The organism is Cellvibrio japonicus Ueda107, assembly GCF_000019225.1.
Lineage (GTDB): Bacteria > Pseudomonadota > Gammaproteobacteria > Pseudomonadales > Cellvibrionaceae > Cellvibrio > Cellvibrio japonicus.
Map to the genome: position 1 here is coordinate 4,464,685 of NC_010995.1, position 57,671 is coordinate 4,522,355.

Consider the following 57,671-nt stretch of genomic DNA (forward strand, 5'->3'; position numbering starts at 1 on the left):
TTCGCAATATCCCCTCACAATTGTCTGCCGTGCTGGACGGTTCGGTAAAACGCTTTCAATTCAAAGGCGTTGCCGAGCGCAAATCGCGCTACGCCGAATTTGCCAGCCCCATTCACTGGCTACACCAATGCCGCCTGGCACTTCTTAATTACCCCGTCGAGGGCCAGGCCAAAGCGCCACTGGCGGCTTATCAAAAAGACAACCAAGTAAAATTATTTTTATTCGATGTAGGCCTGCTCAACCACATGCTCAACACCGGCTACCGGGAAATAAAACAGCAGGGCTACGCATACAAAGGCTACATTGCCGAAAATTTTGTGCAGCAGGAATTAGCTGTATTAGGTATAGAACCCAGCCACTCGTGGGCAGACGCTCGCGCAGAAATTGAATTTATTATCAGTAACGACCAAGGCCAAATTATCCCAATAGAAGTTAAAAGCGGAAAACGTACCCGCGCAAAATCCCTGCAATCCTATATCGAAAAATGTGCACCGCAAAAAACCATCAAACTCACCGCAACCCAAGGTTCCGGGCCGGATGAGCAAACCCATATCGTTATGCCGTTGTACTATGTGGAGTATGTAATGGGGCGGGTGAATTGAGAATTGCTGGACACTCAATTATTGGCTAACTGTTTCCAAGCATATACGCACGAAGTTGCCGCTCCTCTCGCAGGACGAAAAGGATGAAAATCCGTTGCTGATCCTCACGATAAAAAACCCGGCAAGGCGGAATCACCACTTCTCGATATATCGAATGAGGCAGCTCTGGGGGGAGTCGCCCAGAGTCAGGAAAACGCTCTAAACGCTCCATTTTTTCAAAAACGTCCTGTACCAAGCGACTTGCCGCAGCAGGATTATCCAAAGCGATGTACTCAGCGATGGCATCCAACTCCTGAAGAGCTGGCTCCGTCCAGATTACCTCAACCATTTACTCAGTCTCTCCCGAGCCTCGTTTAGGTTGTAGGTCCTTCCTTCAAGCACAGCACGCTCTCCTCTTGAAAGACCTTCAAGCAGCTCAAGCCTGCGTTGCATAAATTCATAATCCGCCACATCAACAAGGTATGCCGATGGCTGCCCATGCTCCGTAATCAGCACAGGCTCTTTCGATGTGTGCAGGTCCGCCAGAATTTTAGTGGCCTGGCGCTTAAGGTTTGTAACAAGCTCAACCTTCATAAAGAGCATCCTAAATAAGGCGAAAAGTGACACTATAGTATCACTTTTCACAGAGGTAATAATAGCGGAACCGAGGCTGCTCAACACCCTGCATCATTTCCCTATCCTCCCTACACGGAGATGACCCAACCCCCAATACAATTTACACGCCGCCATACACCGCCCTAAGGCCGAGCAACTGCGCCTCCAGCGCCTCGGCCCGCCGCTTCACCTGCCCCGCACACAGTTGCAACCCATTTACACTGCGCTTATCCACTAGCAACTCCGCCAGAGTAATCGCCACCATGGCATCACACAAAAACGCACACAGGCTTTGCAGTTCGACAAAATCGTCGTGGAATTGCAGTAATTGTTGGCTGGGGGTTGGTGTGGTCATAAGGGCTCCTTGGAGGCTGGTTACTATCCACTGTAGCGGCAAAGTGATCTTAAAAGTTCAACAAGCGAGCCATTATAGACAACTAAAAATTATGATCAAGCTATTTGGTTTATAAAGCTGGCTATTCCGTACTTCAAATTAGCCCAAAGGGGCAGAATCAGGAGTAGCCTAGCTTTGATAACCGCCGGTCAAATCCGCATGGCAAGAGCCTTCCTTCGCTGGTCTATTGAAGACTTGGCGAAGAAGTCTGGCGTTGGCGCATCAACGATCAAACGGATGGAAACCTTTGATGGTGTTCCAAGTGCTAGGGTGGAAAATCTTCAAGCGATCAGGGATACCTTTGTTGCTACTGGGAAGGTTAGGTTTGAGAGTGAGTCGGGGATTTTGGTTAAAGAATAGGTTACTAAAAGCTTAAATTTTTTAAGTTGCGTACTCGTAGTGCATGGATAGATACTTCTGACAACGGCCAGGAGTGGAAGTCGGCACTTTGCAGGTTGGTCATGACCGACCTACAGACGTTCCTGTCCAACATGCGGCTTAAACAACCTGAAGTGATTACAAGTTAATTTCTTATAAAGTTCCAAACTTTAAAGGTGCCATCATCTGACTTCGACAAAGTTACAATTTCTCCAGCATTTGGAATAAGTTCGTGCTGAGAGACAAAGTAGACTTGGTAGAACAACCTTTGCCCATCCGGTGTTCCTCCCATACCCTTAATGGCCACCATAAATTTTCTTCCTTTAAATAAGCCAAACTGCAAATCGTAGTTTTTTGCAGATCGTTCAAAGTCTGAAAATTGAAGTTGAGCTTTAAAGCATGAAGCGCAGTTCATACATCAAGCTTTAAGATAAAAATACTGAAGAAAAATAAACCTTTAATTGTATGATTTAAAGTATGTACTTCTCGAAACAGTAGAAGCATTTTTCGAACAAATTCCATGAAGTAAATTTCATGATATTTTGCCCTATGCATTCCTTCCTTTGATGGGTAATAAGTAATTAATTGTGTGGATTCCTTATATTCGTATTTATAATGTGCAATAGCATTTCTTAGTTTATTATCAATGGCGTTCATATCAATCATATAAAAGGGATCATCAATTACGTCAATTTTCCTTCCCAAATCCATATTCGCATAATTATTTAAAGTTGTGAGTTCTTTAATTATTTCTCCTTTTGCATTTACTCGTTTTGACGCCTCGAATAAATCAAAATCACCTCGCTTCATCAAGTTATTTATTCCGGCTATGAGGTTTAACTGTCTAGAAAAAATTTCCGATAAATCTTTATAGAAGTTACTACAACTATCAAAATCTGCGGTGGAGACTCTTGCGGGAATCCTATTTAACTCTTCGGGCGTGTAATAATCGTAATAAAGCGCTGGTCGAATCAAGAGATCAAACTCAACTATTTTAGGGTATACACTCAGGCAATCAAAGTGTAGGGTTTTAAGAAAATCGTTCGCTATTATACTTTTAAGTAGCTCAGTAGTTTTATTTGGATGTTGACCATAAATCATTTCAAGAAGAATGGGAAATTGCTTGCTAAGCTCTTCATTGTGTTCATGAATCGTGAATGGCGATGACATTATAGATGTTGCTGAGTAAACCGCAGCCAACACATCCTCTTTTGCATGCGATTTTAGTGATACGCCAGGGACATGTGCGCAAACCTTTTCAAATGTTTTTATATCTCCACGTTTAAATTGGGTGATTAAACTTTTTAATGACCCTTGCTTGGAATAAAGTATATTAATTAGATCGAGGCGATGATTGAGATGGTGATAAGCTTCGTGACCAAGCTGAGACACTGTTTTCATAAATGCAGTGTTACCCATTACATATCTTCCAAATTCAACTGGAAAGTCGAGGTGTAAATCTACAAACGGATTGGTTCCTTCAAACGGTGCCTTAAAATCAAGAATTTCAGATGCACCTGCAAGCTCACCGTCCGCAGTGCCAAAAGTGAAAGTTATTTTTTGCTCGCAAGAAGGGCATGCAAATTGAAATGGTTGAATATCTCGATTAGACATCCCTATTCGACAATCAATCAGAGTTTCGCAGGTATCACATTTGAAACATTTACACATGTTCATTAATATTCCCCATCAATCCGTTTACTTTTTACTATAATTTTAAAGTGTATTATTAATGGGTTAAAATCTGTTGACCCACTTTATATTTATATTATTTTTTGGTATGCCTCTTGGAGAAAATCTCTCTAGCCTCATACATCAAGGATGAGCGCATCAATACCAAAAGCTGCTTTAATGCCACCTTGAATTTCTTGTATGTCATCAATGTATAAAATTTTTAGATTTTTTATTGCTCTTGTGTACGCTACATAAATGAGGTTTTTTGTATTTTCAAATTCATCGTCAGTTTTCACTGCTTTCCCTTCGCTTTCCATTACCCTCTTAATTTCTTCTAATTTAAGAAAGTAATTTTTGAATTTGTCTCTTCCTTCATGGCCACCTCCAAAGCTGTGTTCCATTATAATTGCTACGTTTTCATACTCCTCTCCCTTGGTTCCGTGATAAGTATGGTAAATTATCTCTTTATCTTTTTCATTTCTATCAATAAAATTTACCCATCGATGCCATTGATCAAGTGTGATATTTAGAAGTGATTTTGTTTCTTCTGGATCGGCATCATCGAGGGACGTATTTTCAGATCCTAGCATTAGCACGGAAATTTCAGATTTTAAATACGAATAGAAATCCTGTTCCTCTTTAAAATCTTTAAGTTTTACGGAAAGGTTCTGAAGGATATTTTCCAATGCTGTGGCATCAAAAGTGGAATTGGTTAATATCTTTGAAAGTTCAAAAATAAAATCATTTAAAGTATTCGCTTTAATATTTTTCAAGGCTTCTGAAATTTGTAAAGCTCTTGAGAAGGATATACCTCCTTTTATTGTTCCAAAAATATCTTTATATGTTGAATTCTTTTCGGTTAGTGAAATTTGTAGCTTTATTACTTTGTAAAGTAGATGAATTGTAGGGTGGAGCTTTTCGAGATCATGAGAAAGTAACTTTGTGTTTATTTCATTCCAATAAATAGATTTTGCATTACTTACGTTACTCTGTATGTCACCAAATCCACTGAGTGTTGCCATTAACTTATTAGTAAGGACTAAACAATCGATTTGCTTCTTTAAGGTCTTTTCATCTGACAACAAATCAGACCTATACTTATTTAAAAAAGATAGAGCTATTTCTTCCTGATTTATGGATGTGGCACAATAATAGAATTCGACAGTTCCATCATTTCGTTCGTCAAATATTGGCTTTTGACGTATTTCATCGTTTCTTATCATGTTTGCGATATCAATTATTTTTTTATGCGACCGTCTATTGTAAATCTTATTGATTTCCAATACTTGTGAGTGCATTTTGGTTATTTTTCTACCTACACCATCATCATATATATTTTGTGCAGTATCTCCGAAATATCCTACAAGCCAGCTCTTCTTAATTTCCACAGAAGCAGTGAATAACTGCTTGATTATATTAATTACCTTTTCATTTGAATCTTGATATTCGTCAACAAAGAAGTAAGGATATTTATCAATTACCAAGCGGCATAGCATTGGGTATTTATCAAAAAGTGTTTGGCTATATTCCAATAGGGTGTCGTGGCTAAACTTCATGTACTCAAGTCGATCTGCGTTGAATGCACTATCGTAGTCAACTTTAGTTTTTTTGTTGTTTTCTATGTCTTGAATGCATTGATCATACCTGCTTTTCCTATATATGCGTTTCGCTACTTCTTTGAAATTTCCTGCACTTTTAATCAAATCATTGAAGCACATTGGCTTGTTCGGAATACTTTCATATGATTTTCTAAATTCAGCGGCGGATTTATCTCTATTAAGAAAATAGTTCTCTCGATGCTTAAATAGAAAACTGTGTAAATCGATCCTTTCTTGCTCAGAAAGGCTTGCATATTTTGCTAACTTTGGGTTGTCTTTATCTGATAACTCATTTGAAATAAGTTCAATTTCCTTTCTGAGCTTCTGATCATGGATTTCAATAAGTTCTTTTTGGTATGGCTTAATAATACTCCAGAGTCTGTCATGTATCGTTGATATCAAAACCACTTCGGAACTGCCTAAGCGTTCTTTAATTTCCCTAACTGCGACATTTGTATACGTAATGCAAATAACTTGCTGATTTTTTCTCCGAAGGTCTATCAGCTTATTTCTTAAAATGTACCTAATGGTTTGAATCAGAGCATAGGTTTTTCCTGCTCCAGCTCCCGCATTAAATCTAAAACTTTTAAATGAATCGATACATGAATTAATATTTTTTTGAACTTCCAGTTCATCTATTTCAGTTTGCAACATTATTATTTTCCTCCATTACATCCCCTCTAGGAGTAAGACGATTAGCTAACCAATCAATTCCATCTTGGATATAAGTGGGTAGTTTTGGTGAATTTTCTTCATCTATGATTATTTTGTATAGGAGATTATTGGCAAACTCACTCTTACTATTTTTAAGTTTTCTTTGAAACTCAAAAGATCTACTAATTAAATTTGAAGTGTTTTTATCTCCTTTTGGGGATACTATCGATTTATAAATAGCTGGTTTACAACTTTCTAAAACGCTGTTCAGAACGTCATTGTCAAAATTACTTAATATGAGTGCTTCTTCAAAGCTTGTAGCATATTGGCCTTGAATTGGGTCTTTTTGGAAAACCACATACAAGTTGTCAGAGGCGAAATAATTGATAGCGTCCAGTTTTGTATTATTTGTATCTTCATTTAGTGCCACTTTATTAAACTTGGCAATTGTACTATTCGTGGTAATGCGTTTCTGTAAAGACGTGATTTGTTTAAATTCTTTGTGATCATCAACGCCTGCCACCTTTCCACAGTAATTACACTCGGCCTCTTTTTTGTGGTCTGGATTAGTTTCATTTTTCTCACAAGCCTCTCGCTTAATATCCAAGTCAGTGACAACCAAACACGGTATCTGTAGCGCTTTTATTAGCGGGTAATATAGTTCACCATGCGCTCCGTTTATATTAAATATCGAAACATAATAATTTCTAAGAGTCTTATTTTTTTCTAGATAGAAATGCGATAGAGTTTCTTCTGTAACGCCTTCTACAAATATAATTGCATCTGCAAAGAATAATTCGGAAACTTTGTACTTTATATGCTTTTTAATAAACTTTAAGTCATCATCTATATCGGGATTTTGTTTGCCGCAGACGATTGCATCATCTAGCTTTATTACTTGAGAAAATTTATTTATCGATGTTAAATAATTTATGTTGTCAAAGGAGTTGCAGCTATGAATCTTGCTATTTACGATGTGTGAAGAATGGGTTGTTATTACAATTTGGCAATGGAGGGATTTTGAGTTTGTTTTTTTCTTCCCTGTGGCTAATTCCAATATTCTTTGTACTGCATTATCAATTCTAGTGATAAAAAATTCCTGCATTTGAGGGTGCATAAATGCTTCTGGTTCTTCAATAAATAGAAGGTTTACGCGATTTTGATGGCTGTTGTCTTCATATCCATCAATGTAATGAATTATCTCCCCTATGATATTGAGAAGGTTCACATACCCTAAGCCAAACTGATCTTCCGGAATGAAATCATCTCCGTCCCTGAAACTGTATTTTATGAGATTTTTTAAAATAGAGCTTTCGGAAACGTTTCCAGTCAACGATACACCAACGTGGTGTGAGTCTTCAATTTCTTTTAATATTTCGGATATGGAATCACTTTTTTCACCAACAGATCCATCAATCTCATCGTTTATATTTTTTATACTTTGGATTAAGCGGTTTTTGTCTTCTTCATTAGCCGCATATTGTGAAGAAATTATTTTTTGATATACGTCAGAAAGTACTTTTTCACTCAGATGCCGATTTGCTTTAATTTCCTTAACTTGGATAAGCTCGGATAACGCTGGATCGGCTACTTCAACTCCTGCAGATGTGAAGTATGAAGTTTTATATAGGTTCTGATCACTATTTAGAAATCTACATAAAAGTTCCATTTTTTTTATAGCAATCTTATTTTTATCAATCTTAGAATAATCTGCTCTTATAACGTCTGATACTTCGTTTCTAAAAGCCGAATCTTCTCTCATATGAGCTTTAACTATGATCTCAATCAGATCAGGTGTGCTGGAACTTATGGGAATGAATTGATAAAGATTGTTTACTATATCGCTATCGTCCTCATCTTTTGGATCGTCTGGCTTTGTCGTTTTTTTAATGTTTACTTTTATCTGTAGCTTGAATTCTATGGAAGGAGTTTCAAGCTCTTCAATACTTTCATTTTCTGCTAATGTTGTTTCGTATAGGGTAAGCAGCTCGCGTAGATAGTCTATGTTAAAATCATATGCTTTTGGCTTTAGCTTATTGATTATTAGATTTAGCGCTCTTGCAATTGTGGTTTTTCCTGTATTATTTTTACCAATTATTAGCGTGCTAGATGGGGCAACTAGAGATTGCTTTTCTTGATCTTTTTTTACTGCAATTTCCTTTGAGCCCACAAAATGGACGGCATTGTTTTTATCCTTGAATTTGCGAAAGTTTTTAATGGTCAGTGATTCTAGATACATTTCTGTTTCCTTGCATTGAGATGCCTTTGGTTATCGAGCTTTTTCTGTAAGGTGTTATTTACCTTATGTCCGCTTTGAGCACAAAGCATACATTACGCAACACATAGCACTTTTCCACGATGCCTATTTAACGCTCCCACATCCGGCAAAAACCTATACGGCATCTCCAAAACCTTCCCCTCAAATTTCAAAAAATATTCCTTAAACACTTCATTCTTCGCCTGTGCTTTAACCTTATTCGATATCACCAACCGAAAATCGTCATCAAACGAAATCAAATGCCGGTCAAAGGCTTTGTCGTAGAGTGCATTTAACGCGATGCCATTGGTGGGGTCGGCGCGGCGAGTTTCATCTTCGGCCCAAGGGATAATGTGGCTGGCGACTAATAGTTCCGGTATGGCAAGGCCGGAGATCGCGCAGCGGTGGTTGTAGCTTTCTAATACCGTGCGGCGAAAAAACTGTTGTACGCGGCGTGTTTTTGTTTCGCGTAGCGTTTCCGTTTCGCCATAGGGTATTTTAGGTTCGCTAACCTGGAGGGGATGTAGCGGCATTGCGATAACGCGAGTTTCGTAAAGTGCTTCGGCTTGCTCGGCAATATCGGTGGCATTTTCCAGAAAAGCATTCCATAAGGCACGATCTGTCTTACTGGTACTGGCTAAACCTTTTTGGTTGAGCGCGGGATCGAGGCTCGCGAAGTTACAGGCTTTCATCGCCACGGCCGATGGCGTGCGGCCAATGGCCGTGGCGAGTTGGATAATATCCGGGTTGTGCTGATGCAATTTGCCAAACGGCGTTCGGCAGTAGAGGTGGAGTGTTAGCAGCAGCTCGTCGGTTTGCCAGTGATTCGCCACCCTTGTTTACCCCCGGTGGCCCTGGCTATTTACGTTATTCTTCATGTTGCAATCCATCGATAGTTCCTAGACCTGATTCTGGCCTATAAATAGTCATTTGTGAAATACATCCCATTACGTGAGGGGCTAGAGGGGGCATTAAATTGATCATTATTTGATCAAAACATGACCTAATACTGCCCCTAAAGGCACCCACAAGTTATCCACAGGATTAACACAAGGTTGTGCGTTGACTCCGAGGCTTGAGGTTTTACACTCGTAGACCTTATGCCTTGGTGGTGTTTTGAAAGCAATGCCGGGAGCCCTATGTCGTTAAATAATCCCCGTATCGAGATAGCGACTGCGTATCCAAACCTTCAGGAAATATCCGTGGGTAAGGGTAAGGGCGTAACACTGTTTGGAGATATTCATACAGACCAGGGCGCAAAGCGGGCTTTTGTTAAGTTACTTAGCCTGGAAGGGATTGCCAGAGAAGCCATTTGTTCCGTTGTAGGAAGGATGTTGCACCTTCCCCTTCGCCAGGGGTATTACGTTAATGTGGCGAATACACAATTCCACCGCCAGGTAGGGAATCTGGAGCATTTGGCGTTTGGAACCCTGGACGATGCTACGCGGCTATTCCCGCTGAAAGAATTGTCCAGTGTTGAAACGGATTTGCTCAAATGGGACGATGTATTAAAAAGCGCTGTATTTGATGAATGGATTGCCAATGGGGATCGACTACCAAATAACATGGTCTTTGAACGAGGTGGTGTATTTTGGTTGTTTGACCATGATGAGGCTTTTCCCGGGCATGTGAGCGCTGCTACGCCGGTTAGCCCTCAGCTTTTGGCTTTATTGGCCAGAGGTAAATCGGAATTTGATCTGTATCGCATTCGTCAGCAAGCAGTAGACATTATTGAAGCCTACAAAAAAATTGATTGGCATGAAGTTTATGATGATGTCCGTATAAAAGAAGAAGGAAAGTGTATGAAGCCATATTTCGATAAACACATTCACTTTTTAAAAGCGCGTATTCCGGAAATGTGATCTTGCCCAGCAACCGTGGACACAGTTTCAAGCACTCATCCGGGCCTCGTAGGCTTGCGGGCTGATGTGCCCCAGCGTGCTATGTCGCCGCTGGCGGTTATAGTCGGTTTCGATGTATTCAAACACGGTTTCACGCATCTGGGCGCGGCTCATGAAGCGCTCGCCATGGATGCATTCGACCTTCAGGCTGTGGAAGAAGCTCTCTGCACACGCATTGTCGTAGCAGTTGCCTTTCGCGCTCATACTGCATCGCAGCTGATGAGCGCGGATTAGACCCTGATAAGCCGTTGAGCAGTACTGACTGCCGCGGTCGCTGTGTACGATCACTCCCTTTGGCTGCTTTCGCCGCCACAGCGCCATGTGCAGAGCATCGCAGGCCAGGTCAGCCGTCATGCGTTCGCTCATGGCCCAGCCGACCACCATGCGCGAGTACAGATCAATGATTACGGCGAGATACAGCCAGCCCTCGTCCGTGTGCAGGTAGGTGATGTCGCCCACCCATTTCTGATTGGGTGCTGATGCTGTGAAGTCTTGCTTGAGCAGGTTCTCTGCCACCGGGAGCGAGTGTCGGGAGTTAGTTGTGGCCTTGAACTTCTTGGCCGCCTTGGCGCGTAAGCCTTGTCGCTGCATCGAGGCTGCAACCGTCTTGCGATTACAGCGCAGCCCGGCTTCCCACAGGTCATGGCACAGCCGCGGGGCGCCACTGCGGCCCTTACGGGCGTTATACGCTTGCGCGACCCGCTGATCCAGCTCGGCCCGTTGCTGGTGGCGCGTGGATGGCTCGCGTGAGCACCAGGCGTAGAAACCACTGCGGGCGACACCCAGAACACGGCACATGGCTTTCACCGAAAACGCTGGGGCATGTGTCCTCATGAAGGCGTACTTCACTTGAGGCTCTTCGCAAAGTACGCCGCGGCCTTTTTTACGATGGCCAGTTCTTCGGCTTGCTCGGCCAGGAGCCGCTTGAGGCGGGCGTTTTCGTCGGCCAGTGACTGTTCGCGCTCACTGCTGCTCAGGGTCTGCTGCTGCTTACTGCGCCATCCATAGAGCTGAGACGCATGAAGACCAAGCTGTTCGGCCGCTTTACTAACGCCAATTCGCTCGGCCAGCGCTAACGCTTCATTCTTGAAGGCTTGGGAGTGACGGGTACGGTTCTGTTTCATCGGGGTAGCGGTTCTTGCCATGGTTCACCTCGTTGCAGTTTATCGCTTAACGGGGTGTCCACTCGTGCTGGGCAAGATCAATGTACAACATCCTGACACAGGACCTTGGGATAAAGCAGGCAGAATTGTTTGCTACTCCTCACATGCATGTAAAGAATCAAAACCATGAGCACTAATTTTCCGACATTACCAGAGTACGAATTCAGTTGGCGCAGCCTTCAGGTTGAGCCTATCCCATTGTCGGGTGAGCGCATTACCCTGGGTGCTGTTATTAAAGGCGGTGATCAGGCATTGATTGCTGCCAAGCTGATACAGGCAGAAAAATTAAAAAAAATGTATGGCGATCAATTGGGTGCGGGTATAGCCGATGCGTTAAATATCTGTATCAAGTCAGCAGAACTTTTTTACAGTAATAAGCCGCTGTCGATGGAATGGGAACCACCTTTGGAAGGTTTCTACTTAGGTAAGGTCAATTCATCATTAGCCGACAATATTGAGGAAGGCCTGCATAGAGCAGCCATGTATTGTTCATCCTTTAGTTTTTCGACAGAGGCTATAAAAACACCATCACCTAAAAAAACGGAGCTTTCCGCACCGGAGTCCTGGCGAAAAAATATCTATGAGGCTGTCGCCAGGCAGCGGGCCGATTTTGCCGGTTTTTTTGATCGCGCTATTGCGATCCGGGGTTCCGGAGTGCCGATTACTTTTGGTTTTTTATCGGATACCTATGCGGCGCAATTTGATGCAGTTCCCGATTCAAGCCGGATTCAACAAGCCTTGGTAAGAGCGCAAAGTAAATTGTGGCAATTGGACAGGCTGCGCGATGAAGCGACGTTATTTAAGCCCGAGCTATGCGAATTACTCATACAAATCCCATCACCCTCAATTAGCGATCCGGAAGGCAGTGCTTTTAAAGATTTTATTGAAGAGCTGCGCTATGAAGCATCAAGAAGAGCACTGGATGTTTACACTTCCGAGTCGCCTGTTGAAGCAGCACACCATGTAATTGCCAGAGTCGCCTAGCCTCATTTTCTAAGTAGTAAACGCCTATTGATTTCCGGGAGCTGTGCTTCGTCGTATACCATTTTAAAGCGTTACTGAATAACGTGAATTCTGTTCTACACCACCCCCTCAAAGATCAACGACTTGTGCACGGCAAAGCCTGCCAGGGCGCCATCCCCTATTGCAAAGGTCACACTGCCCGCTGGCCGGGCCAGGTCGCCGCAGGCGAATACGCCGGGCACGGTGGTTTGTTTGAATTCATCGGTTTTGACATAGAAGCCCATGGGGCTTTCGGCGAGTTCGCAGCCGAGTTCCTGGGCGATGGGGCTGGCGGGGGTGGTGAGCGGGGCGACGAACAGCCCGGCCAGTTTGATCAGCCTGCCGTTGACAAGTTTTACAACGGCGTTGTGTTCGCCGTCGATTTCACTGACCGCTTCGGTTTCTATGCGTACACCGCGGGCAGCGAGTTGTTTTTGCTGGGCGTCATCGGGCGTGAAGCAGTGGTTAGTGAACAGGGTGGTGGGGCCCCAGTCGGGGATGAGCAGTGCCTGGTGCAGGGAGACATCGCCCACAGCGAGCACACCGAGTTGGCCCTGGTTAAGTTCGTAGCCGTGGCAGTAGGGGCAGTGGAAAACGCTTTTGCCCCAGCGATCCTGCAGGCCGGGAATAGCGGGCAGTTGGTCGCGCACGCCGCTGGCGAGGACCAGGCGCTTGGCGCTGAAGGTTTGCTGGTCGGTTGTAGTCACGCTAAAGCCGCTGCCGGTTTTTCCCGCTGCTGTTTTCTCGACGGCCAGGGCCGCACTTTCGCGCCAGGTGACGTTGGGGTAGTTGAGCAGTTGGGCTTTGGCGTCGCTGGCGATGGCCTCGGGGGATTTGCCATCTTGCCCCAGTAACCCGTGGGAGTGGGTGGCAAAGCGGTTGCGGCGGATGCCGGTGTCGAGTACCAGTACCTGGCGGCGCCCACGCGCCAGTTGCAGGGCGGTGGCCATGCCGGCATAGCTGCCGCCGATAATAATCACATCGTAAGTCGCCATGGTATTTACCTCTTATCGCCTTTTTTGCAGGGGAAATCGTCTTCACCCAAAAAGCCCCGGGTGTGCTGGCCGGAAAAGCCGCTGGCCTGCAGGCGCTGGTGGAAATCGGCACTGAGCTGCGCCAGGCTGACTTGGCGAAAGCAGTTGAGTAGCAGGGCTTCGGCCTCGCCGAAGGTGTTGTTGAGCGCGCTGTTGACCGCCTGCTCTACCAGGCAGCCGGGCGACTCGGTGCGGTTGCCCATGGCGAGCAGGGTGGGCTCGTCCAGGGCGGAGTAGATGTCGTAGAGGCTGATGCTGGCCAGCTCGCGACCCAATGTCCAACCACCACCGTGGCCTTTTTCGGAACAGACCAGCCCCTGTTCGCGCAGGCCTGCCAGCATGCGACGGATCACCACCGGGTTGGTTTTCATCATTTTGGCCAGGGCGTCCGAGGTCATGGGCAGCTCGGCTTCGGCCATGTGCAGGAGGATGTGGAGTACACCGGAGAGTTTGGAATCGCGCTTCATAGCCTTTCACGTAATTTAATAAGTTACGTGAAAGGCTATGCCAGAATATTCGTTTATGCAACTTTATTAGTTACATGAAATAAAGCCAATTCCAAAATTAGATATATTGGTGTCCAAAATATCCTATATTGGCTCTATAATAGATAAAATATTATCCATTATTGAATTTATGGACTTACTTGCCCTTCATACACCGAGTGATGTGCAGTTAGCGCTGGCCGCGTTTGTCCGCGCCCGGCGCAAGGCACTGAAGTGGTCGCGCGATGAACTGGCCGCGCGCAGTACCGTACCCGCACCCACGATCAAGCGCTTTGAATTGACCGGCGAGATTTCGCTGCGACAACTCTTGCTGTTGTGGCAGTGCCTGGACGACCTGGGGCGTTTGGCAGCACTGTGCGAACGACCCAACGTGCCAGTACCGCGCACTATTGAAGAGGTATTACAGTCATGAAAGCCTATCAGCCGGTGCGCAAATTGGAGGTGCTACGCTGCCTGGGCGATGGTTCGCAGGTATTGGTGGGCACGTTGGCGCAGAATGCAACAGCCGTATTTTTCCAGTATCACCTGGATTACCTCGCACGCTTTGCGTCACTCTCGCCCTTCAAACTGCCCTTTAATGCCCAACTGCACCAGGCACCGCCGGAGCCCCATCAGAAGCTCCATGGTGTATTTGCCGATTCGCTGCCCGATGGTTGGGGTATGTTGCTGATGGATCGTGTGTTTCGCCAACAGGGCTTGCTGCCACAACAGGTCTCAGCCATGGACCGGTTGGCGTATATCGGTGATCGCGGTATGGGTGCCTTGCACTACCGGCCAGCGCTGGAGAGTGAAACAGCAACCACAGAGGGCTGGGTGACTGTCGATACCCTCGGCCGCGAGGCCCAGGCTCTTTATGAGGGCAATACCAATACCGTGCTGGCCGCACTGGCACAAGCCGGAGGTTCCGGCGGCGCGCGTCCCAAGGCACAAATTTATATTGATCCTGCCAAGCCGCAACTGGCGAGTACAAAAGCGCGCACAGGACTGCAACCCTGGCTGGTGAAATTCACCTCGCGCAACTTGCCGCTGGGACATGAGGAATCCCTGTGTGAAGCAGCCTATTTGCAGTTGGCGGCCAGGGCAGGTTTGCGCGTACCCGAGTGGCAGTTGCTTACGGCAGATTCCACATCTGGCGCCATTGCCTGGCTGGCACTGCGCCGCTTCGACTGTACGGATACAGGTCGCTACCATATGCACAGCCTGTGCGGCTTGGTCGATACCCCTTTTCGGGAGCCGTCCCTGGATTATGAAGACCTCATCAAAATCACCCAAACCCTGTGCAAAAGCGTGGCGGCAGGCCAAGAGTTATTTGCGCGGGCGCTATTTAACCTGGTGGGTTTAAACCAGGATGATCACACCAAAAACTGGGCATTTTTAATGGACGACAGCGGCAATTGGACGCTATCCCCCTGTTTTGATATGACCTTTAGCCCCAGCCCCACGGGCGAACACATGATGGCGTTTCAAGGCTATGGTAAAACGCCACCACTCACCGCTATCCAGCAATTGGCAAAAACCGCTGGCTTTTCCCAGTGGAGCGATGCAAAAACCCTCATCGAAAACACCGTGGCTGTATTTAGCGATTGGCCATCCATTGCCAGTGAGCTGGGTGTGAGCCGCCAAACCCGCACGCTCATCAGCCAGCAGCTTGTGGCCCAGCAGCAGCGCTTGAGCGCCCTTTATCACCTCTAGTTATCGTCTCTATTTAGCCGGCCAGACGCACCGCGTATTCCTGTTCCAATTGGGCATGGACCCGCCAGAATCCCTGGGGGGTTTTGCCTTCCAGGCGATCGCGCAGGATGTTGAGGTGGGTGTGCCAGCCACCGGCGACGCTGAGGCGTTCACCCGGGTTGGTGAGGCGGCGGTGGGTGACAGTGAGTTTGACCTGGCCCTGTTGCGGCGCCAGCTCGAAACTGACTTCGGATTCCTCCGCCGAGCCCTGGTTCCAGATGTAGCTGAGCCGGCGCAGCGGCTCCCAGGCGGTGACGGTGCCGCGCATGGACACATCGCCCGCGCAGTTGGCGTACTTGGGTGGGGGCAGGTCGTTTTCCGGGCTGAGCTGGGAATTGCGGAAGATGTGGTCCACCCGGCCACCGACCCGCGCTTCCACATCACCGGCGGCGAGCCAGGTGGCGCGCTTGTCGGATTCGGTGAGGTATTGCCAGACGCGCTCAATCGGGCCGGGCAGCAGGCGCTCGATGCGCAGGGTATCGGGAGCGGTAAGTACGCCATAGTCAGACATTGCAAACTCCTTTGGCCATATGGGCCAGTGGTGGTGATGGGCCTGACCTGACGCCGACCCGGTTAGTCGCTGCCGGCCTGGTCTTCCGCCAACAGCGCGGCAGCCAGGGCATCCAGCCGTTGATTCCAGAATTGTTCGTAGTGGCGCAGCCATTCAATGCCGCCGAGCATGGGGCGGGTATCCAGTTGGCAGGTGTGGTTGCGCCCCTGGACGCTGCGTACTACCAGCCCGGCCCCCTCCAACACCTTGATGTGTTTGGAGATAGCCGCGAGGGTCATGGCAAAGGGCGCCGCCAGCTCGGTAATCCCGCAGGGCGACTGCGCCAGCCGTGCAATCATCGCCCGCCGCGTGGGGTCGGCCAGGGCATGGAAAACGGCGTCCAGTTGTTCGTTCTGATTGTTTACCATATGGTTAAGTATTCTCCTGGAAGTCTCTATTGTCAACCATTTAGTTGAATATACTTGATTTGCCACTGGTGCGTCGATAGTCGGTTAATTCACCCCAGCAACACTTCTTAACCGCAAAAGCACACCGGGCTGGTAGCCTTTTGGCCGCAGGGTATCTAGTGTTATCCAGGTTTATCGATGGAGAATCTGCTTATGAATCGTTGTTTGCTGCTGTTTGTTGTCGGCCTGCTGGCCTGCGCGCCTGCGTTCGCTGCCGAGGTGAAAGTCCACAAGGCGATTCCCTTTGCCTCACCGGATAATTTCCCCCTGACCCTGGATATTTATGTGCCGCAAACGGATAAGGCCTCTTATCCGGTGGTAGTGATTTACCACGGTGGCGGCTGGCTGGTGAACAGCAATGCGATTATGGATGACATGGCCACCGCCCTGGCGCGCGATGGCGAATTTGTCGTCGCCAACATGAATTACCGCCTGTTGGGCGACCAAAACAACACTGTGACCATGAACCAGATTGTGGAGGATGTATTCGGCGGCCTGCTGTGGGTGAAAGACCATATTGCGCAATACCGGGGCGACCCCACACGCATAGCCATTACCGGTGACAGCGCCGGCGGCCACCTGACCGCCATGATCCTCACCCGCGGGCGCCACCTGGAAAGCGATGGTTTTGCCGGACCGAGCCTCGGCTTTAACCCGAGTTACCTGCCTGCCGGAAAAACCGCTGAGCAGGTCGCCCAGGCGGACGGGTTGAAGGTGCAGGCGGCGGTGGTGAGTTACGGTGCTTTTGATCTATACGCCGCGGCCAAAGGCGGTTTTGAGTCGCCCAGCAACACGTTCTGGAAATTTGCCAATGCCCAGGCGCGCGGCCTGTTTGGCGACAAGATCAACGTCAATGACAACGCGGATTATTACCGGGCGGTATCGCCCATTTACTTTGTGCCCAAGGCCAGCGAGTACCGGTTGCCGCCGCAATTCGTCCATGTCGGCAGTGCCGACAAGGTCACTCCACCGGAATCTGCCCAGCATTATGTGGATCTGTTAAAAGCCGGCGGCCAACCGGTGGAATACAAGGTTTACCCCGGTAAAAACCACGCCTACCTGGACAACGGTTGCAACTGGGCAGGCAGTTGTTTCGATAAAGATGCCCTCTGGCCCATGGAGGACATTATCCGTTTCCTGAACAAAATACTGAGACCCTGAATTAGCTGGATTGCGCGATTAGTGAGTATTCACTGATCCACATAATCGCGCAGTTGTTCACTCACCCAATCCATAAATCCCTGCACCCGGCGCGGTAGGTGGCGGCGGGCAGGGTAGATCAGCGAGACCGGCATGGCCTCGGCACAATAATCCGGCAGGATTTCCACCAGTCGCCCATCGGCCAGGTAGGGCTGAACACCGATGCGTGGAATCTGCGCAATACCGACACCGGCCAGGCAGGCGGCGCTGTAGGCATCGGAATTGTTCACGGTGATATTGCCGCCCATGGCAATACAGTGTGTTTCACCCTCCTGTACATATTCAAAACCCGCCGATCTGGCACCGAGGGTGGTGACATAGTGCACCAGCTGGTGCTGGGCTAAATCGGCCAGGGTGTGCGGCGAGCCATGACTGGCGAGATAGGCAGGACTGGCGCAGTTGAGCAGCTTTAATTTACCCAGTGGCCGTGCAATCAGCGACGAATCGCTCAATTTGCCCACCCGGATCACACAGTCAAAGCCCTCGCGGATCACATCCACACGCCGATCGGTACTGCTGATTTCCAATTGTAATTGCGGGTGCAGGGCCAAAAACGCCGGCAGCCGTGGCAGCACTATATTTTTGGCGAGGCCGTTGGGCATATCGACCCGCAAACGGCCGGACAGGTTGCTCGCGCCCTGCTGGAACAAGCCTTCCAAATCCTCCATATCGGCCAGCAGGTCCCTGGCGCGCTCGTAAAACACCCGCCCGTCCTGGGTGAGCTGGACACGGCGCGTGGTGCGCTGCAACAGGCGCGCCCCCAACAGGCTTTCCAATTGCTGCACACCGGTGGACACGCTGGCCTTGGGCAGGCCGAGACTGTCGGCCGCCTTGGTAAAACTGGCGAGTTCAGCCACCCGCACAAACATCAACATGGCATCCAATCGATTCATAAACCGACCTATTGTTCGTAATTTATGAACAGTCTAATCAAAAATGGGCGGTTTATCGCCCGGTTAACGGGCAATAGACTGGCCTCACAGATTTTCACCACCAACAGAGAGGTCATCATGAGCAAGATTGCATTGGTCACCGGCGGTAGCCGCGGATTGGGTAAAAACACTGTACTGGCCCTGGCGAAGCAGGGTGTGGATGTGGTGCTGACGTTTCATAGCAAGCAAGCGGAAGCCGAAGCAGTCGTCGCCGAGGTGCAGGCCCTGGGTGCCAGGGCAGCCGCGCTGCCGTTGGATGTGGGCAATAGCCGGGGCTTTGCCGATTTTGCCGCGCGCCTGCAAGCCCTGTTGAATACACACTGGCAGCGCCAGGATATTGATTTCCTGGTCAACAACGCCGGTATCGGTATCCACGCCAGCTTCGCCGACACCACCGAGGAACAATTTGACCAGTTGGTAAACGTACACCTCAAAGGCACCTTCTTTTTAACCCAACGTCTTTTGCCGTTGATAAAAGACGGTGGCCGCATTGTGAACTTATCCAGCGGTCTCGCACGCTTCAGTTTTCCCGGTTACGCGGCTTACGCCGCTATGAAAGGGGGCATTGAGGTATTGAGCCGTTACATGGCCAAAGAACTGGGCGCGCGCGGTATTGCGGTGAATGTCGTAGCACCCGGTGCCATTGAAACCGATTTTGGCGGCGGCGCCGTGCGCGACAATGCGCAGCTGAACCAGCAAATTGCGTCGGTTACCGCACTCGGACGCGTCGGCGTGCCGGATGATATTGGCCCGGCCATCGCGTCGCTGCTGTCCGAGGAGAATCGCTGGATCAATGGCCAGCGTATCGAGATTTCCGGCGGCATGATGCTGTAAACCCGGGACTCTCTACCAAACCCGGAACTACCCGCCGGGCATATTGATGCCGGCTTGCACGGTTAACAGCAGGCGTACCAATTCCGCCTGCCGGTGTGTGCCGGTTTTTTCAAAGACGCGCTGCAAATGGATGCGCGCGGTGGAGAGGGAAATCGCCAGCGCATCGGCTACCACTTGCAAGCGCTCACCCTGGGTGACACGGATGGCGACAGCGGCTTCGGCTTTGGTTAACCCGTACAGTGTCCTCAGCGTAGTGAGCTGGGGCCTGGGATCACCATCGGGATCGACAATCAACACCAACACCGGAAAACAGCGATCCGGCGCATCATCCCCCACCGGCAGCACATGCACTGCCAGTGCGCGTTGCCCCAATGGACGGCTGAGGGTCAGGCTCCCGCCCTGGCGGATACCGCGCGCATTTTTGTGCGCTGCTGCACCTATCAAATTATGCAGGGCTAATTGTTCACTGAGGTGTTTGCTATGCAATTCCCCAGCGCGAATAAAAACACTGTCTTTTTTATCCAGTAATTCCCTGGCCACGCTATTGGCAAATAATACCCGCGCATCCACTGTTGTCAGCAGGGCGCCATATTTGGCGTGATGCAACAACGCCATCAGGTCTTCACACTGGTCGCTCAGTGCCGCGAAGCGATAATGGATTTTCTGCGCCTGCTGCTGGTGGGACCTGAGCAATTGGGAGAGCTGTTGTCTATCGCTGTCCGGCAGGGTTTCTATCCAGGGGAAGCAGCCTCGCCGGAGATTGTCTTCAGCGCCAAAACCCGGCTCCAGCGCCGCACCATAGATATGTCCAACCCATGAAGAAAATTGTTCCAGGGTCACTGTTGTCATAAAAGCCCCCGTGTTTAGTCCGATAAAGGCATCAGGAGAAGTAGTGGGAGGGAAATGTCCTTTCGGCAGCGACTATATCACCCGGATAGTATGTTTATACGATGAATTTTTGGACTTATCGCTGTGAAATCTTCACATCGCCAGCACAGGTGTGTTGGTAAGGACAAGCCCCCCACCTTCCACACGAGACAATCACCATGCTAACTCCCACGCAAAAGAAAACCGCGGAAGCCATTGTCAATATTTTCGAAACCGGCTCAGTATTGGGTGACTACAGCAATGTCACCCTGATTACAGGCGACACCGGTCACCTCACCTTTGGCCGCTCCCAAACCACACTGGGGTCGGGGAACCTCGGTAAATTATTACAGCTGTATTGCGCTAATCCCGGCGCGCGTTTTCGCCAGCAACTGACACCCTTTTTAGCGCGCTTTGCAGCGCGCGATTTCAGCCTGGATCACGAAGAGCATCTCAAAAATATCCTGCGCGCCACCGCCGATGACCACATCATGCGCGAAACCCAGGATCTATTTTTCGACCAGGCCTACTGGCAACCGGCCGAGCGCGCGGCCACTCAATTAGGGATTAAAACGCCATTGGGTGTTGCGGTGGTTTACGACAGCACCGTCCACGGCTCGGCCAAACTAATTCGCGATAAAACCAACCAAAGCGCCGGCACGCTCGCCAGCCTGGGTGAACAAAAATGGATTGAAGCTTATGTCGCTACACGCCGCTACTGGTTGGCCAATCATCCACGCAAGGATTTGCGCCCCACGGTGTATCGCATGGATGCCTTCCAGCGATTAATTGATCTCAACCTCTGGGGCCTTGAATTGCCACTGGTGGTGCGCGGACTGGAAATTTCCAACACTACCCTGAATGCCACACCGGTAAACTGCTACGACGGCCCACAACCTGGTACGCGCACCCTGTCTGTACAAGCACCTTTATTACGCGGACTGGATATTCGCCTGGTTCAACTGGGTTTATCAAAGAGCGGCATCAACCTGCGTGCAGATGGCATTTTCGGCAATGGCTCCGTGAGTGCAGTGAAGACGTTTCAAACCAAACAGAATTTACCAGCCACTGGCATTGTCGATAATGCCTTGATTGCAAAACTGGTCAGTTAATTCCGTGTATAGCCATCTGGGTCAAAATATACCCGCCCAAAAAATTTGTAAAAAAATGTATCTGGATTCACTTAATGCAAGGATGCATGTTGTACATAAAAAACCTTACAAGAAACACGTCTTTATCCATACAAAAAACAAAACCTATTATTTTTTTGTGATCAAGTTGTCAAAAATAATTTAAGCGTCGCTAATTTAGCGTATTTAACCATTTCGTTTATTTAACGCGCCACAATGTGAAAAATTCACAGCATTCACACCAATATTGTCATGCACCAGTCATATCTCCCGTGCAATAATTTGCACACTCCCTGATTATTTCATGAGGGACGATTAAAGAATCGGTTGTCGATACATGCAGAAAATGAATTGTTGTTGCACAACCATTTGATAATCACCGCGCAGAAAATTTACACGACAGGATGTAATTTCTTACGTCTTTATTTAAAAAGTTCGTCAGATACCCGCTTTACATCCATACATTGTTTTTGTAGATTTCGCTCGCGTTAACGCGCAGCGCGTGATCGGCCTATCGGCACTTGTCAACTGGCGCAGTATTTTCTGCCTCCCATTTTCAAGCGCAGATAAATAACCATCCTGTCTTTTTATGGCGGGATATATTTGGCAGTAAGCAGGGAAGGTGAAGCAGGGTGATGCAAATCACTCTTTATCGTCGATTACTTCGCCCCCCTTTCTTTCGTGCCTAACAACTAATTGATGAAGTTTAGATAGTTACGGTATCGAATCCTCAGATTGATGCCCCCTGATTTTCTCTTTTTCACAAAAGGAAATTGATTATGTCGTGGAATTTATCAAGTCATTTTCATCAGCATCAATCTGTCCAGCGCCTGGATGAATTGATTGCCGGAAAATCCATTACAGACCTGGAAGCATTATCGCCCGGTGCGCTCAAAGAAATCATCAAGGTTGCCCAACTGGCCAACATCATTATTCCTGTCGAATATGGTGGCCAGGGTAAAAACCTGATTGAAGCCCTGGATATTTTGCAATACGTCGCCAAGCGTTCGCCGTCTTTAGGCATCATCTTGTGTATGCATTACCACGTGGTTGCCACGATTGTGGCTGTTCCACAGTATTTTGCCTTTAGCGATACCCTGCTGCGCGACGTTGCCACCCATAATAAATTGCTGGCCTCGGCATTCGCAGAGGGTACACCCAACCTGGATATTTTCACGTCCTCCGTCAAGGTAACCGCACTTGGTAATGGCAAGCTGAGTATCTCCGGCTTTAAAAAACCTTGCACCATGGCAGGCATCGCTGATTATTACGCTGTTTCAGTGGTGGGTGATGATGATTTGAAAGGTGTGGCAGTTATTGATGGCCGCCTGCCGGGCATTAGTCAAAAGCCCTTCTGGCCAAGTCCATTGCTTAAAGCCGCAGACAGTAACCAGGTGCTCTTTGATCGTGTTGAAATTCCCGAGACCTGGGCTCTGCTGGCCGATGAAGCCTCGATGACCGGTGTGCTGTCCATCGGCCTGGCGATGTTTAACCTGATGATCAATGTCGCCTATACCGGTGTCAGTGCAGCACTCACCGAAAAATTACCGGTCGAGATTGCCAGCCAGAAACACCTGTATATCGATATCTACGGCAAGCTGTTGCAATCCTACTATTCCGCTGTGGGTCTTGCACTGCGTCTCGATGACATTGAGCAACTGGAAAATACCCTCAACCAGATTCTGGTATTGCGTTATCAAAACCAGATGACATTGAAAAATCTGGTTGGGCTGATCAGTGAACACGTGGGCTCTTATGTTTATCTGTCTGATCCGGAATTTGCACTGCTCGCATCTATTAGCAACCTGATTAGCTTCCATCCGCTCAATAGAAAAACCTACGAAAACAGCTAAGGGGTTATCGCCACCTGACACCTATGGCCGATGACTCGGCCATAACCGACAGGTTTGCCCTGCCTTGTTTTGTTAGAAGGATACTTAGGAGATTTAAAATGCAACTGACCAACCTCTGCAATATCTATCGCAACCAGCTGCTCGATACGATCGGCATGCAACGGCAGATTGTGCGCGCACAGGGTGTGTTTTTGGAAGACTCTGCCGGCAATCAAATTGTGGATTGCCTGGCCCAGTACGGCGCCGTGCCTTTTGGCCATAATCCGGAGCCACTGACCAAGGCGGTAAAAGATTACTTCGAACAACAAGGACCCGGGTTTGTGCAGCCGTTCGTGGTTGAACCCACACAGCGCCTGTCACATCGACTCTGCCAACTTGCCGGTGACGCCTACAAGTTTGTGGTATTTACCTGTTCTGGTACGGAAACAGTTGAAGCCGCCATCAAACTGGCGCGCCTGAGCAGCGGTCGGGAAAAAGTTCTGTCCACCATTAATTCCTTCCACGGTAAAACCTATTCCTCACTCTCGGCCACCGGTAGTGAAAAGTATGCGCAGGACCTGATTGTCGATAAGCGCAATTACCACAAGGTGGTATTTAACGATATAGATGCCCTGGAAACGGCATTGGCCACGGGGGAATATGCTGCCTTTATCGTTGAACCCATCCAGGGTGAAGGCGGTATGATCGAAGCGACAGCGGAATATTTAAAAACAGCAGAAGCCCTGTGCAAACACCATGGCACCCTGTTCCTGCTGGATGAAATCCAAACCGGTATCGGACGTACCGGTTATTTTCTGGCAGCACACAAGTACGATGTCAAACCCGACATGGTGCTGTTATCCAAGGCACTGGGCGGTGGAATTTATCCCATAGGGGCAGTCATTGTTAAAAAAGGTGCCTACAACAAGGATTTCGATAAAAAACACAGTTCCACATTTGCCAATGGTGGCCTGGGTGCCCAGGTTGCCAACGCTGTGCTTGACCAGTTTGAGCAGCAGCAGGATCTGCTGGAAGCCATCCGCAACAAGGAAACCTATATCCGCGCGCGCTTGGGCCATCTGGAAAAAACCTTTCCCGATGTGTTTTCCTTCACCGGTGCAGGTTTAATGTATGCGCTGCGCTTCAAGGATGATCACAGTTTCAATAATTACATCATCAGCTTTTGCCAAAACCGCGATGTACTTTCCTACATTATTACCGGCTATTTGCTGAACGAGAAAAAATTCCTGTGCATGCCCTTTTTGGGTGATGCCTATGGTGCAATCCGTTTTGAACCCAGCCTGACCGTATCCCAGGACATTATTGTCAATTACATCAACGCGATTGAAGAAATCTGCCTGATTATTAAAAACCGTCGCTACGATGTACTGATGGGTTATCTGATCGGTCGCACGCTGGAAACCGCAGACCTCGCCAGCCTTATCCAGCATCCCGTCGATAAGGACGAAGTACTGGGCGACTTTGCCTACAGCGAGGAAAAAACGGCTCCGCGCTTTGCCTTTTTAATGCACGCCACCAGCAGTGTGGATGTTGCACGCGGCCTGCCGCTGGCGATTCGCCAAAAATTCAACCGCCAGGAACAGCATGCCCTGGCCGATTGGGTTATGCGTTTTGGTGCCATTGACCCAACACCTGAACGCACCGTACAAGTCACCATGCGCAGTAAAACCGGCAAGCTGGTTGAAGGCCTGCTGATTTTCAGCCCCATGCGTCCGGAAGAAATGATGAAGTTGACTGCCGATGAGAAAAAACAACTCATTAATGACTACCTGGATGTTGCCGAACGCGAACAGGTGGATGTGGTTGGCCTGGGAGCCTTTACCTCCGTTATTTCGCGCGCAGGTGCCGATATCAGCCCGCGCAACTTCCATTTGACGACCGGTAACAGTTTTACCGCCCTGTCTACTGCGGAGGCGGTTAAGCAAGCCATGGGGCCGGAGATCAGCCACAAAAACCTGATGGTGATTGGTGCGCGCGGCTCGGTAGGACGCCTGGCGTTTATGGAGCTTTGCCGCTACTTCAAAAATGTGTATTTGATCGGCAGTGGCCGCTCCGGCACCAGGCCACTCTTTGACACCATCGCCGCTGCGCTGGTGGAATTAATTGACGCCGGTGTAGAGGCAAAACCCGATTCGGCCCTGGCCAGGGCTATTGCCATGCTTCACCTGATGGATATGGATTACGCGCGGGTGATTGCCGAACTGCGCACACGCGGCGCCGGTTTCTTACAGGAAGTGATTAACAATGGCCTGTTGCAGGGTGTCAGTTTCCCTTTTGATGTCTCCTGTGAAATCAGTGATTTTGTGGATTACACCGATTGCGTTGTCACCGTGACCAGTGAAGGCAAACCCTTTATCAAAGCCAATATTTTCAAACGCGGTACCAAGGTGTTCGATACAGCGCGCCCCTTTGATGTGATTGATGATGAAACCGAAAGCGCCACCGGTGTCACTGTGTACGAAGGTGGCCTGGTCGACCAGCCGCAGGAAACGGCATTCGGCGATTGCAATATGATCGGTTCACGCCCCGGTATTAACCTGGCCTGTTTATCCGAAACCATTGCCCTGGCGATGGAAGGTGTCAACCACAACTACAGCGTAGGGCCCAATATTCCCTTCCTGGAAGCCAAAGCAGTATTCAACTTTTCCACCAAACATGGTTTTACCCATTACCTGGGAACTGCCGAGCAGAGCCTGCTGGACGATGTGGTGCTGGTGAACTACCAGTAACGGCCTTTCAATCAAGCCACCCCGGCCCGGCGATTTTCCGGGGCAGGGTGGTGAACCTAACCTTGACTGAAAATAGGGTAACTATCATGGATGCCGTCAACCGTTTTGAAACGCGATCGACCTTTTTACTGTGGCGCCTGGAATATTCAATGTTGTTGCTGATCAGTTTGGCAGCCTTGTTTTACCATTGGGATGAGATTCGCTGGATACCTTTCCTGATTTTATTCTGGTACATAGACCTGATCGGCTATGTACCCGGCGCTATTGTGTACCGCCTGAACAATGGCAAGGTACCGCCTTTTTTCTATTATCTTTATAACTTCACCCACAATTATGTCACCGCCGGTGCTGTTGCGCTTTTGTGGGCCGTATTTGTAGGCATCGAATGGGCACTGCTGGCCATTCCCATTCATTTATTTGGCGACAGGGCGATTTTTGGCAACAGTTTTAAATCCATCAAGATCAATTACGAGGGTAAACCCGACCAGGAATTTACCGAATTTGTACGCTTGTTCGAGCAGAAAAAACCCCACTACGTCGCCACAGGCGATAAGCCTGATAGTCCGGCCACACGGGTAACCAGCGCAGCGCAGCCTGCGGTAAACCCATTGCCCCTGGATCAAGTGGTTGCCTACCTGAACCGCTATGCCAACCACCCGTCATCGTTCCTGGCAACCAACCAGGCAACCTCGCATTTTAGCCTGCCGGGTATCGAGGGTTTTATTCCCTATCGCGATGACCAGAAATGTATTTTCCAGATTTGCGGGGTTATTGCAGCCGAACAGGATCGCGCAACCCTATTGCAGGCCTTTATCGAAAAAACAACCCGCGAAAAAAAAGCGCTCTGCTGTGTACAGATTCGCGCTGACCAGATCGCACTTTACGAAAAATACGGATTCTCCATTAATCAAATGGGGCTGTCCTACACCCTGGATTTGCATCGCTTTACCACAGCGGGTACACCTTTTGTCAGTATGCGCAACAAAATCAAACGCGCACAAAAGGCTGGCGTTAAGGTGCATGAGTTGGGCAAGGATATTCCCTGGACCGACAAGCTGCGCGGCGAACTGGATGCGATTACCCAATCCTGGCTGGCCACCAAAGGCAATAAACCCCTGCTGGAATTTATGGTGGGCGAAATGGCCCCGGAGACGGAACACTACCGCCGCCTTTTCGGTGCGTTTCTTGACGACCAGTTAATTGGCTTTGTCAGCTATGTACCCTCACACGGCGACCTGGGGGGTTGGATGCACGACCTGAGTCGTCGCCAAAAAGAAGTGCCGCCAGGGGTGATGGAGTTAATCAATATCACCGCTATCGACAGATTTAAAACCGAGCAGGTGAATTATTTGAATTTTGGTTTGACCCCTTTCTGCGGAATCAAACCGGAGCTGGATAAGTATGCCTCCAGAAGCCGGTTTTTATCGCGCCTGCTGAATTTCCTGGAGAAGTATGGCCAGGCGGTATACCCGGCCATCAATCAGGTCGCCTATAAGAAGAAATGGCAACCCTTGGCAGAAACAGCGGAATACGTGGGTTTTTATGGCGGTTTTAAACTGGGCCATTTGTACCGGCTGATGAAAATCACCCGCTCCATTTAATACACGTCCTCCATGGGATAGCGGAAGAAGGAAACCTTATGTGTGAACAATCACCCTGGCAGACAGGGCCAGCCAGCGACACCATCACTGCCTTAAATAGGGATCAGGTGTTTGATGTGGTGGTGGTGGGCGGTGGCTTTACCGGATTATCCATTGCCTATCACCTTGCCAAACTCAAAGGTGCAGAAGGTATTGCACTGGTAGAGGCGGCAGAAATAGGGTCGGGCGCCAGCGGGCGCAATTCCGGCATGATCGGCCCCGGTATTTGGGGCACCTATGATCGCATGGAAAAGAAATTCGGCCCCGACATGGCACAGGCGATGTTTGCCCACACCGAATCGGCCGTGCGCATTGCCATCGATTGGATTCAGGCAGAACCCTTACCCTGTGATTTGGTGGTCGGCAAGCAGATCAAAGTCGCCATCACAGAAGCTCACCAGGAAAAACTGGCGCGCGAAGTGAGCGCCCTGCAACGTGCAGGCTTTGCAATCCGCGGATTGGAAAAGCGCGAATTGCAACACCATATTCGCACAGATCGCTATCGCTATGGCTTGGAATATGCACAATCGGCCACGGTTAATCCCCTGGCACTGGCCCAGGCCTTAAAACACCAATTAATTGCCATGGGTGTCCAGGTATTCGAACACACGCCGGTTACCCATATCCAGAGCCACACCCAGCAGTTGATGATAAAAACCCCTAAGGCATCGCTCTGTGCTAAAAACCTGTTTATTGCCGCCAATGGCTTTATGCCCGCCATGGGTATTTTAAAAAACCGGGTGTTTCCCATCTCCACCCATTTACTGCGCACCCAGCCGCTAACCAATACCGAGCTGGCCAGCCTGGGCATTAACAGCCACTGTGCCTTTATCGATACGCGCCGGATTTTTAATTTTTTCCGTTTAACACCGGATAACCGCCTTGTGTTTGGTGGCGGTAAACCGGTGCTCAATCCTGCTAACAGTAACGGACGCTTTGAGCATCACACCGATAAGTGCGCCGGCCAGGTATTACACCGTGAATTGCTTGATGTATTTCCCACACTGGCAGACGTGCCCATTGAAACCCTGTGGCGCGGCACCATGGGTTTTACCATTGATAATTTACCCATCCTCGGCGCTACCGCTGATCCGCGCATTTTTCTTGCCGGTGCCTGGTGCGGCCATGGCCTGGCCCTATCGCTGGCCAATGGCAAACACATTGCACAGGCCTGGATAAACAACGAGCCCATGACCTCTATGCCCTGGCACCGCGCCAGTGCACCGCTCATGCCGCCCGGAGCGCTGTTGGCACCATCGCTGGCAGCTTATATATCAACCCTGTCGCTGGCAGACCGCTGGGACCTGTTCAAAGGTGGCAGCGCTGGTGGCGCGCCGCATCAGACACAGGTTGTGGGCAAATGATGCATTACCGGATTAAGCGCACGCGCCAGCGCTGCAACACCCATTTACTGTTTCAATAATCAGGAGGTTATATGAAAGGCAACTCTGTGCAATCGTCGGAATCGCTAGGTGCCAGGCTACTGGATCGCTACGTCAGCTTTTCCGTCAACAAACCCTGGATACTCTTGTTATTCACGCTCTTAACCACGGCTTTTTTCGGTTTCAAACTGTCCGAATTAAAAGTGGACTCCACGCCGTATTTTATGGATGGCGATCATCCGGAAAGGCGCGAGGAGGCGGTAGTACGCAGCCTGTTCACCAGCACCAAAGAACAGGCCTTTGTGCTGGTGGTGGCGCAGGGCCAGGATATTTATAACCTGAATACGCTGACCACCATCGATAAACTCAGCCATGCCTTTGAAAACCTGTCCCTGCTGCAGGACGATGATGCAGCCCACCTGGAGTCGGTTGCGACAACAGAGGCACAACAAAAACAGGTGGCGCGCATTCTGGAAAACGGCATCCAGGTATCCGACCTGGTCAGCCTGCAGCAATTGCTTGATTCCGGCCTATCCGAAAAATCCCATAAGCTGGTTGAAGACCTGATCATTCGCGTCAAGCCCGTGCATAAAGTCAGAAGCCTGACCCAAATTGAAAACCTGCAGGGCGATGCGGGCTCGCTCGACGTCGGCCCCCTGGTCGATGACATTGCCAATAACGCGGAATTTTTCCAGGGCCTTAAACGCAAGGTGGCAGAGAATACCCTGTATCACCATATCCTGGTGTCCGACGATCACAGGGCGGCCAATATCCAGATCGAATTTAATGTTCCCGATTACGATTCGCCCAACCTGGTTAAAGCACACCAGGCGGTTCTGGATATTATCGATGCACAAGATACCCGCGATGCGATTCACTTCGGTGGAACGCCGGTCGTTAACGCTGAGATAGTTCACGTGCTGGAGCGCGATAACGGTATCTTTTTCCCGCTGGTCATCCTGATTATTGCATTCATCCTCTACATCAGCTTCCGTCGCTTCCAGGGTATCTGGATTCCACTGCTGATTGCCATACTGAGTGTTGTGTGGGCGATGGGTTTTATGTCCATGCTCGGCATCAAACAAAATGTGGTCACCACCGCGCTGCCGGTTTTCCTGATCTCCATTGCGGTGTGCGACTCTATCCACTACCTGAGTATGTATTACCAGAAATTAAAGCAACACGATAAACAAAGCGCGATCCAGGAGAGCCTGAAGAAATTATTTTCCGCCCTGTTCCTCACATCACTGACAACCATGATCGGTTTTTACTCCCTGACCATTACCGAACTGGTGCTGGTTAAAGAGTTCGGCATAGTGATGATTGCCGGTGTGTTTTTTGCGTTTGTCCTGACCATCGTACTCCTGCCCGCCTTATTGCAGCTGACCGAAAAGTCACAGCAGGGCAATAACCACAATACCGCTAAATCCAGTCTCATTGCTGATGCGATTACTGCACTGATCCAGCGTATCAACCATTTTTCACAACAAAAACACAGCCTGCTGCTGGTGTGTGTGTTGGTGTTTTCGGCGCTGGTGGGTTATTTGAGCTCGCAGATTCGCTTCGACCAGCACAACACCTCGTCCTTTGATAAGGACACCCGCCTGAGAATTGACGATGCCGTTTTGAACCAGCACCTCGGCGGCACCAGCCCGTTGAACATTTCATTCCATGCCAGCACCCAGGGGGCTTTTACCCAGGTTGATGTCATCCGCGCACTCGACAAGATTGAACAGCACTTACTGGAGCAATACCCAACCCTGGGCTATGCAAGCTCACCGGTGGATTACCTGAAGCGAATCCACCAGGTACTGACAGAAGCACCCGAATATGCACTGCCCAGGAACCTGAGTTCGGATCAAATTGCCCAATACTATCTGCTCTATGAAACCAGCAACGGACAGGAAATCCGCAATGTGCTGGACGATACCTACAGCCACGCACGCATTGCATTGTTGGGGCATACCGACCAGGCAAGTGAATGGAAAAAAATCATCCGCGAGAGCGATGCCTACATCAAATCGGTATTACCTGCCGGTATCAGCTACCACTTCAGCGGTGTAGGCAATATCCAAAAAGCCAACCTGGATGAAGTAATCAGCAGCCAGATGAACAGCCTGGTGGTGGGTGTGATATTTATCTTTGCCGCCATGGTTCTTGCCACCCGTTCGCTGTTGCTGGGCTTTATCGGGGTGATCCCATTGGCCTTGACGCTGGTCTCACTGTTTGCCTTTATGGCGGTGATGGATATCCACCTGGATATAGGCACGGGCTTAATCGCCGCCCTGGTTTTTGGTATCGGTGTCGATTACTCGATCCACTTTTTCACCCAGTTTAAAAACCATTACCACACCCAGGGCAAGGATCTGGAAACCGCTATCAGCGATGCGCTGACTGATATGGGCGCACCGGTGGTCATCAATTCGCTGTCACTGGCTGCCGGCTTCCTGGTGCTGTCCCTGTCCAGTTACTCACCCCTGGCCTACCTGGGCATGTTTGTGGCCGGCGCTATGGTGCTCTGTGCTGTCTGGGTACTGTTCCTGGTGCCTATGCTGCTGCGCACCTTCTGGACCAGCAAGCTTGAAATCCCCAGCGCACAGGCAGCTGTCGCCGACGTAAAGGACTAGATCATGATGACACTCAAGGAGGATATCAGCCCGACGCCCGCGCAGATGCGCGGGCCCATTCCCTCGCTGGATAATACCTTTCGCTCGCTGCTGGCTGATCTGCTGCCTTATCGCACCCGCTGGCAGGCATGGCGCTCACGCCTGGCCCTGGGGTTGTTAAAACTGGCCAATGTGCCGGTACAGAAAAAACTGCTTCGCTTGCAGGCAGAGGGCCCTTGCGATTGGTTTGCCGAAAGTATCCAGCGCACCTATCTCGAATGTCGGGAAAGCCTGGCCTTTTTCAATGCCTATCAGGTGCACCTGTACACCGATGAGCAAAAAACCCTGTTTGAGCGGGCCGCACAGGTATTGGCCAGTGTGCAAAAAATGGTGATTACCGATGACACCTTTGCGCGCTCTTGTCGCACCTACCGTGTGGCTGAACCCGAGTGTGACAACCTGGTGGAACCGCCAGCTGCAGGCTACGGCGTGCTGTTGGTCAATGGCCAGATGCTGGTATTACCCCATACCTTGCCTGCCTCGGCAGACAAGCTCCAGCAGTGGTCGCTGATATCAAAACAGCGGGCGACTTACGACACCGCCACCCTGAGCCTGGGTGAAGCCAGTGCCCTCGCGCGGCAGGATTGGTATGAACTGTTGCACGCCGCGCGCGCGTGTCACGAATTTAGCGAAGCGCTCAATGTGCTGCGCTCTGCCGATTTCATTCTCTGTCTGGATATGGACCAGGCGCTGTCACTGTCCAACCGCTTTTTTGATAAGGCGATCCAGATTGTTGTTGATCCGGTCTCAACCTATTTGATTTTCGAACATGCGGCGGTCGATGGACAGCATGCAATTTCCATGGGCGAAGCCCTTGCCGCCAATTGCGATCAGGCGCCCCACACCTGGATAGAATTTTTATCGCCCACCGATAATAGCAATATGCACCTGTGGACCACCCGCGTCGTGCATCCCTCTGCGGCGCAACTTGACAAGGCACATCAATACCTCGAACAGGTCTCCAGCGAATTTGTGCGCAAGCGCCACTGGTTTCCCGAGCTGGATGCACAATTTTTTGCGTCGATTACCCAACAGGTGAATGGCGCAGTTTCTGTCGATAACATCATTCAATTGGCCATGGCACTGGCTTTTTTCCGCACCAATGGACGCGTGCCTAGCGTCTATGAACCTGTGAGCCTGGCGCACTTGCCGCCCCGGCGCCTGGATTTTATATCGCCCCTGTCGACAGCGGCGGTCGATGTTATCCAGTCCCTCGATAAGGGCGACCCGGTGCAGGTACGCGAACAACTGCTGGCCGCCATCGCCAGCCATCGCGCCAGGATTCGCCAGTCAAAAAAAGGCGAGGGCGCGCTCGCACATTTACTGGCATTGGCCAGTGCGGAATTTCCCGACAATAAACAGCGCTGTGTACGCATCCAACGCAGGCGTCGCCGCTTGATGTCACGCTTGAGCCACAGCATCGGTTTTTTGGCGCACCGCGACATGATGGTATCCAATGGCGGCACCAGTCCCTACCTGGAAAGTTTCAGCACTATCGTGCACCAGCCCGATATGCTGGGTGTGGGTTATCTGATAGGCGCGCGCGGTTTAGCGCTGGACCTGCAACTGCACGGCGCCTGCAAGGAGGCAATCGAGCCGGGCCTGTTCATCCACCACTTCACCCAATCGCTCCAGGACCTGGTGCAGGTACTGCTCCCCGGCGTCAACCAGGGTACAGCAGCTTATCAACCCGCCGCCGCAACACACACCGCCAGCGCTGTTCACCATCCCTTACTGACCAAGGGCGGTGCAACAGCGCATGCCAGGATGCCCCTCGCCCAACAGGAAACTTCTTTATGACTTCCCCGGTTTCACGCCAACTGTGCCTGCACGATGCACTGGAATTACCCTGTGGCCAGGTACTGCCCAACCGCATCGCCAAGGCCGCCATGACCGAAGGCCTGGCCGATGCCAGTAATCGCGCTACCCCTGCCCACGCTCGCCTGTACCGCCAATGGGCAGCGGCGGGTATGGGCTTGAGCCTCACCGGCAATGTGATGATTGATCGCCAGCATTTGGAGCGCCCCGGTAATGTCGCTATTGTGAATCGCGATCTCTATCCCGAGCTCAGTGCCTGGGCCCGCGCTGCGAAACCGGCTGCCGGGCACTGCTGGATGCAGATCGGCCACGCCGGTCGCCAGACCCCCAGGTACGTCAATCCCACGCCCAAGGGCCCATCGCGTTCGCACCTGCAATTGCTCGGGCAATTCGGTGAAACCCGGGCCTATAGCCACCGTGAAATCCTGGCGCTGGTGGAGCGTTTTGCCGATGCCGCCTGGGTGGCAAAAGCCAGTGGTTTTACCGGGGTCCAAATCCACGCGGCCCACGGTTTTTTGCTCAGTCAATTCCTCTCGCCGCTCATCAACCAGCGCACCGATCAATGGGGCGGCAACCTGGCCAATCGCGCCCGCCTGCTGCTGACCAGCATCGAAGCGGTACGGGCACAGGTCGGCCCCCATTTCCCGATTTCGGTGAAATTAAATTCCGCCGACTTCCAGGCCGGCGGCTTCTCACTGGAAGAATGTATCCAGGTGGTTAAGTGGCTCAATGGATTAGGTGTGGATTTGCTCGAAGTGACGGGCGGCTCCTATGAAAAACCGCAGATGATCGGTTACGAAAAAGTGACCGCGGATAATCGTTATTCCGCCGAGCGCAACACCCCGGTTGCCAAAACCCTGAAACGCGAAGCCTACTTCCTCGAATACGCCAAAGTCATTCGCCAATACGCGCGTATGCCGCTGATGGTGACCGGCGGTTTCCGCACGCGCGCCGCCATGGAGGATGCCCTGAATTCCGGTGCAGTCGATATGATTGGCCTGGCGCGCCCGTTTGTGGTCGATCCACAGATCGCCAGGCCGCTCTTAAACGGCGACCTGCAGACCTTGCCCAACATGGAAGCGCAACTCGCGCGCAAACCCTATTGGATAGGCCCGAGAAGCCCGCTGTTTTTATGCCGCCTGATCAATATCCAGGGCCAGCAGGGTTGGTTTTACCACCAATTGCGGCGCCTGGGCAAAGGCAAGGCACCGGATTTATCCATGGGGGTACTGGGCGGCTTGATCAGTTATGTGTTCAACGAGCGCAGGGCGGCGCAGCGCCTGGAAAAATCCCGACAGTCATTATTGGTTCGCGGAGAATAGATGATGGAAACACAACTCACGACAGGTTTTGATGCACAGGTTGATGTGCTGGTCATAGGCTCCGGCCCCGCCGGCTGCACCACCGCCCTGCGCTATGCCCAGGAGGGATTGCGGGTGGCGCTGGTTGAGCGCAAGCGCGCCATGGATTCCTTCAAGCCGGTCTGCACGCACTTTATCCAGGGCTGTGCAACGCCGGTACTGCAAAAGATGGGTGTGCTCGACACCCTGAAAGCGGCGGGTGCGGTGCGCAACGATATTCACATTTGGACGCGCTACGGCTGGATCAAACCGGAAGTGGATGCCGATGCACAGCACCACGGTTATGTTATCCGCCGCTCCACCCTCGACCCTATCCTGCGCGATGCCGCACAGAACCATCCCAATATCGAACTCTATATGGGATGGCGCCTGGTAAAATTAATCGAGAATGAACAGCAGGACATTATCGGCGCCGAGATTGACAGTGCCGAACAAAAACGCACCCTGCGCCTTGCTGCACAGCTCACCGTGGGCGCCGATGGCCGCAATTCCGCCGTCGCCGAGGGTTTGCCGATCCGCATACACAGCACCGAAAACAAACGCACGTTTTTTGTCAGCTATTACGAAAATTTGCAACTCACGTCCGGCGCGATTTCCCAGCTCTGGTTTTGGAAAAAAGACATCGCCTACTGCTTCCCGTCCGATGGCGGTGTCACGCTGATGTGCCTGGGTATCCACGAAGACAACATGGCGCAATTCAAGGACAACCCGGAGCAGGCATTTCACGATTATTTCAAACAATTAACCGATGGCCCGGCCATGGACATGGCCCAGCGGGTCGCGCCGGTAACCAAGGGAAAGCACATGCACACCCAGCGCCGCTACCATGATCGCTCCGGTGTTGCCCTGGTGGGCGATGCATTGCTGGGCATTGATCCCTTTGCCGGAACCGGCATCGGTTGGGCAATACAGGGCGGCGATTGGCTGGTTGAAGAAACCCTGCCCGCACTCAAGGCACAATCACCGACACACTTGCGTCAGGCCTTGGCGCGTTACACCCAGCTTCATGAAACCCGCCTGCGCGGTCATACCTGGATGATTTCCAATTATTCCTCGGGGCGCGATTTCAATTATGTGTTTCCACCCGAGCGTTTGCTGTTTGCAGCGGCCGTGGACTCACCGGAAATCGCCAGGGTACTGGACCTGTTTTTAAATCGGGTGATCAGCCTGCGCCAATTAATCACACCCAAATTCCTGCTGCATGTGCTGTGGGTCAGGCTGAGGCTGTTATTACTGGGTCGCCAGCCCTGGCTGAACACGTCAGCAGAGAGAGGTTAAGCCATGTCATCTTCTGTGGTGATGCCCATTGCTGTCATTACCGGGGGTTCTGCCGGAATCGGTTTTGAACTGGCCTGCAGGGCGTGTGAAAACGGTTATCGCCCCTTATTGATTGCACGCCATCCGGATGCACTGTCGGCCGCAGCCGATCAGTTGCGCACTCGTTATCGCATTGATCCGCTCCTCTGGAGCGCCGATCTGGCCGATGCACAGGAGCGCCAGCAATTAATTGAGCGATTGCAAACCATTGCAACCGACATCGAAATGGCGGTGTTGTGTGCGGGTATCGGTTTTGGTGGCGCCCTGCACGAAAATACCTGGGAGGCAGAACACCAGGTGTTGCAGGTCAATCTGGTAGGCTTGGTACAATTGTCGCAAATTTTTTGCCAATGGTTTGCCCAGGCACAACGCGGCACCTTATTGAATGTCGCCTCGCTTGCCGGTTTCCAGCCCGGCCCCTATTTCGCCAACTATTACGCCAGCAAAGCCTATGTGCTGCATTTTACCGAAGCGCTGGCGCTGGAGATGCGTCCCTATGGTGTACAGGTATCTGTCCTTTGTCCGGGCACCACAGGCACAGGCTTCCATCAAAAAGCCGGCATTGATAAAACCGAATTGGCACGCGGGCTGTTTGGCATTGTGATGACCCCCGAAGCCGTCAGCCGCATTGCCTTGCGTGAACTGTCGCGCAAGCGGGTGGTAATAGTGCCGGGTTTATTAAATCAACTGGCGGCCTGGAGTGTTCGCTGGGTGCCGCGTTCCTGGGTGCGCGCCATTACCGGATGGATGAATGCACAACCTGCGCTGGCCGCTGTTAAAAATGGATAAGGAGATTTGCATGACCTTTACCAAACGTCCCTTCATTCGCTGCGGGCTGTTAGCGTCCGGCGCACTGTCGCTGCTGATGGCATCACTGGTGCAGGCGGATGAGTGGCAGATAAGCCTGGGGACAGAAGTGCGTTATTTTCCCGGGGATGGCCTCTATGAAAATGCGGGTGATCGCTGGGCCTTTAACCTAGAAGTTGAAAACCACTGGTCTGTCCTCAACGATAGTGACTATCCCCTCTATATCAATTTGCATGGCCAATTTCGCCAGGCTGCCGCCACTGCCGATGATGATCGCAATCGGGTGGATTTTCCCGCGTTAAACCTCGCGCAATTTCGCGATGGCTGGGAATGGACCTTGGGCATGGACAAACTATTCTGGGGCGTTGCCGAATCGCAGAACCTGGTCAATATCGTTAACCAAACCGATTTGCAAGCATCGCCGGATGGCAAAGACCGATTGGGCCAATGGATGGCGCGCACCAGCTGGCACCATGACACTTTCGGCTCCTGGGATTTTTTACTGCTTCCGCACTTCAGGGCGCGCGATTTCAGTAATAGCCGCAGCCGCCTGGCACTGCCACTACCGGTTCTGGGGCGCGATGCCTACGAATCCGGTGACGGTGATAATCACCTGGATTTCGCCAGCCGCTGGAGCCACCAATGGGGCGATTTGACAACCGGGCTTTCCTATTTCAACGGCACCAGCCGCGCACCGGATTTACAACTGGTCATCGATAACACCCACCCATCACAACCCCTGGTACTGCAACCCTTCTATGCCCAAATTGAACACACAGGTTTTGATGCACAATGGATTCTGGGTGAATGGCTGTTAAAAGCCGAAGCGATTTACCAGACCAGCCATAGCGGTCATTACTGGGCATCCATTTCCGGTGTTGAATATACCTTTGGGCAGATCATGGATACCAGCTATGACCTGAGCTGGTACCTGGAATACCTTTACGATGATCGCCAGGCGCAAGCCCCCGCCGGTGTGTTGGAAAACGATTGGATGCTGGCAGCGCGCCTGTCATTTAATGACGAAGCCTCTTCATCGCTGTTGGTTGCTGTCTTTCGCGATGCGGAAGCCGATGAAACCATTGTGAAATGTGAAGGCAGTTACCGCCTGAGCGATCATCTATCGCTCGGCCTGGAATTGTGGACATTTGCCACCGGGCCATCCTATTCGCGTGACCCGGTCACCAGAATTCCCGCCCAGATTGTGGATACTGCCACCTATGGCAAACAGGCGCTCCTGAACGATGAAGATTTTCTCCAACTTTCTGTTACCTATTATTTCTAGGGAAAAGAGGATTTATTAGTTTATGTCTCGTTTAACCAACAACCGTCAAAACCCGCTTCACACATTCCTGAACCGCAGTGCAGCCATGCTCGGCATCCTGCTACTCTGCTGTGGTACAGCGATTACGGCAAACGCCGACACGGATAAAGGCCTGGCCATTTCGCAGGAGGCAGATAAGCGCAACAGCGGCTTTGTGGATTTCCGTGCAGAACTCACCATGCGCATTGTGAACACCCAAGGCGGTGAGAGTTTGCGCAAACTGGATATCAAAACCCTTGAAGGGGTTGAGGAGGGCGATAAAACCATCACGATTTTTACCTTTCCCAAAGATATTCGCGGCTCCGGCTTTTTAACCCACACCAAAAAAACAACCAACGACGATCAATGGCTGTATTTGCCGTCTATCAAGCGCGTTAAGAAAATATCGAGCAAAAATAAACGCAGCCCATTTTTTGGCAGCGAATTTGCATTCGAGGATTTATCCTCACAGGAAGTCGAAAAATACACTTATCATTATTTGAACGACGAGGTGGTGGATGGACTGGATAGCTATGTTATCCAGCGCACGCCCAATGACCCCGAATCGGCGTACAGCAAATTGATTGTGTGGATGGATAAAGAGCACCTGCAAATTCGCAAGATCGATTATTACGATCGCAAAGAGGCTTTGCTTAAAACCCTGACTGCAAGCGATTACACGCTCTATGAAGACAAATTCTGGCGCGCCAGCAACCTGCACATGGTTAACCACCAAAATAAAAAGCAGACCTTCCTGGTGTGGGAAAACTATCGTTTCAATACCGGCTTGAAAGACAGCGACCTGGAACAGCCCGCGTTAATGCGTCCGCTGACCGGTGGTTAACCACCGGTCAGTCGGCAGTGCCCGGCGCCACAAATCCCGCCGGGCAATCGATATGAAACTCCTCCTGCAAGAGAGTGACTATCTCATCGGATGGAACCTGGGTAATTTCCACTTGGCCGTGCCTGTAGCGCTTTAACTGGTTATCGACCAGGATGGATCTGCCCTGTGCAGAAAAGCGAATCGCCAGTGTTTTCTGCACAAAGATAGTATCGGGATGGGTGGAGTTGAAATAATTCGGCAGGCCCATGTCGATCCATGCCATGGGGTAGAGATCAAAGGCAAACTGGCGCTTCCACGCCTGCTCTACCCGCGCTTCGAGCAGGTAGGTATTTTCATCCAGCAGGGACAGGCGGAATTGATCATCATCCTGTTGCAGGATGCCATCCAACTGGCTCAGGGCAATAGGCGCACGAATCCCGAAACTGCCGAACCCCAGGTCACACAGGTAACGCTCGCTGCCTATCTCGACAATAATCACCACATGGGTTTTGGGGCGCAGGCTGGGATAAAACATCGGCCTTGCGCCGCAAATCCGGTAGTCGAATCCAATTGCATCCAGGGCCATGGCAAATACGCCATTCACCTCGTAGCAATAACCGCCGCGGTTTTTATAAATCAGTTTGTTAACCAGATCTTCCGGCACCAGGGACACAGCCTGGTGTGTCCTAACATCAATATTTTCAAAGGGAATGGAAAATAATTGGCAGCGCATAAGTTGCGCCAGGCACTCAGGATTTACCGAGGGAATGCCGGTAAATCCTATGCGGGCAAGATAGTCATCCAGTACAAAGTTGGTTGCAAGCATCAAAAAAATCCTTGAAGTCAGTTCCGGCGCTGACCATAAAGGATTGATGCCGATAAGGCAATCCGTTGCGCGACTTTACATAATCGGCGGCAGCTCAGCCGCAATATCCGCCTGGGTAATCCGGGTACGCGCCCGGTCACTGAGGTTTTGCAGGGTATTAATCACATCATTCGCCAGCCAACTGACGGACGCATCCGGATGGTTGACCAGGCTTTCAACAAAACCTATGTGTGTCTGGTTACCGGTGGAGCGCAGTGCAAGCAAGGCATCCAGTTTTACACCAATGTCTTCATCCTGTAACAGTGGCACAACTGCATTGGCAGCACTGACGTAACGGGTTTTGGCCAATTCCACCAGGACTTTTTGGCGATCCGCCGGATTTTCACTGCGCAGTCCTGCCTGCATGTCGGTGATTTGTTTTTCCAGCAGGCGGTTATCGCCGCGCATGGATAATACCTGGGCAGTGACGCGCTTGAGGTCTGTATTGGTCTGCTGGTGATAGAGGGTATCCAGGGCGTAGTCGGGCAGGTTATCGCGATTTTCTGCCAAATCGTAAACGCCCTTGCTGGCAATAGCGATATTCTCCCTACCGGGATTTTGCGCCAGGAACTCCTGGACTTTTTCAACAAATGAGCGGGGGTCACCATACGCCAGGGTTAACAGGTCTTTTAATATTTGCTCATGGTTGACTGCGGCTGAATCAGCTTCACCCTCTGTCGATGCAGTAGGCGACAGATCGTTTTTACCCGCGGCACCCATCGCCGAATTGGTTGAGCTTGCGAGCGACTGTCCTACCAGGTTCCCTGTCAACACGCGTTTGCTATGCAGTGTCGGCGCCTGTTGCGCTAACAAGGCTTCCAGTTCGGCAACCTTGTGTTCCAGGGACAGGATTTTTTGCTGGTGCGCGGAGTCACCCACCATCACACCGAATAGGCCGTAACTAATGCCTGCACCCAGAAGGGCGGCTAATAGCAGGGATATTTTGGAATTGCCAAGGATATTCATCGTTTACCTCTCGTCTTCCATTGGTTTCTCATTATTTTTATTGTTTGATCGTGAAATCTTGCAGGTAGCGATAAAAAAGGGGCAGATGATCCGCCCCTTTTTTGTTACAGCGTCCAACCGATATGTTGGCTGACACCCATTAGATGTCGCCGTAACCAATCGCGCCGTTGCAATGCAGCCATTCACTTCTGCCGTTACCGCCACCACAGGAGCCGTTTTGGTAAACGCCGGTGTTGTAGGTTTGGTCTTCCGATTGGCGAATGCTGCCATTGACACTGATGTAATCCACTTGTACATCGCGATTACCGGAGTCGTTGGTGTACTGCACCAAAGAGCCACCGGAGGCACTGGTCGTTGCGGTGTAGTTGGTCATGGTTGTGGTCAGGGTCCAGGTTGCCACATTGGTGTTACCCACACGCAGGGTAATGCTTTCACCACCCGCGGTACCGCGCGCACGGACAACAATGATTTTGCTACCGCCACCGGAGGCACTGGAGCTGGAACTGCTGTTGCCACCGCCACTGCTGCCGCCCTGGCTTACCGTAATGTCGGAACTGCCACGGCTTTGATAACCCTCGGTCGCCAGTACCTGATAATTGTGGTTACCCAAATTCAAGCCTTTGCTGGCCCAAAAGTTAGCGTGGTTGGCAAAGGTGATGGTGCCGGAGATATTACCGAACCCTTTTTTCGGATTCCTGACACTGAAGTATTGGTAAAAGGTTTGGTTACCATCAATCGACGGCTGGTTAACGCGCTGGCAGCGACGCACGTTGTAGGTGGCACCATCACTCTGGAAGCTGCCGTAGTCAGTGCCGCCGGAACAGCTGGCCGGGTTGTAGGAACCGTAGCTTTCGATCACGTAGTATTCGATCAGCGGACTCCGGGTCCAGCCATAGAGTGCCAGGTAGGAATTTTGGCTGCTATCAACACCGTAGTAACCGGAATAGCTGATAACGCGAGAACTGCTACCGGGATTCCAGCCTTTACCGCCCACCCAGTTATTGGTTGAGCTATTCCAGGATGATTGGTAACGACCGCCAGACAATAACGTCATGGACGCATCACCGGAATCTTTCCAGAAAGTGTAGTAAAAACCGTTGTTGGTGCCGGTTGAGTTACTGGTTAGGGTTTGTGCGCTCACTGCCGATGTACACAAGGCCGCTGCCCATGCGATTGAAACAATCACATTTTTTGTGTTTTGAAATATTTTCATTATTAAAATCTCCGGGATTTCGCCTCTCAACCAATACAGCCAATAGAGGAAGAGGGCTGTTGGAAGGCTGATTCCTGCTTGTTGCAAACAGGCGTTTATCGAGCGCCATACAGCTTTGCTGTTATTGTTAAAAAACGGCGTGGTCTTCTCGATGGATACTTGTATACCGCCAAATTTTAATATTGTCAATTTAACTTTAAGCTTATTGTCATAAAAACTATATAACGGGAATTTTATAAATAAGCTGATTAAATAACATCAGGATTTGAACGGCTTTTCATGGGAAAAAACGACGGTTATTTCCAGGTTCACGGCCATCCATAAGGGGCAAGTACATGCCCCTTATGGATAACGGATCAATTACAAACGACACCGCCGCCGCCAGTCCCCTGGCTGTTACAGGTACTGGTACTGATACAGCTGCGCGAATTTTCCCAGCCCCAACCACTGGTCTGGGTTTGGCAAAGCGGATAGAAAGTCCCCCACCAATTGCATTGGCAATTGCCGCCGGTATTACCGCCCGCACTGCTACTGCTACGACTGCTGCTACTGAGCGCGACACTGCTGCTGCCACCGGAGCTTGAAGGTGCAACAGCACGACCGGTGTTTGGATCAATCCTGCCCGGGCACAGGCCTTTGGCGCGCAAGTTAGTCGCTATTTGTGCAATCGCACTGTTGGTATTGGTGTAGCTGCCATCGTGCATCAGGATGACCTGGCCGTTTTGCAATTGGTTGGCCGCATTGGCAATCGCCGCTGCACTGGCCCCGTTCCAATCCTGTGAGTCCACATCCCAGGTCACCACACGCAAACCCAGCGCCTGGGCTGCCTGTTGGATCGTGGAATTGAGTTCGCCATAGGGTGGACGGAACAGCGTCGGCTTGGGCGCACCGGCATTCTGGATCGCCTGGTTGGTGCGGTTCAATTCATCGTAAACCTGCTGGTAGGTCCAGCTGGTCATGTGCGGATGGGTGTAACTGTGGTTGTGCACCTCTCCCACACTCAGCTGTTGCGACATCAGGTGCGCATTGCTGGCAACGTTATTGCCCTGGTTAAACCAGGTTACCGGTGTCAGGTTATTTTGCCGCAGCAGGTTTACCAGGGTGGCGGTGTTGGAATTAGGGCCATCATCAAAGGTGATGCCGACATAACCGCTACAGTTGCTACCTCCACCACCGGTATTGCCGCTGCTGCTATTACCGGCACTGCTGTTACTGCCACCATTACCACCGCTGCAATTGCCACTGAAGCAATCGTAGGTGTAACCAAAACCTATCTCACCGTTACAGTGCATATTTTCCGAATAGGAGCCACCACCGCAACGGCCATTGGCATAAACCGCGCTGTTGTGTTCCATGTCTTCCGCCTGGCGGGTTTCACCATTCACGATAATGTAATCCACGACTACGTCGCGGCCACTGGCATCGTTATCGAACTGTACCTGGATATCACCCGACGCATTACCGCTGTATAGGTAATTCTGGAAGCTGGTCCCCAAAGTCCAGTTGGCAACCACCGCACCACCTACGCGGAGGTTAATGTGCTCGCTGCCGTTTGCACCGCGAGCGCGAACGGTAATACCGCCGCTGCTGCCACCGCCCGTACTTGAATTCACACTGGAACTGGCGCCACCGACACTGCTGGTACCACCACCACTGGTACCTTCGCTAACGGTAATGTCGGAACTGCCACGGCTTTGGTAACCCTCGGTCGCCAGTACCTGATAATTGTGGTTACCCAAATTCAAACCCTTGCTCGCCCAGAAATTAACGTGGTTGGCAAAGGTAATGGTACCGGAGATGTTGCCGAACCCTTTTTTCGGATTCCTGACACTGAAGTATTGGTAGAAGGTTTGGGTACCATCAATCGAGGGTTGGTTAACGCGCTGGCAGCGACGCACGTTATAGGTGGCACCATCACTCTGGAAGCTGCCGTAGTCAGTGCCGCCGGAGCAGCTGGCCGGGTTGTAGGAACCGTAACTTTCAATCACGTAGTATTCGATCAGCGGACTCCGGGTCCAGCCATAGAGCGCCAGGTAGGAATTTTGGCTGCTATCAACACCGTAAGAACCGGAATAGCTGATAACCCGCGAATTATTACCAGGATTCCAGCCTTTACCACCCACCCAGTTATTGGTGGAGTTGCCCCAGGATGATTGGTAACGACCGCCAGACAATAACGTCATGGACGCATCACCGGAATCTTTCCAGAAGGTGTAGTAAAAACCGTTATTGGTACCCGTTGAATTTGAACTCAGGGTTTGGGCATTGACCGATATTGCGCCCAGTGCCACGGCACCCATGAGTGTCCTGACAACACATTTGCCGAGTGTGGGAAGTTTCATTATTCATCTCCGCTGTTGAAACGCCAATCCTGTCAATTGCAGACAGGGGTTAATCGAGTGCCTGGCGGTTTCACTGTTATTGTTAAAAACAGCCTGACAACATCGAGGCGGTTTATTTATAGCGGCAATAACATATTGTCAATTGAACTATAATTATATTTTTATTAGCACTAGCATCACGCAATTGATATAGCGATATGTTGCTTGAAAGCAGGATTTTTTAATGGTTTTTTTACGGAAAAACGTTTATTGGCCTGTGCATTACTGGCCTATTTTTTTAAATTTTCTATCGCTATATCAGCGCCAAAAAATCACCTGCTAAAATATTTTTATTTGTAAATATATTGTGGGTTTTTAAATACGGAAAGAAAAAATTTAACGCGACATTGCTAAAGTAAAAATCCAAAAAAGTAATAATTATGAGAATTTTTTTGACTTATTTCATCGTTGAAACGAATGTTCATTTATTAAATATCATTATTTTTTGCGTTATGGATATTAATCGCGCCGGATTTCTGCGGCAGGCGCGTCACCAGGTAAATACCGCCACACACCAGCAGCAATGCCATCAGGTACTTCCACTCCATCATGGTTTCCCCCAGGAATACGGCTGACAATAAGACACCGAATACGGGAACCAGAAAATTAAAAATAGTGACCATGCCGACCGGGTTGTATTTTAACAAGGTCCCCCACAGGGCAAAGGCGGCCGACGACAGCAGGGCGAGGTAAATCAACAAGAGTGTCGACTGCCAATCAAAATGCCCCAAGTGACCACCGGTGCCCCACCCCAATAACATCAATGCCACCCCACCAATAGCCAATTGCCAGGCTGTCATCAACAGCACATCCATCTGCTGGGAAATATGCTTTCCATAAATAGACGCTGCCGCCAGGATAAACGCGGCAATCACAATAAAACCTTCACCGTACAGTGAAACCTCAACATCCAACAGGCTGTTATTAAAATTAACTGCCAATACGCCGGCAAAGCCAAAGATACAGCCCAGGGCTTTACGGTGGTTGAGGCGGTCGTTGTGATAAATAACGTGTGCAAGCAACACACTGAAGAAAGTGCCCGTGGCATTGAGGATAGAGGCTTTGACCCCGGTGGCATGGGCCAGGCCAATATAGAAGAAAATATATTGGAGCATGGTTTGTGTTAGCCCCAGGATACTGGTCTGGCGCAACTGTGCCATGCTGGAAAAACCCAGGGATTTTCCCGTTAATTTGGCGAGCAACAGCAACAATAATCCCGCCAGCAAAAAGCGGTAACCGGCAAACAACATTTGCGCGGGGATATCATCGCGCGCGATGCCCAACAGGGTATAACCACTTTTAATGGCGGGATAGGCGCTGCCCCATAAGAGCGTGCACAGGATGGCGCACAGGAAAAGTACATAGCGGCGGGTAAAGACAGAGTCTTCCGGGTTACTCATGGCAAAAAAACTCTCTGGAAAATAGACACTGCATCAAGCTGGACGCCATTATTTTTCGCGCGCTGTTTGCAAGTATTCACACATCAGGCGCGCACCGTCCAAAATACGCAAGGTGTGGCGCTGGATAATATCCGGCGGGATAAAAAATAAATTCTGTTGCTGCACCGCTGTTAATTTGGGGTATTGCTTCCAGGTATCCAGCCACTCGGGGCGCTCTTCACCCATGCCACTGGCAATAATCGCATCCGGGTTGCGACTGATAACGGATTCCTCATTAATTTTAGGTGCGATGGAAAGCGCATCGGCAAAAATATTTTCACCGCCACAGAGTTTCATCACATCGCTCACCAGGTGTTGGCCATTGAGTGTTTGCAGAGGACTGTTCCACACCTGGTAAAACACACTGACGGTTTTAGCGTTGCTGTATCGCTCACGCAGCTGGTTAAGTTGTTGTTGCCATTGGTGCGCGCGCTGGTTGGCAATCGCCTCGGTGCCGGCAAGTTTGCCGATGGTCATCACTTCGTCGGCAATATCATCCAGGGTGCGCAGCTCATCGACATAAACCGTCATCCCCAGGCGCTCCAATTGTGCGGCGACCTGCGGGCCATTGCCCGATATCCAGCCGAGCACCAGGTCCGGTTTGCGCGCTAATACTTCCTCGTAATTAATCGCGTTATATCCGCCGACTTGCGGCAGCTTGAGTGCAGCCGCGGGATAGTTGCTGTAATTCACGGCGGCGATCAGCTTATCGCCCGCACCGGCGCTGTAGACGTTTTCGACAATGTGCGGCGCCAGGGCGATGATCGTTTGCGCCGGTTTTGACAGGCGGATGACTTTACCGCGCGCATCCGTGACCACAATATCCTGACTGACTTCGGGTTGCCGATCCGCAATCGGCGCTGCGTAGCCAGCCGTACTGAAAGCCAGACTCAACAGGCACAGCATATTAAGCGGACGGATAAAGGACATTGGCGTTGTTCTCACGGGGGAATTCCTCGGCAATCGATGATGCAGGTTATTTTTGCGCCGCGACCAGTTTCACCAGCGCCTGCCCTAAACGCTCGCCATTATCAGGCGGCAGGCCGATACGCAACCAGGCGGGCACGGTTTCAGCGGCGGCATTCACCGGCTCACCTGTCAGCTCCTCATCACCGGTTTCATAACACCAGCGGGTGAACAGACCCTGCCTGGCCAGGTAGCAATACAACTGGTACAGGGGTTTGCGCGCACCGGTCAGGGTGGTAAATAAACCGGCACTGCACACCTCAAATCCCTTACCCAATACCTGGTTCAACTGCTGTTCCAGTTGTTGTGCATGGGCAGTGATACGCGCCCGCTGAGCAGTGTGCCAACAGCAATCTTTTAGGGCGCGGGTACCAATCCAGAGGGCTGGATGATTGATCACCCAATCATCCAGCTTATCTTCCAGGGCTTGGCGCGGACTGCCCGTACCCAACAAAAACCCCAGGCGCAAACCGGCCAAGCCGAAGAATTTACCCAGGGAGCGCAGGATAAACAGGCGCGGGCAGTATTTCAGTAAATGGGTAGCGCTGAGCGAGCGGCGGTAATCGACAAAGGCCTCATCTATCAGCAAATAACCACTTAGCTGGTCATGCAAACCGGCTAACTGATTCGGGTCTATCGCTTCAGTCGTCGGGTTATTGGGGTTGATCACCACCGCATGGTCTACCACCCCCGTGCTGACCAGGGCCTGTAACTGCACCAGGGTTTGATATTCATAACACTGGTGGCCCACCGCTCGCCAAGCCTGGTCATGCGCACGATAGCCGGGGTTAGGAATAGCGACCCGGCCCGGCGGCAAACCCTGTGCAAAGCGTCGGATAGCATACTGGCTGCCAGGCAATGCCAGTAACTTGTCGGCGGCGACACCATAGTAATTGGCGGCCGCATTGAGCAGCGGCGCCAGGTCGCCGGGCAGGCGCTGCCACACCTCGGCGGGTACTTCCGGCACCGGGTAGGACCAGGGGCTGATGCCGGTGGACAAGTCCTGCCAGCGCAGGAGCGGCGTGCCAAAGCGCGCCTGGGCGTACCCCAGGTTGCCGCCATGGCGCGGCGCCTGGCAGGCCTGCAAGTCCAGGGTCATAAGGAAACTCCATTCAACAGGGTATCTGCCAGGGCAAAGATGCCTGAAACAACAATGAAGGACACCAATAGCAGCAACACCGCGCGCCTGACCAGGGCCAGGGCCCGACCTATATCGGCGCGGGTCGCAGGCCTGCCGCAGGTCGCGGGCTTGGTTTCCCACTGGCCCTGGTAACAGGCCCCACCGCCCAAGCTGATATTGAGTGCACCGCTGCCGGCGCAAATAACCGGCCCGGCATTGGGGCTGGCCCAGTGACGGGCAAAGCGACGCCAACTGCCCAGGGCACTCGCAGTATCACCCACCAAGGCAAAGGCCAGGGCGGTAAGGCGCGCAGGAACCAGGTTGAGCAGGTCATCCCAGCGGGCGGCAGCGCGGCCAAAATAATTGAAGCGCGCCGAGCGATAGCCCCACATGGCATCCAGGGTATTGCTCAGGCGATACACCAGTGCCCCTGCCGGGCCCAGCAGGGTAAACCAAAAGAGCGGGCCGACAATCGCGTCCGAGGTGTTTTCCAGCAGAGTTTCCAGGCTGGCGCGCACCACCTGGGACTCATCCATCGCCGCGCAGTCGCGACTGACAATGTGCTGCACCGCAGCGCGCCCGGCGGGCAGGCTTTGGGCCAGGGCGCTGTCCACGTCGCGCACATGCTCCTCCAGGCTGCGCCAACCCAGGCTGGCGTAAAGCACCACCGCGCCAAAGGCCAGGGCAAGCAGCGGCACTTGCGCCACCAGCCACCACCACAGCAGTGCACTGGCAAGCCCCAGGGGCACTACCAGTAACACCAGGGCAACAGCACCTTTTAGCAGGGCCAAGCCTCTCTGGCCCGGGTGAGTATTCAAACGTGCCTCCAGGGCGGAGGCCAGGTTGCCGAACCCCACCAGGGGATGGAAACGCCTGGGTTCACCCAGGAGGCGATCTGCCAATACGCCTGCCAACAGCGCCGCGGCAATTAACACGGGTACTTACTCATGGCTGCTTTTCAAACTCAGCGGCAAACCGGCGACCACCAGGCTGACCTGTGCACAGCGCTGGGCCAGGGCCTGGTGCAACCAGCCGCTGGCATCCACAAATTCCCGACTGAGCCGGCCCAGGGGAATCACCCCTGAACCCACTTCGTTACTGACAAATAACCAGCGCGGCGGGCGCCCGGCGGCCAACTGGCGATCGATTTGCGCCAGCAGGTGCGCGCGCTCCTGCGGCCAGCAACCGGCGTGCAGGCAATTGCTGATCCACAGGGTCAGGCAATCGACCAGCACTATGTCGGTGTCCCGGCTACGGGACAGTGCTTCGGCCAGGTACAGGGGCTCTTCCAGGGTGCACCATTGGCCCTGGCGGTCAGCCTGGTGCCGGGCAATACGCGCCTGCATTTCGGCATCACCGGCCGTGGCGGTGGCCAGGTACACCAATTGTCCACCCCCCTGCGCTTGCCAGTGTTCGGCGCGCGTTTGCGCCAGCCGGCTTTTGCCGCTGCGGGCACCGCCCAATATCAATTCCATAGCATCGTTTCCGGGCGTTGAATAGGTGAGGGATTATTCATTGATCACCACCGGTTTGCCCGTTACCGGGTGCGACACCACACAGACGCGGGTGGCGAACAGGGGGTTGATTACCGCGGCGGTGAGCACCTGTTCGGGCGTGCCCTGGGCGCAGCAGCGGCCGCCGCTCAAGGCGATCAACCGGTCGCTGAAGGCACCCGCCAGGGTCATATCGTGCAAAGTCATCAAGACAGCCACTCCGGTACCGGCCAGGTCGCGCACCGCCTGCATGCACTGCCACTGGTGGCCTATATCCAGGCTGGTGACCGGCTCATCCAATAACAGCAGGCGCTGGCCGGCGTCTTCGGCGCGCCAGATTTGCGCCAGCACCCGCGCCAGGTGGATGCGCTGCTGCTCACCGCCGGATAGCAGGGGGTAGAGCCGCCCGGCCAGGTGGCCCACATCCAGCGCGGCCATGGCCGCGTGGCAAATCTCCTCATCCAGGTGCGCACCCGTGGCATGGGGGGTGCGGCTCATGGCCACCACCTCCAGGCCGGTAAAGGCAAACTCCAGGTGATTGCGCTGGGCCAGTATCGCCATCTGGCGCGCCCGCGCCAGGGGTGCCAGGGCGCCGATTGGCTGGCCGCAGAGCTGTACCTGACCCCGGCTAATGGGCAGGTCGCCGCCAATCGCGCGCAACAGGCTGGATTTGCCCGCGCCGTTGGGGCCGATAATCGACAGTATCTCGCCAGGCGCGACGCTCAGGCTGAGGTTATCCAGCAGTAGCAGGCCATCGACCGCCAGGCTGAGCTGGTCGACATGCAGCACGGCAGGGCTGTTCGGAACCGGGCTCATTGCATCCCCCCGCGCCGCTGGTATAGCAAGTAGATAAAGAAAGGTGCACCCACCAGCGCAGTGACCAGGCCCACGGGCAGTTCGGTGGGGGCCACTGCCACCCGCGCCAGGGTATCGGCCAGCAGCAGCAGGCTGGCGCCGCCCAGGGCACTGAGCGGCAGCAGCAGGCGATGATCCGGCCCCACCCACAGGCGCAGCATATGGGGCACCACCAGGCCGACAAAGGCGATGGAGCCCGCCAGGGCCACCGACAAGCCCACCCCGGCCGCGACCAGCAGGATCAGGCGGGTTTTCAAGCGCTCCACATCTATACCCAGGTGGCGCGCCTGGGATTCCCCCAGCAGCAAGGTATTCAGGGCCAGGGCGAAGCGCGGCATAGACACCAGCAACAGCGCCAGTATCACCAGCATAAGGATGGCACGGGGGTAGTCGGCCGCATCCAGGGCGCCCATGCGCCACAGGCTCATGCGGCGCAGTGCTTCGTTATCGGCAAAAAACTCCATCAGCCCGGTAAAGCTGGCGGCCAGGGCCGAGGCGGCAATACCCATCAACAGCATGGTCGCCACCGAGGTGCCGGACACCGAGGTCGCCACGCGATATACCAGCCATACCGTGATCAGACCACCAGTAAAGGCGCCCAGGGAAACCAGCGACAAACCGGCCAGCATACCGACGCCGGTACTGCCGAGGAAAATAACCAGGCTGGCGCCCACCGAGGCGCCGGCGGTGACACCGATCAGTGAGGGGTCGGCGAGCGGGTTGCGAAACAGGCCCTGCAACCAGGTACCGCACATGGCCAGCACCGCCCCCACGGCCGCCGCCAGCAGGGCGCGCGGCAGGCGCAGGGAGAGGATAATTTCCGCCTTGTAACCGGGCAGGGGCTGGCCCATCAGTGCAGCCACCAGCTCCCGTGTACTGATAGCGCTGGAGCCCAGGGCAACAGCCAGCACAAAGCTCAGCCCCAGTAACAGCGACAGCAGCCACCAGGCCCAGTGCCGCGCGATCCGGCGCGCCAGCGCATTCATGGTGCGGCTCCCGCACTGGCGTACAGCTGTGCCAGCCAATCCGGTTTCAGGTGGGCCTCCAGGGTATCGGCCAGGCGCTCCAGCTCGCGCTCGCGCCGGGTCGCCAGGTCGAAGGGTTGGTTATCCTGTACCGCCAGTCCCGCCCACTCCAGCAACAGCTGCAAAGCCTGGGGATGGTCAAAAATACCGTGCATATAAGTGGCCAGTATCTGCCCGTCGGCACTCACCGCACCTTCCGGATGCCACCCGCATTCCCGCTCAACCCGGAGCAGCGGCTTGTCCAGCGCCGGCCCGGCGGAGATACCGCAATGGATTTCGTAGCCGTTGAACGCAGCGCTGTGCTCGGCCAGGTGTACCTGGCCCTGCCGGTTGTACAGTTGTTTGTGGGGTTTGAGGTGGGTGTGCAGTGCCAGGTAACCAAACCCCGTTTCGCTGCCCGGTTCGGCCTCTATGCCCTCGGGGTCTTCCACCCGCTCACCGAGCATTTGCAGACCGCCGCAGATACCCATGAGTTTGCCGCCATAGCGCAGGTGGCGGTCGAGCATGGTGTGCCAATCGTGCTGTTTTAACAGGGCCAGGTCAGCGCGCACATTTTTACTGCCGGGCAGTATCACCAGGTCGCAGGGGGGCAGGGGTTCGCGCACGGAGACAAAGTGCAGGTTAACGGCCGGGTGCAAACGCAGGGCGTCAAAATCGGTGTGGTTGCTGATGCGCGGCAATACCGGCACCACAATATTCAGCGCGGCCTGTGCCGGCGGTGGTTGCCGGCTGATGGCATCCTCCGCATCCAGGTGGAAATCGGGCAGATAGGGCACCACGCCCAGCACCGGTTTGCCGGTGCGTGCCTCCAGCCAGTCCAGGCCCGGCTGCAACAAGGCAATATCGCCGCGAAAGCGGTTGATCACAAAACCGATAACCCGCGCCTGCTCGCTCTCGCTTAATAAATCCAGGGTGCCGACCAGGTGCGCAAAGACACCGCCGCGATCAATATCGGCAATCAATATCACCGGGCAATCGGCAGCTTCGGCAAAGCCCATATTGGCGATGTCGTTGGCGCGCAGGTTAATTTCCGCCGGGCTGCCGGCGCCCTCCACCAGCACAAAGCCGTAGTGCGCTTGCAGGCGCGCGAAGGATTCAAATACCGCTTGCCGGGCCGTGTTTTTGTAGTGGTGGTAATCCAGTGCCTGCATAGTGCCGATGGCCTTGCCCTGGATAATCACCTGGGCGCCGGTATCAGACGCCGGTTTGAGCAATACCGGGTTCATATCGGTATGGGGTTGCAGGCCGCAGGCCTGGGCTTGCAATGCCTGGGCGCGGCCAATTTCGCCGCCATCGCAGGTAACAGCGCTGTTGAGCGCCATGTTTTGCGGTTTGAAGGGCGCCAGGCACGCGCCGCGCCGGTACAGCAGGCGCGCAAGACCGGCCACCAGGGTACTTTTACCGGCATCGGAGGTAGTGCCCTGCACCATCAGGCATCTGGCCTGTGGAATCTGGCGGCTGGTTGCTGAACCCGCCATGCCTAGTAGTCGACGCCCTGGCGCGCCTTGATGCCCGCCTTAAAGGCGTGCTTGAGGTCTTTGACTTCCGACACGGTATCCATCAGCTCCTGCAGTGCAGTGCCGCCACCGCGGCCGGTCACAATCACACTCTGCTCCGATGGTCGCTGGGCGATCGCCTGGAGCACGCGCGCTTCATCGAGGTACTGGTAGCCGAGCATATAGGTGAGTTCGTCCAGCACCACCAGGTCGTAGCCGGGGTCGGCGAGCATCCTGCTGGCGTGTTGCCAGGTGGCTTCGGCGGCGGCGATGTCGGCACTGCGATCCTGGGTATTCCAGGTAAAGCCGGTGCCCATCTGGTGCAGTTCAACCTGTGGACACTGGTTTTTCAGGTACAGCTCTTCACCGGACAGCTGGGCGCCCTTGATAAATTGCACCACGCCTACCTTCTGGCCATAACCCAGGGCGCGCAGCACCATGCCAAAGGCCGAGCTGGATTTGCCCTTGCCGTTACCGGTCAGCAACACCGCCACACCGCGCTCAGTACTGGCAGCGGCAATGCTGGCATCCACCTTGGCTTTTTGCTTTTGCATGGCTTTCTTGTGGCGCTCGGCTTTGTGGTCACCCTGTGGATCTGTGCCTTGTTCGCTGTCGTGAAGTTGCTCGCTCATAAAAACCCTTAAAAAAATAAAGCGCGCCCCGGGTATGGGGCGCGCCTGCCGGCAGGTTAACCTGTGCCTTAAAAGGTGATTTTCACCCCGGCATAGGCCGCTGCACCAGCAGTGTTGTAGTTGACGATTTCCACGTAGTCCTTATCGGTGAGGTTTTCACCGCGCAGATAGAACGCCAGCATGGGCGTTACCTGGTAATTAACGCTGGCATCCAGTACCTGGTAATTATCCAGGTCGGCGCCGGTGGTCTCCTTGGCGTCCGCAGAATGGCGCAGGTTAACCGCCAGTTGCAAGGCATCGCTCGCCGCGTAGGTAAAGCCCAGGTTGGCCAGTTGCCTGGGCACCCTTGGGCGCGCTGAACCTGTCGCTGTTTTGGTATCTGTGTAGGTGTAATTGAGGTTGATGATCCACTGGTCTGCCAACGGCATATTGGCGATCAGCTCAATACCCTCCGAACGGTTCTCGCCATCGCCCTGGATATAGCCTGTCCAACCCACCGAATCGTATGCAATTTCGCGCTCAATAGTCTGCTTGAACAATACGGCCTCCAAATGCAGGCCGTTGCTGCCGAAGTATTCCACCCCCACGTCCACACCTTCACTTTCCTCTGGCGTGAGGGGGGCCAAAACATACCCGTAGGATGCCGTTTGCTGTTGGTTGTAGTCGATCTCAAACAAGCTGGGTGCACGGAAACCGGTACCGTAGGTGGCTTTGAACTTTAGCTCACCGGCATCGAGTGCCTGCACATAGGCCGCACTGGTGCGGTAGGTATCGTAGCGCCCAAAGTCATCGTTATCGTCGCTGCGCCCGCCGGCGGTAAAAAATACGCGATCGGCATAGCGGCCCTGGTATTCCAGGTACACCGCATCCTGGTCGCGCTCCATCTCGCGCACACTGTCACTGCGCCGCTCAAGGCCATAGGCCAGGGTATGGGCTTCACTCAAGTAGGCGCGCCCCAGCCATTCCAGTTTTTCAATGCTGCCCTCGGTATCGTAGTCATTGACACCGGCAGCAAAGCTCTGGCGGCTGATGTCGGATTTGGAATAGGCCAGGCTGTTATCCAGGCGACCCAGGCGATGGCTCAGGGACAGGCGACCGGCATCCTGCTCGAAGGTGCTGGTGCAATCGTCTATTGCCGGCCAGCCGCAGCGATCATATTGCGCGCTGGCATCGGTATTGCGCGCAACTGCTTCTACGCGCAGGTTTTCGGTCAGGTTGGCCCCCAGGCGCGCGTGCAGGGTGGTGTTGTCGTAACCGTCATTATCCTTGAGCAGCGTATCTTGCTTGCTGGTGTTAAAGCCTTCGGTTTCGGCACGCGCTACCGAGACAAAATAATCCAGCTTATCGCTGGCGCCGCTGGTGTTGAGTGACCCGCGCTGGGAGTTGTAACGCCCGGCCTCGCCGCTGAGGACGGTTTTATTGCCCTGTTCCGCCTGGCGCGTGCTGATGTTAAGTACACCGCCGGCATCGGCCCCGTACATCAACCCTTGCGGGCCGCGCAGCAATTCCACGCGACCGACATCGCTGCTCAAAATATGCTGGATTTGCGCCCCCGACTGGGTGCCGGTCGGATCGCTGACATCCACGCCATCAATTTGCACCAGGGTGCGATAACCGGCTTCGCCGCGCACGCGCAGGGTGGTGGTTTTCCCCATACCGCCGGAGTTGCTGACAGATACCGAGGGCAGGGTGCGCAGGGCATCAACCAGGGCGGTGTAGCCGAGTTTTTCGATTTGGGCTTCTTCCAGCACAGCAACCGAGGTCGCCACTTCACGCAGCGGCGTTTCCTGGCGTGAACTGACCACCACCACGGTTTCCAGGCTGGGGACTAATGGATTGGCAGGCTTGTCTTGCGCCGCGACCTGGGCGCAGGCGAGGCTCAGGGCCGTCGCGGTAAAAATGGCATGTTTCAAGGTTCAACCCCTAAGTGAATGTACGCTTGGGATCGAGGGAGGAAATAGCAAGGCGGCGCCCACAGAATGCAAAAAAGCAGATCCATGAATGCAGATCTATGCCAGATGGTAGCCCTCCGCTCCATCGCGATGACAGATGCAGGGCCGGTATCGGGCTCACAGACTCAGGGTCTGTTGACCGTTGCGGGGGCAGCGCCAATTAAGGACTTCCCGTTTAACCTGCTCAGCACAGACTCGTCATTGCTCTGGCAGCAGGCACCACACATCAAGCCGCGCAATCTACGTGCGGGGTTGGGCTTTGTCAAATCAGGCGCCGTGGCGATTACAGGCAATCGGTATCCATCCGGACGCGGTGTTTGGTATGAATTGAAGTAAGCGCTTCAAGTGACCTCAGGGCCAACGACAAGGGCCCGAGACCGGCTATCCCCGTCGCGCCGCCCAGAATGGCGCTTGCGCAAAACGCTCCGGCCCCCGGTATGTCAGGCGCCGTTTGGCCAGGTAGTGGGAGGCCACAGCGAGGAGTTCTTGCTGGAAGGCCGCCAGGGCATCTGCACGGTACCAGCAACCGGCATGGATGGCCGCCGCCGCGCTTTCAGCCGAGGCCAGGGCGTGGAACAGGCCTTGGGATGAGATAGGGTCGAAGGTGATGGCTGCATCGCCGATAGCGAGGAAACCCGGGCCGGCAGCATCCAGGTTGGCGAGGTCCAGCACCGCCGTTCCCGCCGGGCGCACATGCACATCGGCCGCTTTCCGCTGGGTTAATACCTCCGCCAGGAGCGGGTGTCGGCGCGCCCGCGCCAGAAAGGTGTCCGGTTGCTGCAAGGCCTGCCGCCCGCGGTGTTTGGCATCCAGGTGATAGGCCAGCACGCGGTAGCCATTGGCCAGCCTGACGCAATACCACCAGCCATCCTGGTCGGCCAGGATACGCATCGTTGTGTCTTCATCCGCTGCGTGCCCCGGCAGGAAACTGTGCAGGCACAACTGTGCATCCTGCTTGCTGTGGGACAACCCCAGGCGGCGCGCCAGGTATGCCGCGCGGCCACTGGCATCGACAATCACCGGCGCCAGGTGCCGAACCTGGCTGCCTTCCGGCACCAGCGTCCAGTACGCGGATTGCCGCGCCACCTGGAAATCCGCGCAGCCGTAATCAATGCTGGCGCCGCAGCGACGGGCGGCGTACAGCAGGAGCTGCTCAAATCCGCGCCGGTCAAGCAGCCAGCCAGGGCCGGCAGGGTCGCGCAGGCTATCGCGCCAGACCGGTTCATCCCGGTCCCAGATGGCGATGGTGGCGCCCCGCTCCAGGTGGTTTCCGGACTGGAACGCCTCCCATATCCCCAGGCGCTGCAATAGCACCCCGGCCGCACCCGGCAGCGACTCGCCAATGCGCAACCCATCGGCCGCCTGCGCCTGGCGCTCCAGCAGTAACACCCGCTTTGGCGCCAGGCGGGTAGCCAGGGCCAGCCCCGCCGGGCCGGCGCCCAGGATGATCACATCCCACTCACGCGCTTGCATATCAGGGCTTGCGCTGCATGAACAGCGCGCGCTGGGCTTTGCGCGCCAGGGCCTGTTCGGTCGCATCCTGCTCCTTGCCGCCCCGGTCTTCCACTTGCATGAGCGGCGGGAAATCCGGGTCGTTTTCGATGCCGGGCCGAACCTCCACAATTCCCATCTCGGGAAAGCGGTGGATCATATTGGCCAGTTGCTGGTCGTGGGGCCCCAGGGTGCGGTTCCAATCCGAGCGCTTGTTAAAGGCGGCCAGGCGCTGGCTGCGCTCAAGCGAGGTATCCATCACCTGCGCATAACTCTCCTCGCTCAGCACCTGGTTGGGTACCCGCGCCGGCCAGAAGGTGGGCAGGTAAGGATCGTATTGCGCGTCGTAACCGGAGCGGCAACTGGCGGTATCCGTCTGCCAGGGCACCGCCATCCAGCGGGTGATAGCGCCGGGGAACTGGGCGTAGAGCGGACCGTTGTAGGACAGGGCCTCAGCCGGGGTCAGGGTGGTGCCATAGTCAGGTTCCGGATCATCGGCCGGGCGATGGCGCCAGCGGTAGGGCTCCATGTACATGGTGGCATGGCGCACGGGCCAGGTCATTTCACAACCGGGGTGGAAGGCATCGGCCAGGCAAAACTCCAGCGCCGCCTTATCCAGGCTCGCGGGCTGCTCTTCCAGCGGAACCTCATCGAGTGAACCGGGGGGCAC

General features: G+C 52.7%; 51 protein-coding genes, 1 pseudogene and 1 riboswitch (2 of these 53 only partly in view). Of the genes and pseudogenes, 20 read left to right on the plus strand and 32 right to left on the minus strand.

From position 1 onward, the window contains the following. A protein-coding gene (locus CJA_RS17945) for an ATP-binding protein (protein WP_012489296.1) crosses the window boundary here: on the plus strand, window positions 1-602 show its 3' portion. It extends 715 nt beyond the left edge of the window; 602 of the gene's 1,317 nt are visible here — the last part of the coding sequence; its start codon lies off the left edge, out of view; it ends in the stop codon at window positions 600-602. A gap of 25 nt (window positions 603-627) precedes the next feature. On the opposite strand, the gene CJA_RS17950 is transcribed toward CJA_RS17945, so the two are convergent. The 3 genes from CJA_RS17950 to CJA_RS17960 form a co-directional block, all read right to left on the minus strand. Next, on the minus strand, window positions 628-930 hold the full coding sequence (locus tag CJA_RS17950; protein WP_012489297.1) for a type II toxin-antitoxin system RelE/ParE family toxin: 303 nt from the start codon (window positions 928-930) through the stop codon (window positions 628-630). Continuing rightward, window positions 918-1,175 (minus strand): type II toxin-antitoxin system Phd/YefM family antitoxin, encoded by a 258-nt coding sequence (locus CJA_RS17955; protein WP_041552696.1) that lies wholly within the window; start codon window positions 1,173-1,175, stop codon window positions 918-920. Before CJA_RS17955 ends, CJA_RS17950 begins: the two co-directional genes overlap by 13 nt. 142 nt (window positions 1,176-1,317) lie before the next feature. Continuing rightward, window positions 1,318-1,551, minus strand: coding sequence for a hypothetical protein (locus CJA_RS17960; RefSeq protein ID WP_012489299.1), 234 nt, complete (start codon window positions 1,549-1,551; stop codon window positions 1,318-1,320). A 174-nt stretch (window positions 1,552-1,725) separates the two neighbouring features. Between CJA_RS17960 and CJA_RS17965 the strand changes: the two genes are divergently transcribed. Further along, window positions 1,726-1,950 carry a helix-turn-helix domain-containing protein gene (locus CJA_RS17965; protein ID WP_148208933.1) on the plus strand — a complete coding sequence of 75 codons (225 nt, stop codon included), beginning with the start codon at window positions 1,726-1,728 and terminating at the stop codon, window positions 1,948-1,950. A gap of 163 nt (window positions 1,951-2,113) precedes the next feature. Here CJA_RS17965 and CJA_RS17970 read toward each other — a convergent pair whose 3' ends face one another. The 5 genes from CJA_RS17970 to CJA_RS17990 form a co-directional block, all read right to left on the minus strand. After that, window positions 2,114-2,383, minus strand: coding sequence for a DUF4019 domain-containing protein (locus CJA_RS17970; RefSeq protein WP_041551805.1), 270 nt, complete (start codon window positions 2,381-2,383; stop codon window positions 2,114-2,116). Beyond that, a complete protein-coding gene (locus CJA_RS17975; protein ID WP_202944168.1) occupies window positions 2,380-3,582 on the minus strand; it encodes a hypothetical protein in 1,203 nt (400 codons plus the stop codon). The genes CJA_RS17970 and CJA_RS17975 overlap by 4 nt, the downstream gene beginning before the upstream one ends. A 194-nt stretch (window positions 3,583-3,776) precedes the next feature. Then, window positions 3,777-5,894: a UvrD-helicase domain-containing protein gene (locus CJA_RS17980; protein ID WP_012489301.1), complete on the minus strand. Its 2,118-nt coding sequence runs from the start codon at window positions 5,892-5,894 to the stop codon at window positions 3,777-3,779. Further along, a complete protein-coding gene (locus CJA_RS17985; protein WP_012489302.1) occupies window positions 5,881-8,133 on the minus strand; it encodes an AAA family ATPase in 2,253 nt (750 codons plus the stop codon). The genes CJA_RS17980 and CJA_RS17985 overlap by 14 nt, the downstream gene beginning before the upstream one ends. 92 nt (window positions 8,134-8,225) lie before the next feature. Then, window positions 8,226-8,984 carry an HNH endonuclease gene (locus CJA_RS17990; RefSeq protein ID WP_012489303.1) on the minus strand — a complete coding sequence of 253 codons (759 nt, stop codon included), beginning with the start codon at window positions 8,982-8,984 and terminating at the stop codon, window positions 8,226-8,228. 306 nt (window positions 8,985-9,290) lie between these two features. On the opposite strand from CJA_RS17990, the gene CJA_RS17995 reads away from it, so the two are divergent. Continuing rightward, window positions 9,291-10,013, plus strand: a complete 723-nt coding sequence (locus CJA_RS17995) for a HipA family kinase (protein ID WP_012489304.1) — start codon at window positions 9,291-9,293, stop codon at window positions 10,011-10,013. 27 nt (window positions 10,014-10,040) lie between these two features. Here CJA_RS17995 and CJA_RS18000 read toward each other — a convergent pair. Then, a protein-coding gene (locus tag CJA_RS18000) for an IS3-like element ISPa20 family transposase (RefSeq protein WP_085953148.1) occupies window positions 10,041-11,197 on the minus strand; the annotation gives its coding sequence in 2 pieces (ribosomal slippage) (window positions 10,041-10,939 and window positions 10,939-11,197; 1,158 coding nt in all). Between the two features lie 270 nt (window positions 11,198-11,467). Between CJA_RS18000 and CJA_RS18010 the strand changes: the two genes are divergently transcribed. Beyond that, window positions 11,468-12,199: a hypothetical protein gene (locus tag CJA_RS18010; protein WP_148208934.1), complete on the plus strand. Its 732-nt coding sequence runs from the start codon at window positions 11,468-11,470 to the stop codon at window positions 12,197-12,199. A gap of 95 nt (window positions 12,200-12,294) precedes the next feature. On the opposite strand, the gene CJA_RS18015 is transcribed toward CJA_RS18010, so the two are convergent. After that, window positions 12,295-13,212: an NAD(P)/FAD-dependent oxidoreductase gene (locus tag CJA_RS18015; protein WP_012489307.1), complete on the minus strand. Its 918-nt coding sequence runs from the start codon at window positions 13,210-13,212 to the stop codon at window positions 12,295-12,297. A 5-nt stretch (window positions 13,213-13,217) separates the two neighbouring features. Beyond that, window positions 13,218-13,718, minus strand: a complete 501-nt coding sequence (locus CJA_RS18020) for an Rrf2 family transcriptional regulator (RefSeq protein ID WP_012489308.1) — start codon at window positions 13,716-13,718, stop codon at window positions 13,218-13,220. 169 nt (window positions 13,719-13,887) lie between these two features. Here CJA_RS18020 and CJA_RS18025 point away from each other — a divergent pair, with 169 nt between their 5' ends. Both CJA_RS18025 and CJA_RS18030 read left to right on the plus strand, forming a co-directional pair. Then, a complete protein-coding gene (locus tag CJA_RS18025; protein WP_041552701.1) occupies window positions 13,888-14,169 on the plus strand; it encodes a helix-turn-helix domain-containing protein in 282 nt (93 codons plus the stop codon). Next, complete coding sequence (locus CJA_RS18030) at window positions 14,166-15,449, plus strand: type II toxin-antitoxin system HipA family toxin (RefSeq protein ID WP_012489310.1); 1,284 nt, start codon at window positions 14,166-14,168, stop codon at window positions 15,447-15,449. The genes CJA_RS18025 and CJA_RS18030 overlap by 4 nt, the downstream gene beginning before the upstream one ends. Window positions 15,450-15,462: 13 nt before the next feature. Here CJA_RS18030 and CJA_RS18035 read toward each other — a convergent pair whose 3' ends face one another. Together CJA_RS18035 and CJA_RS18040 are read right to left on the minus strand one after the other, a co-directional pair. Further along, window positions 15,463-15,999: an SRPBCC family protein gene (locus CJA_RS18035; protein ID WP_012489311.1), complete on the minus strand. Its 537-nt coding sequence runs from the start codon at window positions 15,997-15,999 to the stop codon at window positions 15,463-15,465. A 62-nt stretch (window positions 16,000-16,061) separates the two neighbouring features. Further along, window positions 16,062-16,406: an ArsR/SmtB family transcription factor gene (locus tag CJA_RS18040; RefSeq protein WP_012489312.1), complete on the minus strand. Its 345-nt coding sequence runs from the start codon at window positions 16,404-16,406 to the stop codon at window positions 16,062-16,064. A gap of 192 nt (window positions 16,407-16,598) precedes the next feature. Here CJA_RS18040 and CJA_RS18045 point away from each other — a divergent pair, with 192 nt between their 5' ends. Then, window positions 16,599-17,606 (plus strand): alpha/beta hydrolase, encoded by a 1,008-nt coding sequence (locus tag CJA_RS18045; protein ID WP_012489313.1) that lies wholly within the window; start codon window positions 16,599-16,601, stop codon window positions 17,604-17,606. Window positions 17,607-17,635: 29 nt separating this feature from the next. On the opposite strand, the gene CJA_RS18050 is transcribed toward CJA_RS18045, so the two are convergent. Continuing rightward, window positions 17,636-18,538 carry a LysR family transcriptional regulator gene (locus CJA_RS18050; RefSeq protein ID WP_012489314.1) on the minus strand — a complete coding sequence of 301 codons (903 nt, stop codon included), beginning with the start codon at window positions 18,536-18,538 and terminating at the stop codon, window positions 17,636-17,638. 117 nt (window positions 18,539-18,655) lie between these two features. Here CJA_RS18050 and CJA_RS18055 point away from each other — a divergent pair, with 117 nt between their 5' ends. Further along, window positions 18,656-19,411, plus strand: a complete 756-nt coding sequence (locus CJA_RS18055; RefSeq protein WP_012489315.1) for an SDR family NAD(P)-dependent oxidoreductase — start codon at window positions 18,656-18,658, stop codon at window positions 19,409-19,411. 27 nt (window positions 19,412-19,438) lie between these two features. Here the strand turns inward: CJA_RS18055 and CJA_RS18880 are convergent, their stop codons facing one another. Further along, window positions 19,439-20,260: a helix-turn-helix transcriptional regulator gene (locus tag CJA_RS18880; RefSeq protein ID WP_012489316.1), complete on the minus strand. Its 822-nt coding sequence runs from the start codon at window positions 20,258-20,260 to the stop codon at window positions 19,439-19,441. 197 nt (window positions 20,261-20,457) lie between these two features. On the opposite strand from CJA_RS18880, the gene CJA_RS18065 reads away from it, so the two are divergent. The 12 genes from CJA_RS18065 (at window position 20,458) to CJA_RS18120 (ending at window position 39,128) form a co-directional block, all read left to right on the plus strand. Continuing rightward, a complete protein-coding gene (locus CJA_RS18065) occupies window positions 20,458-21,390 on the plus strand; it encodes a peptidoglycan-binding protein (protein ID WP_012489317.1) in 933 nt (310 codons plus the stop codon). Between the two features lie 797 nt (window positions 21,391-22,187). Further along, entirely contained in the window at window positions 22,188-23,261 is a 1,074-nt protein-coding gene (locus CJA_RS18070) for an acyl-CoA dehydrogenase family protein (RefSeq protein ID WP_012489319.1), read from the plus strand. Window positions 23,262-23,359: 98 nt separating this feature from the next. Continuing rightward, window positions 23,360-25,990, plus strand: a complete 2,631-nt coding sequence (locus tag CJA_RS18075; RefSeq protein WP_012489320.1) for an aminotransferase class III-fold pyridoxal phosphate-dependent enzyme — start codon at window positions 23,360-23,362, stop codon at window positions 25,988-25,990. An 86-nt stretch (window positions 25,991-26,076) separates the two neighbouring features. Continuing rightward, a complete protein-coding gene (locus tag CJA_RS18080) occupies window positions 26,077-27,591 on the plus strand; it encodes a bifunctional lysylphosphatidylglycerol flippase/synthetase MprF (protein ID WP_012489321.1) in 1,515 nt (504 codons plus the stop codon). A 38-nt stretch (window positions 27,592-27,629) separates the two neighbouring features. After that, window positions 27,630-28,994 (plus strand): NAD(P)/FAD-dependent oxidoreductase, encoded by a 1,365-nt coding sequence (locus tag CJA_RS18085; RefSeq protein WP_012489322.1) that lies wholly within the window; start codon window positions 27,630-27,632, stop codon window positions 28,992-28,994. Between the two features lie 71 nt (window positions 28,995-29,065). After that, window positions 29,066-31,639: an efflux RND transporter permease subunit gene (locus tag CJA_RS18090; RefSeq protein WP_012489323.1), complete on the plus strand. Its 2,574-nt coding sequence runs from the start codon at window positions 29,066-29,068 to the stop codon at window positions 31,637-31,639. Window positions 31,640-31,642: 3 nt separating this feature from the next. Next, window positions 31,643-33,478, plus strand: coding sequence for a choline/carnitine O-acyltransferase (locus CJA_RS18095; RefSeq protein WP_041551809.1), 1,836 nt, complete (start codon window positions 31,643-31,645; stop codon window positions 33,476-33,478). Continuing rightward, window positions 33,475-34,818, plus strand: coding sequence for an NADH:flavin oxidoreductase/NADH oxidase family protein (locus CJA_RS18100; protein WP_012489325.1), 1,344 nt, complete (start codon window positions 33,475-33,477; stop codon window positions 34,816-34,818). Before CJA_RS18095 ends, CJA_RS18100 begins: the two co-directional genes overlap by 4 nt. Then, window positions 34,819-36,135, plus strand: coding sequence for an FAD-dependent oxidoreductase (locus CJA_RS18105; RefSeq protein ID WP_012489326.1), 1,317 nt, complete (start codon window positions 34,819-34,821; stop codon window positions 36,133-36,135). A 3-nt stretch (window positions 36,136-36,138) separates the two neighbouring features. Beyond that, window positions 36,139-36,963 carry an SDR family NAD(P)-dependent oxidoreductase gene (locus CJA_RS18110; RefSeq protein ID WP_012489327.1) on the plus strand — a complete coding sequence of 275 codons (825 nt, stop codon included), beginning with the start codon at window positions 36,139-36,141 and terminating at the stop codon, window positions 36,961-36,963. Between the two features lie 10 nt (window positions 36,964-36,973). Continuing rightward, a complete protein-coding gene (locus tag CJA_RS18885; RefSeq protein ID WP_012489328.1) occupies window positions 36,974-38,266 on the plus strand; it encodes a hypothetical protein in 1,293 nt (430 codons plus the stop codon). 22 nt (window positions 38,267-38,288) lie between these two features. Continuing rightward, window positions 38,289-39,128, plus strand: coding sequence for an outer membrane lipoprotein-sorting protein (locus CJA_RS18120; protein WP_012489329.1), 840 nt, complete (start codon window positions 38,289-38,291; stop codon window positions 39,126-39,128). Window positions 39,129-39,135: 7 nt separating this feature from the next. Here CJA_RS18120 and CJA_RS18125 read toward each other — a convergent pair whose 3' ends face one another. The 17 genes and pseudogenes from CJA_RS18125 to CJA_RS18205 form a co-directional block, all read right to left on the minus strand. Beyond that, window positions 39,136-39,933, minus strand: a complete 798-nt coding sequence (locus CJA_RS18125; RefSeq protein WP_012489330.1) for an arylamine N-acetyltransferase family protein — start codon at window positions 39,931-39,933, stop codon at window positions 39,136-39,138. Window positions 39,934-40,008: 75 nt separating this feature from the next. Continuing rightward, window positions 40,009-40,938, minus strand: coding sequence for a HEAT repeat domain-containing protein (locus CJA_RS18130; protein ID WP_012489331.1), 930 nt, complete (start codon window positions 40,936-40,938; stop codon window positions 40,009-40,011). A 145-nt stretch (window positions 40,939-41,083) separates the two neighbouring features. Further along, window positions 41,084-42,151 (minus strand): annotated as a pseudogene (locus CJA_RS18135) (glycoside hydrolase family 11 protein); the annotation flags it as partial. Further along, window positions 42,054-42,260: a hypothetical protein gene (locus tag CJA_RS19835; RefSeq protein WP_238526796.1), complete on the minus strand. Its 207-nt coding sequence runs from the start codon at window positions 42,258-42,260 to the stop codon at window positions 42,054-42,056. The pseudogene CJA_RS18135 and the gene CJA_RS19835, both read right to left, overlap by 98 nt. A 247-nt stretch (window positions 42,261-42,507) precedes the next feature. Then, window positions 42,508-44,493 carry a glycoside hydrolase family 11 protein gene (locus CJA_RS18140; protein ID WP_012489333.1) on the minus strand — a complete coding sequence of 662 codons (1,986 nt, stop codon included), beginning with the start codon at window positions 44,491-44,493 and terminating at the stop codon, window positions 42,508-42,510. A 467-nt stretch (window positions 44,494-44,960) separates the two neighbouring features. Beyond that, window positions 44,961-45,932, minus strand: coding sequence for a DMT family transporter (locus CJA_RS18145; protein WP_012489336.1), 972 nt, complete (start codon window positions 45,930-45,932; stop codon window positions 44,961-44,963). 48 nt (window positions 45,933-45,980) lie between these two features. Next, window positions 45,981-46,916 (minus strand): cobalamin-binding protein, encoded by a 936-nt coding sequence (locus CJA_RS18150; RefSeq protein ID WP_012489337.1) that lies wholly within the window; start codon window positions 46,914-46,916, stop codon window positions 45,981-45,983. 31 nt (window positions 46,917-46,947) lie between these two features. Next, on the minus strand, window positions 46,948-48,036 hold the full coding sequence (locus CJA_RS18155) for a threonine-phosphate decarboxylase (protein ID WP_012489338.1): 1,089 nt from the start codon (window positions 48,034-48,036) through the stop codon (window positions 46,948-46,950). Continuing rightward, a complete protein-coding gene (cbiB, locus tag CJA_RS18160; RefSeq protein WP_012489339.1) occupies window positions 48,033-48,992 on the minus strand; it encodes an adenosylcobinamide-phosphate synthase CbiB in 960 nt (319 codons plus the stop codon). Before cbiB ends, CJA_RS18155 begins: the two co-directional genes overlap by 4 nt. A gap of 6 nt (window positions 48,993-48,998) precedes the next feature. Further along, on the minus strand, window positions 48,999-49,532 hold the full coding sequence (gene cobU, locus CJA_RS18165; protein ID WP_012489340.1) for a bifunctional adenosylcobinamide kinase/adenosylcobinamide-phosphate guanylyltransferase: 534 nt from the start codon (window positions 49,530-49,532) through the stop codon (window positions 48,999-49,001). 33 nt (window positions 49,533-49,565) lie between these two features. Further along, window positions 49,566-50,366, minus strand: a complete 801-nt coding sequence (locus CJA_RS18170; RefSeq protein ID WP_012489341.1) for a heme ABC transporter ATP-binding protein — start codon at window positions 50,364-50,366, stop codon at window positions 49,566-49,568. Then, on the minus strand, window positions 50,363-51,391 hold the full coding sequence (locus CJA_RS18175) for a FecCD family ABC transporter permease (RefSeq protein ID WP_012489342.1): 1,029 nt from the start codon (window positions 51,389-51,391) through the stop codon (window positions 50,363-50,365). The genes CJA_RS18170 and CJA_RS18175 overlap by 4 nt, the downstream gene beginning before the upstream one ends. Beyond that, window positions 51,388-52,908, minus strand: coding sequence for a cobyric acid synthase (locus CJA_RS18180; protein ID WP_012489343.1), 1,521 nt, complete (start codon window positions 52,906-52,908; stop codon window positions 51,388-51,390). Before CJA_RS18180 ends, CJA_RS18175 begins: the two co-directional genes overlap by 4 nt. Before the next feature lie 2 nt (window positions 52,909-52,910). Further along, a complete protein-coding gene (gene cobO / locus CJA_RS18185) occupies window positions 52,911-53,558 on the minus strand; it encodes a cob(I)yrinic acid a,c-diamide adenosyltransferase (RefSeq protein ID WP_012489344.1) in 648 nt (215 codons plus the stop codon). A 68-nt stretch (window positions 53,559-53,626) separates the two neighbouring features. Continuing rightward, the gene (locus CJA_RS18190) at window positions 53,627-55,471 is read right to left on the minus strand and encodes a TonB-dependent receptor plug domain-containing protein (protein ID WP_012489345.1); all 1,845 of its coding nucleotides are present in this window, start codon (window positions 55,469-55,471) and stop codon (window positions 53,627-53,629) included. Window positions 55,472-55,596: 125 nt separating this feature from the next. Beyond that, a riboswitch (cobalamin riboswitch) is annotated at window positions 55,597-55,749 on the minus strand. A 142-nt stretch (window positions 55,750-55,891) separates the two neighbouring features. Further along, window positions 55,892-56,983 carry an NAD(P)/FAD-dependent oxidoreductase gene (locus CJA_RS18200; protein ID WP_012489347.1) on the minus strand — a complete coding sequence of 364 codons (1,092 nt, stop codon included), beginning with the start codon at window positions 56,981-56,983 and terminating at the stop codon, window positions 55,892-55,894. Window position 56,984: 1 nt separating this feature from the next. Then, a protein-coding gene (locus tag CJA_RS18205; protein ID WP_012489348.1) for a LodA/GoxA family CTQ-dependent oxidase crosses the window boundary here: on the minus strand, window positions 56,985-57,671 show its 3' end. 1,164 nt of this gene lie beyond the right edge of the window; 687 of the gene's 1,851 nt are visible here — the last part of the coding sequence; the start codon falls outside the window, past its right edge; it ends in the stop codon at window positions 56,985-56,987.

Coding starts and splice junctions, on each gene's coding strand:
- CJA_RS18080 (WP_012489321.1), top strand. CDS start 26,077: ATGGATGCCGTCAACCGTTTTGAAACGCGATCGACCTTTTTACTGTGG.
- CJA_RS18175 (WP_012489342.1), bottom strand. CDS start 51,391: ATGAATGCGCTGGCGCGCCGGATCGCGCGGCACTGGGCCTGGTGGCTG.
- CJA_RS18090 (WP_012489323.1), top strand. CDS start 29,066: ATGAAAGGCAACTCTGTGCAATCGTCGGAATCGCTAGGTGCCAGGCTA.
- CJA_RS18045 (WP_012489313.1), top strand. CDS start 16,599: ATGAATCGTTGTTTGCTGCTGTTTGTTGTCGGCCTGCTGGCCTGCGCG.
- CJA_RS17980 (WP_012489301.1), bottom strand. CDS start 5,894: ATGTTGCAAACTGAAATAGATGAACTGGAAGTTCAAAAAAATATTAAT.
- CJA_RS18180 (WP_012489343.1), bottom strand. CDS start 52,908: ATGGCGGGTTCAGCAACCAGCCGCCAGATTCCACAGGCCAGATGCCTG.
- CJA_RS17975 (WP_202944168.1), bottom strand. CDS start 3,582: ATGTCTAATCGAGATATTCAACCATTTCAATTTGCATGCCCTTCTTGC.
- CJA_RS17970 (WP_041551805.1), bottom strand. CDS start 2,383: ATGAACTGCGCTTCATGCTTTAAAGCTCAACTTCAATTTTCAGACTTT.
- CJA_RS18130 (WP_012489331.1), bottom strand. CDS start 40,938: ATGAATATCCTTGGCAATTCCAAAATATCCCTGCTATTAGCCGCCCTT.
- CJA_RS18095 (WP_041551809.1), top strand. CDS start 31,643: ATGATGACACTCAAGGAGGATATCAGCCCGACGCCCGCGCAGATGCGC.
- CJA_RS17995 (WP_012489304.1), top strand. CDS start 9,291: ATGTCGTTAAATAATCCCCGTATCGAGATAGCGACTGCGTATCCAAAC.
- CJA_RS17985 (WP_012489302.1), bottom strand. CDS start 8,133: ATGTATCTAGAATCACTGACCATTAAAAACTTTCGCAAATTCAAGGAT.
- cobU (WP_012489340.1), bottom strand. CDS start 49,532: ATGGAATTGATATTGGGCGGTGCCCGCAGCGGCAAAAGCCGGCTGGCG.
- CJA_RS18025 (WP_041552701.1), top strand. CDS start 13,888: ATGGACTTACTTGCCCTTCATACACCGAGTGATGTGCAGTTAGCGCTG.
- CJA_RS18050 (WP_012489314.1), bottom strand. CDS start 18,538: ATGAATCGATTGGATGCCATGTTGATGTTTGTGCGGGTGGCTGAACTC.
- CJA_RS18110 (WP_012489327.1), top strand. CDS start 36,139: ATGTCATCTTCTGTGGTGATGCCCATTGCTGTCATTACCGGGGGTTCT.
- CJA_RS18100 (WP_012489325.1), top strand. CDS start 33,475: ATGACTTCCCCGGTTTCACGCCAACTGTGCCTGCACGATGCACTGGAA.
- CJA_RS18015 (WP_012489307.1), bottom strand. CDS start 13,212: ATGGCGACTTACGATGTGATTATTATCGGCGGCAGCTATGCCGGCATG.
- CJA_RS18885 (WP_012489328.1), top strand. CDS start 36,974: ATGACCTTTACCAAACGTCCCTTCATTCGCTGCGGGCTGTTAGCGTCC.
- CJA_RS18200 (WP_012489347.1), bottom strand. CDS start 56,983: ATGCAAGCGCGTGAGTGGGATGTGATCATCCTGGGCGCCGGCCCGGCG.
- CJA_RS17955 (WP_041552696.1), bottom strand. CDS start 1,175: ATGAAGGTTGAGCTTGTTACAAACCTTAAGCGCCAGGCCACTAAAATT.
- CJA_RS18055 (WP_012489315.1), top strand. CDS start 18,656: ATGAGCAAGATTGCATTGGTCACCGGCGGTAGCCGCGGATTGGGTAAA.
- CJA_RS18075 (WP_012489320.1), top strand. CDS start 23,360: ATGCAACTGACCAACCTCTGCAATATCTATCGCAACCAGCTGCTCGAT.
- cobO (WP_012489344.1), bottom strand. CDS start 53,558: ATGAGCGAGCAACTTCACGACAGCGAACAAGGCACAGATCCACAGGGT.
- CJA_RS17950 (WP_012489297.1), bottom strand. CDS start 930: ATGGTTGAGGTAATCTGGACGGAGCCAGCTCTTCAGGAGTTGGATGCC.
- CJA_RS17960 (WP_012489299.1), bottom strand. CDS start 1,551: ATGACCACACCAACCCCCAGCCAACAATTACTGCAATTCCACGACGAT.
- CJA_RS18125 (WP_012489330.1), bottom strand. CDS start 39,933: ATGCTTGCAACCAACTTTGTACTGGATGACTATCTTGCCCGCATAGGA.
- CJA_RS18040 (WP_012489312.1), bottom strand. CDS start 16,406: ATGGTAAACAATCAGAACGAACAACTGGACGCCGTTTTCCATGCCCTG.
- CJA_RS18035 (WP_012489311.1), bottom strand. CDS start 15,999: ATGTCTGACTATGGCGTACTTACCGCTCCCGATACCCTGCGCATCGAG.
- CJA_RS18030 (WP_012489310.1), top strand. CDS start 14,166: ATGAAAGCCTATCAGCCGGTGCGCAAATTGGAGGTGCTACGCTGCCTG.
- CJA_RS18085 (WP_012489322.1), top strand. CDS start 27,630: ATGTGTGAACAATCACCCTGGCAGACAGGGCCAGCCAGCGACACCATC.
- CJA_RS18120 (WP_012489329.1), top strand. CDS start 38,289: ATGTCTCGTTTAACCAACAACCGTCAAAACCCGCTTCACACATTCCTG.
- CJA_RS18145 (WP_012489336.1), bottom strand. CDS start 45,932: ATGAGTAACCCGGAAGACTCTGTCTTTACCCGCCGCTATGTACTTTTC.
- CJA_RS18170 (WP_012489341.1), bottom strand. CDS start 50,366: ATGAGCCCGGTTCCGAACAGCCCTGCCGTGCTGCATGTCGACCAGCTC.
- CJA_RS18140 (WP_012489333.1), bottom strand. CDS start 44,493: ATGAAACTTCCCACACTCGGCAAATGTGTTGTCAGGACACTCATGGGT.
- CJA_RS18880 (WP_012489316.1), bottom strand. CDS start 20,260: ATGACAACAGTGACCCTGGAACAATTTTCTTCATGGGTTGGACATATC.
- CJA_RS18155 (WP_012489338.1), bottom strand. CDS start 48,036: ATGACCCTGGACTTGCAGGCCTGCCAGGCGCCGCGCCATGGCGGCAAC.
- CJA_RS18070 (WP_012489319.1), top strand. CDS start 22,188: ATGTCGTGGAATTTATCAAGTCATTTTCATCAGCATCAATCTGTCCAG.
- CJA_RS18065 (WP_012489317.1), top strand. CDS start 20,458: ATGCTAACTCCCACGCAAAAGAAAACCGCGGAAGCCATTGTCAATATT.
- CJA_RS19835 (WP_238526796.1), bottom strand. CDS start 42,260: ATGGCGCTCGATAAACGCCTGTTTGCAACAAGCAGGAATCAGCCTTCC.
- CJA_RS18105 (WP_012489326.1), top strand. CDS start 34,819: ATGATGGAAACACAACTCACGACAGGTTTTGATGCACAGGTTGATGTG.
- CJA_RS18020 (WP_012489308.1), bottom strand. CDS start 13,718: ATGAAGCGCGATTCCAAACTCTCCGGTGTACTCCACATCCTCCTGCAC.